The organism is Corynebacterium canis (assembly GCF_030408595.1).
GTDB classification, from domain to species: domain Bacteria; phylum Actinomycetota; class Actinomycetes; order Mycobacteriales; family Mycobacteriaceae; genus Corynebacterium; species Corynebacterium canis.
Genome location: NZ_CP047080.1, coordinates 1,324,514 through 1,382,184, shown reverse-complemented (window position 1 = coordinate 1,382,184; position 57,671 = coordinate 1,324,514). Strand labels below are relative to the sequence as shown.

41 protein-coding genes, 4 tRNA genes and 1 pseudogene (2 of these 46 running past the window's edge) are annotated in these 57,671 nt (G+C 60.1%); 17 read left to right on the top strand and 29 right to left on the bottom strand.

Features of this window, described 5'->3' with window-relative positions; all coding sequences use genetic code 11:
* On the bottom strand, positions 1–467 hold the 5' portion of the coding sequence (locus CCANI_RS06060; protein WP_146325561.1) for an alpha/beta fold hydrolase. 424 nt of this gene lie to the left of the window's left edge; the window shows 467 of its 891 coding nt (coding positions 1–467); its start codon is at positions 465–467; its stop codon lies beyond the left edge, outside the window.
* A 217-nt stretch (positions 468–684) separates the two neighbouring features.
* Here CCANI_RS06060 and CCANI_RS06055 point away from each other — a divergent pair, with 217 nt between their 5' ends.
* Both CCANI_RS06055 and CCANI_RS06050 read left to right on the top strand, forming a co-directional pair.
* On the top strand, positions 685–1,251 hold the full coding sequence (locus tag CCANI_RS06055; protein WP_186750396.1) for a CPBP family intramembrane glutamic endopeptidase: 567 nt from the start codon (positions 685–687) through the stop codon (positions 1,249–1,251).
* A gap of 216 nt (positions 1,252–1,467) precedes the next feature.
* On the top strand, positions 1,468–2,448 hold the full coding sequence (locus tag CCANI_RS06050) for a putative endonuclease domain-containing protein (RefSeq protein WP_290211546.1): 981 nt from the start codon (positions 1,468–1,470) through the stop codon (positions 2,446–2,448).
* Positions 2,449–3,904: 1,456 nt separating this feature from the next.
* Here CCANI_RS06050 and CCANI_RS06045 read toward each other — a convergent pair.
* From CCANI_RS06045 to gltX, 6 genes are all read right to left on the bottom strand, one after another.
* Positions 3,905–3,977, bottom strand: a tRNA-Glu gene (locus tag CCANI_RS06045).
* 157 nt (positions 3,978–4,134) lie between these two features.
* Positions 4,135–4,207 (bottom strand) — tRNA-Glu (locus tag CCANI_RS06040).
* 89 nt (positions 4,208–4,296) lie between these two features.
* The gene (locus CCANI_RS06035) at positions 4,297–5,709 is read right to left on the bottom strand and encodes a WD40 repeat domain-containing protein (protein ID WP_146323390.1); all 1,413 of its coding nucleotides are present in this window, start codon (positions 5,707–5,709) and stop codon (positions 4,297–4,299) included.
* 103 nt (positions 5,710–5,812) lie between these two features.
* Positions 5,813–5,885: transfer RNA gene (locus CCANI_RS06030), tRNA-Glu, on the bottom strand.
* Between the two features lie 29 nt (positions 5,886–5,914).
* Positions 5,915–5,986 (bottom strand) — tRNA-Gln (locus CCANI_RS06025).
* Between the two features lie 101 nt (positions 5,987–6,087).
* Positions 6,088–7,560: a glutamate--tRNA ligase gene (gene gltX, locus CCANI_RS06020; RefSeq protein WP_146323389.1), complete on the bottom strand. Its 1,473-nt coding sequence runs from the start codon at positions 7,558–7,560 to the stop codon at positions 6,088–6,090.
* An 81-nt stretch (positions 7,561–7,641) separates the two neighbouring features.
* Between gltX and CCANI_RS06015 the strand changes: the two genes are divergently transcribed.
* Positions 7,642–8,745: an isochorismate synthase gene (locus tag CCANI_RS06015; RefSeq protein ID WP_146323388.1), complete on the top strand. Its 1,104-nt coding sequence runs from the start codon at positions 7,642–7,644 to the stop codon at positions 8,743–8,745.
* On the opposite strand, the gene CCANI_RS06010 is transcribed toward CCANI_RS06015, so the two are convergent.
* The gene (locus CCANI_RS06010) at positions 8,734–9,297 is read right to left on the bottom strand and encodes a hypothetical protein (RefSeq protein ID WP_146323387.1); all 564 of its coding nucleotides are present in this window, start codon (positions 9,295–9,297) and stop codon (positions 8,734–8,736) included. The genes CCANI_RS06015 and CCANI_RS06010 overlap by 12 nt on opposite strands.
* 307 nt (positions 9,298–9,604) lie before the next feature.
* Between CCANI_RS06010 and CCANI_RS06005 the strand changes: the two genes are divergently transcribed.
* Positions 9,605–10,384: a MerR family transcriptional regulator gene (locus CCANI_RS06005; RefSeq protein WP_146323386.1), complete on the top strand. Its 780-nt coding sequence runs from the start codon at positions 9,605–9,607 to the stop codon at positions 10,382–10,384.
* Positions 10,385–10,446: 62 nt separating this feature from the next.
* On the opposite strand, the gene CCANI_RS06000 is transcribed toward CCANI_RS06005, so the two are convergent.
* The 5 genes from CCANI_RS06000 to CCANI_RS05980 form a co-directional block, all read right to left on the bottom strand.
* Complete coding sequence (locus CCANI_RS06000) at positions 10,447–11,373, bottom strand: CPBP family intramembrane glutamic endopeptidase (RefSeq protein WP_146323385.1); 927 nt, start codon at positions 11,371–11,373, stop codon at positions 10,447–10,449.
* A gap of 86 nt (positions 11,374–11,459) precedes the next feature.
* On the bottom strand, positions 11,460–12,440 hold the full coding sequence (locus CCANI_RS05995) for a CPBP family intramembrane glutamic endopeptidase (protein ID WP_146323384.1): 981 nt from the start codon (positions 12,438–12,440) through the stop codon (positions 11,460–11,462).
* 1,561 nt (positions 12,441–14,001) lie between these two features.
* Positions 14,002–14,799: a fumarylacetoacetate hydrolase family protein gene (locus CCANI_RS05990; protein WP_146323383.1), complete on the bottom strand. Its 798-nt coding sequence runs from the start codon at positions 14,797–14,799 to the stop codon at positions 14,002–14,004.
* Positions 14,800–14,837: 38 nt separating this feature from the next.
* On the bottom strand, positions 14,838–15,491 hold the full coding sequence (locus tag CCANI_RS05985; protein ID WP_146323382.1) for an exonuclease domain-containing protein: 654 nt from the start codon (positions 15,489–15,491) through the stop codon (positions 14,838–14,840).
* The gene (locus CCANI_RS05980) at positions 15,491–17,350 is read right to left on the bottom strand and encodes a DUF294 nucleotidyltransferase-like domain-containing protein (protein ID WP_146323381.1); all 1,860 of its coding nucleotides are present in this window, start codon (positions 17,348–17,350) and stop codon (positions 15,491–15,493) included. Before CCANI_RS05980 ends, CCANI_RS05985 begins: the two co-directional genes overlap by 1 nt.
* Before the next feature lie 179 nt (positions 17,351–17,529).
* Here CCANI_RS05980 and CCANI_RS05975 point away from each other — a divergent pair, with 179 nt between their 5' ends.
* The 5 genes from CCANI_RS05975 (at position 17,530) to CCANI_RS05955 (ending at position 22,824) form a co-directional block, all read left to right on the top strand.
* A complete protein-coding gene (locus tag CCANI_RS05975) occupies positions 17,530–18,585 on the top strand; it encodes an iron-siderophore ABC transporter substrate-binding protein (protein WP_246118154.1) in 1,056 nt (351 codons plus the stop codon).
* 9 nt (positions 18,586–18,594) lie between these two features.
* Positions 18,595–19,596, top strand: a complete 1,002-nt coding sequence (locus CCANI_RS05970) for a FecCD family ABC transporter permease (protein ID WP_146323380.1) — start codon at positions 18,595–18,597, stop codon at positions 19,594–19,596.
* Entirely contained in the window at positions 19,593–20,600 is a 1,008-nt protein-coding gene (locus CCANI_RS05965) for a FecCD family ABC transporter permease (RefSeq protein WP_146323379.1), read from the top strand. The genes CCANI_RS05970 and CCANI_RS05965 overlap by 4 nt, the downstream gene beginning before the upstream one ends.
* A 15-nt stretch (positions 20,601–20,615) precedes the next feature.
* The gene (locus tag CCANI_RS05960; RefSeq protein WP_146323378.1) at positions 20,616–21,419 is read left to right on the top strand and encodes an ABC transporter ATP-binding protein; all 804 of its coding nucleotides are present in this window, start codon (positions 20,616–20,618) and stop codon (positions 21,417–21,419) included.
* A gap of 382 nt (positions 21,420–21,801) precedes the next feature.
* Entirely contained in the window at positions 21,802–22,824 is a 1,023-nt protein-coding gene (locus tag CCANI_RS05955) for a hypothetical protein (RefSeq protein WP_146323377.1), read from the top strand.
* Between the two features lie 76 nt (positions 22,825–22,900).
* Here the strand turns inward: CCANI_RS05955 and CCANI_RS05950 are convergent, their stop codons facing one another.
* The 6 genes from CCANI_RS05950 to CCANI_RS05925 all read right to left on the bottom strand — a co-directional run bounded on the left by CCANI_RS05950 (position 22,901) and on the right by CCANI_RS05925 (position 29,769).
* Complete coding sequence (locus CCANI_RS05950; protein ID WP_146323376.1) at positions 22,901–23,920, bottom strand: 3-isopropylmalate dehydrogenase; 1,020 nt, start codon at positions 23,918–23,920, stop codon at positions 22,901–22,903.
* Positions 23,921–23,962: 42 nt separating this feature from the next.
* Entirely contained in the window at positions 23,963–24,691 is a 729-nt protein-coding gene (locus CCANI_RS05945) for a hypothetical protein (protein ID WP_146323375.1), read from the bottom strand.
* 10 nt (positions 24,692–24,701) lie between these two features.
* On the bottom strand, positions 24,702–25,178 hold the full coding sequence (locus tag CCANI_RS05940; RefSeq protein WP_146323374.1) for a flavin reductase family protein: 477 nt from the start codon (positions 25,176–25,178) through the stop codon (positions 24,702–24,704).
* A gap of 45 nt (positions 25,179–25,223) precedes the next feature.
* Positions 25,224–26,816, bottom strand: a complete 1,593-nt coding sequence (gene serA / locus CCANI_RS05935) for a phosphoglycerate dehydrogenase (protein WP_146323373.1) — start codon at positions 26,814–26,816, stop codon at positions 25,224–25,226.
* A 174-nt stretch (positions 26,817–26,990) separates the two neighbouring features.
* Positions 26,991–28,769: a GmrSD restriction endonuclease domain-containing protein gene (locus tag CCANI_RS05930; RefSeq protein ID WP_146323372.1), complete on the bottom strand. Its 1,779-nt coding sequence runs from the start codon at positions 28,767–28,769 to the stop codon at positions 26,991–26,993.
* A gap of 16 nt (positions 28,770–28,785) precedes the next feature.
* Positions 28,786–29,769 carry a cation diffusion facilitator family transporter gene (locus tag CCANI_RS05925; RefSeq protein ID WP_146323371.1) on the bottom strand — a complete coding sequence of 328 codons (984 nt, stop codon included), beginning with the start codon at positions 29,767–29,769 and terminating at the stop codon, positions 28,786–28,788.
* A 169-nt stretch (positions 29,770–29,938) separates the two neighbouring features.
* On the opposite strand from CCANI_RS05925, the gene CCANI_RS05920 reads away from it, so the two are divergent.
* The 4 genes from CCANI_RS05920 to CCANI_RS05905 all read left to right on the top strand — a co-directional run bounded on the left by CCANI_RS05920 (position 29,939) and on the right by CCANI_RS05905 (position 36,348).
* The gene (locus CCANI_RS05920; RefSeq protein WP_146323370.1) at positions 29,939–31,045 is read left to right on the top strand and encodes an LLM class flavin-dependent oxidoreductase; all 1,107 of its coding nucleotides are present in this window, start codon (positions 29,939–29,941) and stop codon (positions 31,043–31,045) included.
* A complete protein-coding gene (locus tag CCANI_RS05915; protein WP_146323369.1) occupies positions 31,038–31,691 on the top strand; it encodes an FMN reductase in 654 nt (217 codons plus the stop codon). Before CCANI_RS05920 ends, CCANI_RS05915 begins: the two co-directional genes overlap by 8 nt.
* Before the next feature lie 932 nt (positions 31,692–32,623).
* On the top strand, positions 32,624–34,282 hold the full coding sequence (treC, locus tag CCANI_RS05910) for an alpha,alpha-phosphotrehalase (protein WP_290211545.1): 1,659 nt from the start codon (positions 32,624–32,626) through the stop codon (positions 34,280–34,282).
* Positions 34,279–36,348: a PTS sugar transporter subunit IIABC gene (locus CCANI_RS05905; RefSeq protein ID WP_146323367.1), complete on the top strand. Its 2,070-nt coding sequence runs from the start codon at positions 34,279–34,281 to the stop codon at positions 36,346–36,348. Before treC ends, CCANI_RS05905 begins: the two co-directional genes overlap by 4 nt.
* An 83-nt stretch (positions 36,349–36,431) precedes the next feature.
* Here the strand turns inward: CCANI_RS05905 and CCANI_RS05900 are convergent.
* From CCANI_RS05900 to CCANI_RS05885, 4 genes and pseudogenes are all read right to left on the bottom strand, one after another.
* Positions 36,432–36,608: pseudogene (locus tag CCANI_RS05900) on the bottom strand (ketol-acid reductoisomerase); the annotation flags it as partial.
* Positions 36,609–38,368: 1,760 nt separating this feature from the next.
* Entirely contained in the window at positions 38,369–39,382 is a 1,014-nt protein-coding gene (ilvC, locus tag CCANI_RS05895) for a ketol-acid reductoisomerase (RefSeq protein WP_146323366.1), read from the bottom strand.
* A gap of 93 nt (positions 39,383–39,475) precedes the next feature.
* On the bottom strand, positions 39,476–39,994 hold the full coding sequence (ilvN, locus tag CCANI_RS05890) for an acetolactate synthase small subunit (RefSeq protein ID WP_146323365.1): 519 nt from the start codon (positions 39,992–39,994) through the stop codon (positions 39,476–39,478).
* A complete protein-coding gene (locus CCANI_RS05885; RefSeq protein ID WP_146323364.1) occupies positions 39,994–41,874 on the bottom strand; it encodes an acetolactate synthase large subunit in 1,881 nt (626 codons plus the stop codon). Before CCANI_RS05885 ends, ilvN begins: the two co-directional genes overlap by 1 nt.
* A 572-nt stretch (positions 41,875–42,446) precedes the next feature.
* On the opposite strand from CCANI_RS05885, the gene CCANI_RS05880 reads away from it, so the two are divergent.
* Genes CCANI_RS05880 through ilvD form a run of 3 tightly spaced genes read left to right on the top strand, consistent with a single transcriptional unit; the run spans position 42,447 to position 46,354 of the window.
* Complete coding sequence (locus CCANI_RS05880) at positions 42,447–43,961, top strand: mechanosensitive ion channel family protein (RefSeq protein WP_146323363.1); 1,515 nt, start codon at positions 42,447–42,449, stop codon at positions 43,959–43,961.
* 31 nt (positions 43,962–43,992) lie between these two features.
* On the top strand, positions 43,993–44,481 hold the full coding sequence (locus CCANI_RS05875) for a PH domain-containing protein (RefSeq protein ID WP_146323362.1): 489 nt from the start codon (positions 43,993–43,995) through the stop codon (positions 44,479–44,481).
* Between the two features lie 34 nt (positions 44,482–44,515).
* A complete protein-coding gene (gene ilvD, locus CCANI_RS05870) occupies positions 44,516–46,354 on the top strand; it encodes a dihydroxy-acid dehydratase (RefSeq protein WP_146323361.1) in 1,839 nt (612 codons plus the stop codon).
* Here the strand turns inward: ilvD and CCANI_RS05865 are convergent.
* On the bottom strand, positions 46,351–47,460 hold the full coding sequence (locus CCANI_RS05865; protein ID WP_146323360.1) for a DoxX family protein: 1,110 nt from the start codon (positions 47,458–47,460) through the stop codon (positions 46,351–46,353). The two genes, ilvD and CCANI_RS05865, sit on opposite strands and share 4 nt — an antisense overlap.
* A gap of 74 nt (positions 47,461–47,534) precedes the next feature.
* Positions 47,535–48,404: a LysR family transcriptional regulator ArgP gene (locus tag CCANI_RS05860; protein WP_146323359.1), complete on the bottom strand. Its 870-nt coding sequence runs from the start codon at positions 48,402–48,404 to the stop codon at positions 47,535–47,537.
* Between the two features lie 71 nt (positions 48,405–48,475).
* On the opposite strand from CCANI_RS05860, the gene CCANI_RS05855 reads away from it, so the two are divergent.
* On the top strand, positions 48,476–49,168 hold the full coding sequence (locus tag CCANI_RS05855) for a LysE/ArgO family amino acid transporter (RefSeq protein ID WP_146323358.1): 693 nt from the start codon (positions 48,476–48,478) through the stop codon (positions 49,166–49,168).
* A gap of 905 nt (positions 49,169–50,073) precedes the next feature.
* Here the strand turns inward: CCANI_RS05855 and gatB are convergent.
* The 4 genes from gatB to CCANI_RS05835 all read right to left on the bottom strand — a co-directional run.
* Positions 50,074–51,579 (bottom strand): Asp-tRNA(Asn)/Glu-tRNA(Gln) amidotransferase subunit GatB, encoded by a 1,506-nt coding sequence (gene gatB, locus CCANI_RS05850; RefSeq protein WP_146323357.1) that lies wholly within the window; start codon positions 51,577–51,579, stop codon positions 50,074–50,076.
* A gap of 121 nt (positions 51,580–51,700) precedes the next feature.
* Complete coding sequence (locus CCANI_RS05845; RefSeq protein WP_186750033.1) at positions 51,701–53,725, bottom strand: vWA domain-containing protein; 2,025 nt, start codon at positions 53,723–53,725, stop codon at positions 51,701–51,703.
* A 722-nt stretch (positions 53,726–54,447) separates the two neighbouring features.
* Positions 54,448–54,603, bottom strand: coding sequence for a hypothetical protein (locus tag CCANI_RS05840; RefSeq protein ID WP_186750031.1), 156 nt, complete (start codon positions 54,601–54,603; stop codon positions 54,448–54,450).
* A 74-nt stretch (positions 54,604–54,677) separates the two neighbouring features.
* Positions 54,678–57,671 carry the 3' portion of a hypothetical protein gene (locus tag CCANI_RS05835; RefSeq protein ID WP_146323356.1) on the bottom strand. The gene runs 1,605 nt beyond the window's last position, so only the last 2,994 of its 4,599 coding nucleotides appear in the window; its start codon lies beyond the right edge, outside the window; it ends in the stop codon at positions 54,678–54,680.

Here is a 57,671-nt window from a genome sequence, read left to right as displayed (position 1 = left end):
ACGGAGCTCAGCAAAATCAAGCCCTTGGTGCGTTCCGGATAGTCCAGCGCAAAACGAATAGCAATGGTGCCGCCTACCGACGCCCCCAGCACAAACACCTTTTCTATTCCCAGATGATCCAGCAATTCCACAAAGGCGGCGGCCTGCTCCGCAGGCGTGCCATCGCCCCGCACATCGCTGCCCAAATAGCCGAACCGCGACGGCGCGATGATCCGAAATTGCTCCCCGAAACCCTCGCAGGTATCCAACGCCTGATCGAAACCGCCAAACATGCCGTGCGCCGATAAAATCACATCCCCGCTCCCCCGATCCAAATAGCGCATATCGCCGTAACTTAGCCGCGCGGTGGCGGCATCGTATCGTTCCAATCGCTCGTAACTACGTTGCACCGCCGCGCGGCAACGCACCGCCTGCACTCCTAAAAACCCACATGCCGCAATCGCTAGAACCCAAAACACATACGCCATTTGCACACACACCCTAAAAACAACTATCTCACAAGACCCCAGCACTTTTGCTTACAATCCCAATATGTACCCCGCCTACCGGATTGCTTTCATACGACTCGTTCTCTTGGCATGTGGGGCTGGTCTCACTTACGGATTCTTGCAGCTACTGGGCATCGCGAGCTCTTTCCCACCAGACCCGCGGCTCGCCTGCATGTATTTCACGGTGGTGAATTTCATGTGCCTCTGGCTGATCAAAAAGCAGTTCCAAGCGGACGGTACGCATTGGAAGACATTCCTCGGCTTTGAAAAGGCACGGCTGCACATCGATTGCGCATGGGCCCTACTTTGGCTTGTTGTTCTATATATCCCCTTCTTCTTCGCCATCATGCTGGTTCCCCTGGCCATCTATGGGGTGGACGGGTTCCAATATTTAGAAACGGCGTTTATCCCCGCCCAACCCGCCGTTCTCCCCGCACCAATCGAATATGTGTTGGTGATCGCCGTGGCACTGCTATTCCCCCTTTTCAACGCCCCAGTCGAGGAAATAATCTATCGCGGCTTCGCCCTGCAGCTCGCACCACTGTCAAAGGTCTTGGCCCTCGCCTTGCAGGCGTTCGTGTTTGCACTACACCATGTGCTGCTGGCGCCCACACCATTGGCTGCCGCCATCTACCTCGTAGCGTTCTTTATTTGGGGCCTCGGCGCCGGAATCATCGTGCTCAAACAGCGGCGCCTCATGCCCATGGTGCTTTCGCATTTCATCATCAACTTCGCCTTCAGCATCCCCGCGCTGTTTGTATAGACGCGCCGCTAGAGGTTGATGCGCGAAGTTTCTTTGAGCAAGCAAGTACACTGCCCCCGCTGCGGACGGCATTATACCCTTTTGGCTTGCTGGGCGCCACCTTGTTGCCGTTGGAACGCTACGTGCCTGTGGATTGTTTGGGGTTATCCACAACTTCGAAGGCTGTGTCTGGGAAATCCCTAGGTTTTGTGCTGTTTTGGGGTTATCACTGGTGCTATGGGTTTGTTTCAGCGTCGCACCAAATTGCTTGATACCTCTTTCATCAACATCACCCGCCGGCTTGCCATGCCGCGTGGGTATTGTCGGGCTTCCCGGGAGGTGGAGTGGGGTTCGCGGTATCACCCGCAACGCCTCGGGTTTGCCGCCCCGATCATGCTGCGGGCACGGGCGCATTTCACCCAAACCCCGAATGTCATTATCGGCGGCTGGGCCGCCGCAGCCTACGCCGGGCTGAAGTACTGGGTGGATGACGCCCACATCACCCTACATGTGGCCAGTAATTTCCAACGCAGCCACAGCGTGTTCGACGCCACCCGCCGCAGACTGCGGCCAGGCACCAGGGTGTGGACACCGGACCAGGAACTACCCGGCATGCAGGTCGTCGCCCCCGAATACGCCCTGGTGGATTGCTTGATTGATCTGCAGCGCGACCGCCACTCCTGGTGGGTCTACCAAGTACCCAACCTTGCTAACTGGGAGGTCCGCGCCATCCAGTTGATTGACGCGCTGCGCGCATGCACCACCCTGAACTTTCAGCTGGTGCGTGACATCGCGCGGAATATTTTCAGCGCCCGCCAGTTGAAAAAACTGTTGAACCTGTCCCGCTCTGGTGCCCAGTCGCCCCCGGAGACCGTGCTGCGGTTGATTGCCGAGCAGCTTCGCCAACACCTGGAGGTGCAAATCCCGATCTATAACTCCGGTGCGCTGGCAGACGACGGCACACCCCTGCTGACCGTGCTTGATTCCGGCTGGCCCGATATCCGCGTTGGTTTGTTCTACGACGGTGCCCACCACCTCCAACGCAGCCAACGCGACTACGACGCCAAAGTGTTGATCCGGCTACGCGAACTCGGCTGGGAACCACTACGTATCACCCACGGGCTACTGCAAAAACCCCGCGAACTCATCACCACCCTGCGCCGCGCCATCCACCGCGCCGAAACCAACACCACACAAACACCAAACGCCAAATCCTGACGCCGAACCCTGAACGGCCGAAACCAAACACCAAATCCTGACGCCGAACCTTAACGGCCGAATCCTCACGGCGATCACTCGCTGCACCCCAACTACCTGGGCTTGCTCGCCGACCTGTCTCGTTGGTGCGCGCCCCACACCCCTGTAACCGGCACGGTGAAGCTCAATACTGTTCGGTGAGCCCGAAACCCGGCACACCCCGGCCCATTCTCACGCCGCGCCAGCCGCGCCACTTCCGTCTGCCCGCAGCACCCCGTAACTGCCCGTAGCTGAAGCACCCCCTTTCCCCGGCCACGAACAATCTGCCTGGCCGCTCTTCGGCAATGCACGATCTGCCTGGCTCCGCGGGATCTGCCTGATTTTTGGGCCGAGTTTTCCTGGGGAAATGCGCCCGCGATGAATCTGCCTCAGGCACATCTGGCGCGGGTGGAAAGGCAGGCAGATCCTCCACACCACGCCAGGTGATGTGGCTAGTTGAAGGCCGGAATTTTCCGTGCTCAGGGCCGATGATTTTTCACGCCCAGGCAGATTCAACACGGAGGTCGGCGCTCGGTGGCGTTTCCGCAGGAACGCGAAACGGCCGTGTTACATCTGCCTCAGGCAGATCTGCCACGGCAGGAAAATCAGGCAGATCCGCATCACCGCTCCAATAAAAGGTCGCTGGGGGCAACGTACTGTTGCGCGCGAGAAGTCACGGCCGCCTCGAACACGTTGGAACGACATCGATTGCGAACCACCGAAACTCGCACCACACAGCCACGTACAATCTGCCTGGCCGCTCTTCGGCAATGTACGATCTGCCTCGCTCCGCCGGATCTGCCTGATTTTTGGGCCGAGTTTTCCTGGGGAAACGCGACCGCGACGAATCTGCCTCAGGCAGATCTGACGCGGGAGGAAAACTAGGCAGATCCGCACCACCACACTAGGTGATGTGGCGAGGTGGAGGCCGGAATTTTCCGCGCAACCGCCTCGCTATATCTGCCTCAGGCAGATTCGACACGCAGGTCGGCGCTCGGTGGCGTTTCCGCAGGAACGCGAAACGGCCGTGTTACATCTGCCTCAGGCACATCTGACACGGCAGGAAACCAGGCAGATTTCGCGGGTGAGGTTGATGGATTCGACCAAGAAAGCACAGCGGCACAAATAGGCACACAGATAATCGCCGAGCACCCCGATCAAACAACTGACGATGGGCTCGGCTGATGCCGGAGCGACCAGCGACAATGCGTTCCGCGACCAAAAGCTTCGTAATATATGGCGGCACACCGCAACGCGGGCGACATATTCGGCGGCACGCCACAACGCGGGCGGTGCTCTAGTTCACCCAAACAAGCCCCGTGAATATACCCCTATAATCAGGTTCCGATCTGTCTTGCCTATCTAGCGCATTAGGAAACGCCCTAAGGCTTGGTGACCTTAGGGCGTCCTACGCAGCCAATAAGTTTGGTGAACTTAGTACCCCGTACGGGATTTGAACCCGTGTTACCGGCGTGAGAGGCCGGCGTCCTAGGCCGCTAGACGAACGGGGCTTGCGGCTGCTTGCATCAATTTACACGATTACCTCCGCACCAAGAAATCCCCAGTTCAAGGCTGGTTTTATCAGGCCTCACACAGCGTCTGCCACGGTGGCTTCGATGCAACTAGTAAACCCCCACACACCGTGGTGTGTGGGGGATCCACTTGACGTACCCCGTACGGGATTCGAACCCGTGCTACCGGCGTGAAAGGCCGGCGTCCTAGGCCGCTAGACGAACGGGGCTTGTTTGAGCTTAAATAACTCAAACGTGATTCCATTGCGGAACTCGAAAAGTGAGTATAGCAGGTGGAACTTTGCGCTCAAAGTCGCAGCTAGCCCTGGGGAATGCACACCACCAGTTTGCCTGGTTCCTGCGAGTTTTCGGCTTCGATGCTCACCGCCAGCAAGCCGTTTTGAATATAGGTATGCGTGACGCGCTGTCCGATAAAGCTCAGGGCGTCTTCCTGTTTCTGCACGTCGTAAAGCCGGTGCTGGTCCATTCCTGGGTGGTCATGGTTATACGAGCTCAACAGCAGCATGCGGGCATCTTCGGATACCGCATACAGGCCGTTATTGAACTTGTCGAATTGAAACGCAGCGTTGCGCTCACCGGCGCGGGCGAAATCGTCCGGCCCTTGCGGGTGCGAGGTGTACATCTGCTGGTACGCCACCTTGCCTTCGGCGTCGACCACAACCGTGCCGTGTTCCATGACCTCCCGAAAGGCTTCGTACGGGTACAGGGGTGAATCGACGTCTCGGCTATACGGCAGGAGCGTGTACGGACCGGCCTTTTCGCGGCGTTCGATTTCCGTACCATCGGCGCGGAAGGCGGAGAGCTCCACGGGCGTATTGTCCGGTCGGGCCTCTGGAACTGAGCTTAAGTGGTGGATATACCAGCCGTCGCTCATGGGAAACACGCGGCCGGGGTCGCGGCCTTGAAAGAGCAGTGAACCATCGTCGGCGCTGATAGATGACACTTCCGTGAGGATCAAAGTATTGGTTCCGGACCATCTCGGATCGGCAGCGATCTCTTCGGACGTCAGTTCCCTTTGGCACAAAGCTGCGGTACCGTCGGCGATCAGCTGGCAAGAGGTTTGCGCGGGCAGATCGTGATGCCAGGCGATCGCGCCGTCGCGCACCCCGAGCAATTGATTCACCGATGCGCCCGCGGCGCTATAGCGTTCCAGGCGCAGGATTGCGGTGTCGCCGTGGTGGCCGAGGTAGTATACCCGAGCGCGCGAGGCGTGCACTGGGAACGACTGCACCTGTTCACCGGTGCGCACATCGAAACCACGGATCACGGAATCTTGGCCGGAGGAGCAATACACGATGCCATCCTCGGAAACGACAGCACATTCGAATGCATCCACCTCATAGATCTTCGCTTTTGTGTTCGCATCGTAGCCGGCGAGGATAAACCGTTCCGACCCCGCCTGGCTATCACCAACGGCGAGGTTTACGGCAAATGTGGTGCGCGCGGCGTCGCTACCCAAAAAACGGCCGCTACGTGCCGGAATTTCCAACATGTCCGCGCCGCCGGCATAGCGGCTATCCAGAAACTTACCGGTGAAACTGGGCTTGGCCACGAAGTTGCCGTAATCGTGATCCAAGGCAGACCGGCCGCCGTGCCTCAGGCCGAAAAACAGTGCCGCAACGATCCCCAAAACGCTGCCAACCACGAGCACCCCGATCAGGATCCCCCGCCGCCACGCATGGTCTTTCGCCACGGTAACCTGCCCTTCCACCAGCGATACTTATGATCAAAATACTAGTGGGTGCCGCCGCTAAAAGGGCGTAAAAAACCGCCCCAGAGCATGCAATAACTGATGCTCCGAGGCGGTATATACGTACCCCGTACGGGATTTGAACCCGTGTTACCGGCGTGAGAGGCCGACGTCCTAGGCCGCTAGACGAACGGGGCTTGTAACACAAGCGGATAGTTTTCCGCTGCTGGCCTACCTGGACTCGAACCAAGAATGACGGTACCAGAAACCGTAGTGTTGCCAATTACACCATAGGCCATTGTTGTTGGCGGGTGATTTCCCCGCCGTGCAACGTGACATACTATAGCCGCGCCCACCGGTTGTGCACAAATCCGCAGTTCAGCGAGCCGCGATCACCGTTCATGCCACCGGGGTTTTGGCGCGGGCGGCGCGCAGCCGGGCCAAGGTGGATTCCTTGCCCAGCAATTCCATGGATTCAAACAACGGCGGCGATATTGCCTGCCCGGTGACGGCGACGCGCAGGGCGCCGAAGGCTTTGCGGGGCTTGAGCTGCAGGGCGTCGATAAGCGCGTTGTGCAGTGCCGCCTCAATGTTCGCCGTGGTCCATTCGTCTACGCTTTCGAGCGCCGCAATGCCTGCGTCGAGGGGCTCAATCGCATCTTCTTTCAGGTTCTTGCGTGCGGACTTTTCGTCCAGTTCAAGGTCGGCGTCGGCGGTGATAAGGAAGCGCACCAAGTCCCAGGCGTCCTCAAGCTTTTTAATGCGCGTTTGCACCAGCTCCGCCACCACGGCAAAATCCGCGGCCGGGTAGTCGGCGGGGAAACCTTTATACTCCTCCAGGTACGCCCGCAGCCGCGTGCTGAAATCGGCGGGGTCCAGCAAACGAATATGGTCGGCGTTGATGGCCTCCAGCTTTTTCTGGTCAAAGCGCGCGGGGTTGCTCAGCACGTCGGCGATATCAAAGTTCGAAACTAGTTCCGAAACGCTGAAAATATCCTGATCCGCCGACAGCGACCACCCCAGCAACGCCAAATAATTCAGCATGCCCTCCGGGAGGATGCCGGCGTCGCGGTGATGGAAAAGATTCGACTGCGGGTCGCGCTTGGAAAGCTTCTTGTTCCCCTCCCCCATAACAAACGGCAAGTGCCCAAAAACGGGGGTGTGCTTTGCGACGCCGATCCGCTTCAGCGCCTCGTAAAGCGCAAGCTGGCGGGGGGTAGACGGCAGCAAATCCTCCCCGCGAAGCACGTGGGTGATCCCCATGAGCGCATCATCGACCGGGTTGACCAGCGTATACAGCGGGGAGCCATCGGAACGCGCCACCACAAAATCCGGCTGCGTCTGGGCCTTAAAGGAAATATCGCCACGCACCAGGTCGTGCCAACCGAAATCCTGATCGGGCATGCGGAGACGCCACACGGGCTTGCGGCCGGCCGCCTCAAACTCCGCGATCTGCTCGGCGCTCAGGTTGCGATCATAGTTATCGTACCCGAGTTTCGGATCCCTACCTGCGGCTTTGTGCCGTTCTTCGACTTCCTCGGCGGTGGAATACGCCGGGTAAACCTCGCCTGCCGCCTTGAGCTTTTCCAGCACCTCGCGGTAGATGTCCATTCGCTGACTCTGGCGATAGGGTTCGTGCGGGCCGCCGGTGACCACACCTTCATCCCAATCCAGGCCCAGCCAGTTCAACGAATCAATGATCGCCTGGTAGGACTCCTCGGAATCACGCGCGGCGTCGGTGTCTTCAATGCGGAACACAAAGGTACCCCCGGTGTGGCGGGCGTACGCCCAGTTAAACAGCGCGGTGCGCACCAAACCTACGTGGGGGGTACCCGTCGGGGAAGGGCAGAAACGAACACGAACTTCAGACATGGTTTTTGAGTCTACCGCGTAGGTGTGCCGCCGAACTGCGCAAGGGTGGCCGCCGCTGGGCATCGCGTAGGATGGTCACTCATGTGTTCTCGCCCGTCGACTGCGCCTGATTTTCTGCTCTCGCGAGCGCATGGGTCTGTTCGCACCCAGGGAAGCCTTACCACGTACACGGATCCTTGGGAGGCGGCGGAGGCCCTCCGGCGCGGCGCGCACACCATGATCGTTGGCGCAATTCCGTTCGATTTGGAGCAGAAGGCGGCGTTGCATGTGCCCGCGCATATCGTGCGCACAAAGGGGCCTTTGGAGCCGCCCGCGCACTACCGTTTGGAACGCCGCATCGACGCCGAATTGCTTTGCGACGACCCCGTGCGCACCGAACACCAGGAACGCGTGCGCGCCGCGGTGGAAACCATCCGGCGCACCCGGTTGGATAAGGTGGTGCTGGCGCGCGCGGTGGATATTTCCTTTCTGGAGCCGGTGGATCCGCTGCTTATCGCCGCGCGGCTTATTGATTACTCCCCGGACCGCAATGGTTTTTTCACCGATCTATCCCCCGCGGGCGGCCGGTTTTTGGGGCGCTGGCTGGTGGGCAGTTCGCCGGAGGTGCTGATCCGGCGGGTGGGCGACCGAGTGAGCACCTACCCGCTGGCGGGTTCCGCGCCGCGCAGCGGTATTCGCGAGGATGATCGCCGCACCGCGAAGCACTTGCAGGACAGCGCCAAAGACCTTGCCGAACACAAGTTCGTGGTGGACCATATCGCCGCGGCCCTGCGCCCGCTGTGCACCGAACTTTCCGTACCCAAAACCCCGGAAATCACCTCCACCGCCGAAATGTGGCACCTGGCCACCCCGATCAGCGGCACGCTCAAGGACCCCCGCACCACTGCCCTGGATGTGGCGCTGCGCGTGCACCCCACGCCCGCGATCTGCGGCACCCCCACCCCACTGGCCAAGGATCTGATACTCCAAGTGGAAACCGACCGTGGGTTCTATTCCGGCGCGGTCGGCTGGTGCGACGCCGAGGGCAATGGGGAATTTATGGTGGCCATCCGATGCGCCGAAACCGACGGGATGCACGCCCGCGCCTGGGCCGGCGGCGGGCTCGTGAACCACTCAAACCCCGAATCCGAGCTCCGCGAAACCGACGCCAAATTGCGCACCATGATGCGCGCCCTAGGCCTCTAGGCGCACCCGATGTTTTTCCGCCAGCCGGCGGAAGCCCGCATAGTAGGTTGCCACCGCCTCGGCATCGCGCCCGGCGGCCAGCAGCGCATTGGTGGGAAGCACCAGATCCCGGTAAATCCCCAGGTACTCGGCGCGGGGGTCTGGCGCGGCGTCGATACGCGAAACGATGAGCGGCGCGGCGCGGTAATATTCGGCAACCTTGTCGCGCAGCTGATCATCGGCGGCGGCCAGGCGATCGCGGTGGGCGCGCAGGGTCTCCAGCTCCACGCCATCGTCGCGGAATTGCTCGCCGAGGGCGACCTCGCAGGCCGTGGTGAGGAAGCAACCCTTGCGCACCGGCTCCGGTTCCGGCTCGGGCTCCGGCTGCGGTTCCGGGTCCATCTTCCCGCTGCTAATAAAAAGGGCGCGAGTTTCCGCTTCTTTTCGGTCGCTATATACTTCCGGCTGGCCCCCATCCGCTAATAAAACATACATTCGGCCGTTTTCTTCTGCGGTGATGACCCAAGGGCCCCGATTATCGCCCGCCTGGGACTTCACTCCGACTAGCATCACGCCGCTCCTCCAATGCCAAATAGATCGCAGCAAATATGATTTGAGGGTACTTATTTCCTGCTACCTTAGCAAGCACTTTTTGCCCGCCGCGCCGCACTCCCCCGCGTTTACCCGCACCCATTCACGCAGTTTAAGCGGCGTTTTCGCGCGGTGGACGATCAGAGTTCAATACAATTCGCAGTTATTTCTTTCAGGTAAATCTTGCCTATTTCCACGACGGATATTTCCTTCTTCTTTATACCGCCGACTTCCGGGGTTAAAATGTGCCCTTGCCTTGACGTCACGGAAGGGTTTTACGGTTTAAGCCATGGAACGCAGCATCGGCGAAGTAGGAAAGCTCTTTAACCTCACATTGCGCACTCTGCGCTATTGGGACGATATTGGGCTCGCCTGCCCCAGTTACCGCGATTGGAACGATTACCGCCTGTACACCGACGAGGATATCGAACGTATTGGCCAAGTGATTGCCTACCGCGCCGTGGGCTTCCCGCTCAGCGAGATTCAGGCGCTTCTCGACGACCCGACTGCCGATTCCATCACGCACCTTCGCCGTCAGCGCGAAGTACTGCTGCACCGTAAAGCCGGGCTGGAATCCATGATTTCCGCCCTTGACACCCTTTTGGAGGACGCCATGTCACGCAAACTCAGCAATGAAGAACAAGCCCAGCTCGTGGGCACATTATGGAACCCGGAATACGAGCGGGAGGCCGAAGAACGCTGGGGTGGGACCCCGGAATGGGAGCAATCCGCCAAGATCAAATCCCAAATGTCCGCCGCCGACTGGGATCAGGTCCGCGTAGAAACCGCGGAGCTGGAACGCCGGCTGGTCGCGGGCATGCAGGGCGGTGCCGCCCCCGGATCCGCCGAGGCGAATACCCTTGCGGAAGAGCACTATGCCAGCATCGCACGGTGGTTCGACATGAGCCACGAAAAGCACGTGCTCATCGCCCGCGGCTACACCGAGGACCCCAGGTTCACCGCCTACTACAACAATCTCCACCCCGGGCTCGCCGAATGGCTCCGCGCGATCATCGACGCTAACGCCGAAGCCCACGGTGTGGACCCGCAACACCCGCAGTGGCGCTAGGTGCGTGCTGGCGCTAGGCGTGTGCTGGCGCTAGGCGTGTGTGGCCGGAGTTATGTGTGGCGCTAGGCCCAAAATGGCGGCGCCACGGCGCCCCTTTTGCGCACCTCACGCACCAACCACAGGACCACGGCGATGCTGAGCAGGGTCGCTATCGCGCTGGCTTCAACACCCACCGCGCCCCCGCTCAGCAGCGCATGGCCGACGGGTTCGGATACCATCCAGCTTTCATGCCCCATGACATTGCTGGTCCCACTGCCAAATACCGGTCCGCGCACAAAGCTCCAGGCCACATGCACGCCGATGACTAGCCACAATGAGCGAAACAGGATATACAGCAATCCGAACAAAAATCCGGCTTCGATGGTGATCGCGAGGAATTCCCACACGCCGACGCGCGGATTGGCCAAATGCGCCACCCCGAACATAATGGCGGACACCACGAGGGCCGCCCACGTGCCAAAAATCTGTTCGAGGTAGCGGAACATTACGCCGCGGTTTAGGATCTCATCGGCCACGGCGGGCGCAATGCTCACCATAAACAGCATCGCCCACGGCAATTCCTCCCGCACCCCCGTAAACCTGATTCCCCCGAACACATACACTAACCCAATGATCAGGCACATCAATACCGCGCCGATGACCAGCCCGAGGGCGGACATGCAGATCGGCCTGCGCAACTCGAACGGTCGTCGGCGTTCCAGCCACACGATAAGCCCATAACCCACGATCGTGGCGATGCGCACCCCGGCCACCATAAGCAGCATGACCGGCACATCCTCCGAAACGAAGTAGGTGGCCAGGCCGAGCGCGCCGGTGGCTAGGGCCATGCACAGATAGATCAGTATCAGGGCCGGCAACCAGATGACCGCGGGGTGGGTGATCTGCCATCTCCACGTGCGCATCCCGGCAAGCGTTTCGGGTGTGCGTTCTACCGAGTCCATGGGCCGGCCATCAGTGTTACGCAACGTGGGGAGGGTAGGCGCTTTCATACCATCATGGTAGGGAACAATATGGCCACAATCATAACGCCAAAACCCCTCATTACCTGCGGTTTTAAGTTGTGCGCAACCAGGCGCTATTGTGCGGGGGCTTTCTCCAATTGCCTCGCGGCGCGCTGCTGGCCCCAAAGTGGGGGAACCACCACCCCGCGGCGCACAATCTGAACTATCGCCCACACGGTGACCACGGAACAAAGCACTACCGTGACCACGCTAGCTTCGATCCCAAACACTCCGCCGCTGATCAGTTCGTTGCCTGCTGGGTTCGAGATAAAAATCCCTTCAAACTCGCCAACCCCGGAAACATTGACATCAAACACCCCGCCTTGCACACAGTTCCACGTGGCGTGCAGGCCGATAACCAGCCACAACGACCTAAAGAGCGCATAAAGCGCCCCAAATAACAGGCCGGCCTCAAGGGCTATCGCAACGGCACCCCACAGTGAGGCATCTTTGTTTGACAAATGCAGCAGACCGAACACCATTCCGGAAACCGCGATGGCAGCCCAGGTTCCGAAAATCTGTTCAAGGTAACGATAAAGAACGCCTCGCATCAGTACCTCTTCCGCAATCCCTGGGTACAATCCCATCACCCAGATAAAGAACCACCAATCCACATGGCTGCGCACCCCCGAAAACTCGATACCACCAAGCAACCACACGACGCCAACAGAAACGCACATCAACGTGGCCCCGAGCACCATTCCAGCCCCAAAAAATCGAACAGGTTTGCGCATAATCTCCACGGGTTTCCGCCCCTCAATCAGCGCCACACCAACATAGGCGAATGCAATTGCCACACAGAAGATCAACAAGACCACCCGCAAACCCACGTTCCACGGCTCCATCTGCCACTCCCCAGGGAAAACCACAGAAGAAATCGAAAAACTCAAACCGGCCGCGATCGCCACAACGAAAGCAGCGAGGATCCAGATAATCAGCGGGTGTGTAGCTAAACGACGCAACTTAAACATCGACGCCAACGCCTCCGGCGACCGATCGACCGAATCGATCGCACGCGAGTCAGCAGCCCTTAATGCAGGAATATAGTCGCCCATAACCCCACACTAATCAAATTCTATGACCAAAACCTATAACCGCTTGCGAAAGCCAAAAAGTGGGGTTTATTCATGGCGTTTTTGAAGCAGAACAGTCCGATTATTGTTGATAATCTTAAATACTAGTTCGTGGTAGTGATTGCAGGCCAGGTGGATATTCATTCCTGCCTAGTAGTGGTTACCGGAGTAATTTCCTTAGGTGGTCCTGGCAGTCCACGGTGGACACAGGGTGCCCTCAACAATAATGTCTTGGTCGTACAGCCTGGCTGCATGTTCGACAAGGCAGGATAGTTACCGGTCGGCAATCCCTCGTAGTAAAGCGTCCAACAATCAAACCTTTAGTGGTGGTTTTGTTTGACGATCAGATGTAATCCTTTACCAAAGGCTTCGCTATATGTGGTGACGCGCCACAGCGCGGGCGATGTTCTTATTCACTCAAATAAGCCCCGTGAATAAAACCCGTGCTATCAATGCAATATCACAACAGTGCCAGACGATAGCTTTCGCCCAGCATCCCACCACCACCGCTCCCCAATGGCAACAGAATGTGTTCCACACTTCTGAGTTGTCGGTTCCGCCCGGAAGCACATGTGAAACCATACATTTTGAGCATTTGAGAAGTCCCGTCGTAGCAGCCATTCTGCGGCCCTGAAACTCGCTACCCTTGTTGGACCATGGCCAAAGTTCATTTCGGGCGCCATTTTGATGCGGTCGGTTGCCCACGAGCTATTGTCAAGCTGCGAGTTGAACGGTGTCTACCGATATTTTTTACATCAAAATCCCGAAATCTGTGTAAAACATATCGCGGCTGCGGCCCCAGGCGGCCCCGGATGATGAAAATTACACAGAATCCGGGTTTCGTGTGTAAAAAATTTCATGCGGGGCGCACAACCTATCTCCATTGGCCGCCAAACACCCACAAATCGCCTCGCTATGCCACTTCCACAGGCACCCTGCCGCAATACACCTCAAGTCGACGCGATATGCACGCGATTTCCCGCAGCCAACACAGCAGCCGAAGGCAAATCAGAGCAAATGCGATAAATTAATAACTGCCGTGTGGTTCTCCCCATCCTAACAGTTAGCTGTGGCAACATTCTGGTGAACCGAGGGCTGTCGATACCCAATCCCAAAGCCTCACTCCTGAGCCCAATAATAGTTATGTACACATAAATTTTGCACTCTCGACGCAACCCGTCGTAGCAGCCATTCTGCGGCCCTGAAACTCGCTACCCTTGTTGGACCATGGCCAAAGTTCATTTCGGGCGCCATTTTGATGCGGTCGGTTGCGCGCGACCCATTTCCGCGCTCAGAGTTGAACGGTGTCTACCGATATTTTTTACATCAAAATCCCGAAATCTGTGTAAAACATATCGCGGCGGCGGCCCTAGGCGGCCCAGGATGATGAAAATTACACAGAATCCGGGTTTCGTGTGTAAAAAACTTCATGCGTAGCACACAACCTATCGCTGCGGGCCGGCTGACAGGCTGACCGACTGACAGGGCAATGTGCGCCGCGCCCCACCGCCACGCCGCGCACATACACCCTCAAAAGCGCTAGCTAGGCGCGTTCGACCGGGTTGCCAAGACGCCCGATGCCGGGGATCTCCACCTCGATAAAGTCGCCGGGGTGCATGGCCTCGGTGCCGGCGGGGGAACCTGTGGAAACCACATCACCGGGCAGCAAGGTCATGGAGGCGGTGATGAATTCGATGATCTCGCCGATATTCATGATCATCTGGTTCGAGTTGGAGTCCTGCTTGGTTTCGGTGACCCCATTGTGGGTAAGGTGCGCCTTGATCGGCAAGTTTGTGGTGTCGATGCACTCTAGGTCGGTCTCGATCCAGGGGCCCAACGGCGCGAACGTGTCAATACCTTTCGCGCGCGCCCATTGGCCGTCGGAGAATTGCAGGTCGCGGGAGGAGACGTCGTTGATAATGGTGAAGCCGAGGACCACGGATTTCCAGTCTTCGGCCTTCACATTCTTGCACGGCTTTCCGATCACCAGTGCTAATTCGCCTTCGAATTCCACATTGGTGGCAAACTCCGGAATCTTGATCGCGGCGCCGGGACCGATCACCGCCGTGGCGGGTTTCAAGAAGAGCGTCGGGGGTAGTGATTCGGCGCTCTTTTTAAACACTTCCGCAACATGGTCTGCGTAATTACGCCCGATTGCCACAATTTTGCTGGGGAGCGTCGGGGCTAGCAGACGCACGTCTTCTAACGCCCATTCGCGGCCCGTGTATTCGGGTTCCGTAAACGGAGTACCTGCAATTTCTCGACATTTGATAGCTGTGTCATCGCCCTCGATGACGCAGAAGCACATTCCCTCAGGGTGGGCAATTCGTCCAAAACGCATGTGGCATATCCTACACACAGGTGTGTCTTTATTTTGCATTACACCTGCAGAGATTTGAGGGTATTCCCCCGGAAGGAGGCAATGAGTGCGAGGTAAAGTTCAGCGCAGGCGAGGGCGTCGATAAGCGCGTTGTGGCTGCGATAGGTGGGCAAACCGTAGCGTTGCCGGATGCGCGGCAAGCGTAAATCTTCGCCGCGGGGGTAGGTGCCCATACGTTCCATGTGGCGCCGCTCCAAAGCGAACGTATCGACGACCGGCACCACCAGGTCCGCGCCAAAGTGCAGGCGGCAGGCGGCCGACAAAAACCCCGTTTCCATGGCGGCCCAATGGGCGAGCATCACGCGGCCCTGCAGCGCGTCGAGAAGGTCTGCGACGGCTTCTTTGGCGTCGACACCACTTTCGATATCGTCGTCGGTGAGGTGATGGATTACCGCGGAATCGCCGACCTCGCTGCCGCGCAATACTCGGTGATTGGCCTTGCCGAGTTGGATCTCGCCATTGTCGATTGGCACCCAGCCGATGGACAGCAATTCGTGCTTATCGGGGTGCAAACCGGTGGTTTCCACGTCGACGGCGAGCAACGGCAGCTCCGAAATATTGGTCGAAGGTTTCGGCGGCGAGGTGGCGTAAAAGGTGGCGAGTGCCCCGTGGGCCTTGCGGCCTGCCCGTGCGCGGGCGGAAAACCCGAACACTAGATGTTCCTCACGGGGTATTTGGTGGCCAGCGCGCTTTGCATGCTCTTAATGATCTGGAACGCGTCGCGCAAGTGTTCGCGATCGAGTTTGCCTAATACCTTGGGGTCGATGTGGTAGTTCGGGCGTTCGCCGCGGCGGACCTGGTTGGCCTGCTGTTGGAGGGCGATGGTGTTCAGGAAGTCGAACGCATCCCGCAAATCCTCCGCGCCACGTGCGGAAACGGCCCCGTGGCCGGCGGCTTGGGTCAGCCGTTCGCGGGTGCCCACGGCGTGCACCCCGGAGGCGAGAGCGAACAGGCGTGCCATTTGCACAATGGCTGCGGTGCCGCCCTTTTTCACATCGAGCGTATTTGCGTATTCGCCGCTGCGATCCACCACGAGCCCGCGGAAGAATCCGAGCGGAGGTTCGCGGCGGGCGGCCAGCGTGGCCAGGTGCGCGTGCAAGCGGCTGGCATTGCGGGCGGTCTGCACCGCGAGGCGAACCACCTGATCCGCGAGCTGGGTATCGCCGTAGATGCCGCGCATATCAAAGAACACTTGTGCGTGAAGCAGGGCGTCGGGTTCGGGGGCGGTGATCCAGGTGTGGAAGGCGTGGTTCCATTGGGAAACGGTCATGCGCCATTCCGGGTTGCTGGCCATCATATCACCGGGGCACAGCACCTGCCCGGCCGCGTCGAGGCCCTTGCATACGCGTTCGGAAAGTTCGGCGAAATAGGCACCGTGTTCGGCTTCGTTATAGGCGTCGGAAAGCACGAGGGCGTTGTCCTGGTCGGAGGCCAAGCCCATGCCGCGGCGGCCTTGGGAACCGAGCACGACGAAGCTATAGGGCACCGGCGCCGGGCCGAGCTCAGATTCCGCCAGGGTGATCAGGCGGCGGGCTAGGGCGTCCGCGGCGACGGTCAGCAGGTTGGTCACCTCTTCTGGGGAGGCGCCGCGCTCGATAAAGCGGACCGCCACATCATGAGCGGATTCGTAAACCTGTTTGAGTTCTTGCGGGGTGGTGCGGCGAGCCAGATCCGCCGTCAGATAGATGGGATCGTGGCGCAGCAGGCGCATGATATCGGCGGAGGCGACAATGCCCACCAGCTTGCCCGCGTCCACGACCGGAAGGTGGTGAATGCCCATCTCGGCCATGATCAGCATCGCCTCGAACGCCAAGGTATCGCTGGCCACGGCCCGGGGGTTCGCGGTCATAATGGCGGTCACGGGCAAGGTCACATCCATGGCACCAGCGACCACGCGTCCGCGGAGGTCACGGTCGGTAACAATGCCCTCTAGGGCGTCGTCGGCACCGGTGATCAGCAGCGAGGAAACGTTCTTGGCCTGCATAAACGCGGCGGCTTCCTGGATCGTTGCCGTGGGTGCGACAGTCGCTGGGGTGGTGATCATAAATTCGCGCAGCCGGGTGCGCAGCACATCGGACGAGGATTGCTGGCGCAGGCTACTTGCGGCGGCGCTAATACGTGCGGACTGGCCGGAGAAAAAGCGGGCCAGCTCCGGATGCTCCTGCGCCAATGGCACGAATACCTCGCGCGGCACTAGCAATGCCAGCGTGTCCTCAACGGCGACCATGGTGTAGCGGCAGGTCTCATCCCCCATGAGGGTGGAGTAACCAAAAGAACGGCCCGCATCACGTCGGTCCAGCAATACCCCCTCCGAATCGAGGACATCAACGGCCCCAGAGCGGATCACATAGGTGAAATCGTTGGTATCGCCGGCGGCGATAATCGTATCCCCGCGGCGGAAATACTTCATAGTCATTTGCGCAGGCAGGCGGTCAAGAACGTCTTCGGGAAGCTGCGCGTAGGGGGCGCTCGCCGCGAGGAATTCACGGACCTCATCTAGTTCGATGCTCATACAGGCAAACGATACAGGGTGACCAGCCCCACATAAAGGGCTTTGATGTTATTGGGGGCACGCGTCGCGCGACAAGTTAGCAAAGATTGGCTATTAAAACATTTGCCTGAAATACCGAATTTAGCTTAGGCTCGTAGCACTTACGTAGTTCACTACGCTACAACTTTTGGAGGATATTGATGCGCCGAATTATGCGTATGTCCATTGCCGCCACGGCCGCCGCGCTGATGCTGGCGCTGCCCGCCTGTTCGAGCGAACAAACCACCACCTCCGGCACCAGCTCTGAGGCGGCCAGCTCCGCCGAAAGCAATGCCGAATACCCCATTACAATCAAACATGCGTTGGGGGAAACGAAGATTGAAAAGAAGCCGGAGCGCATCGCCACCCTCGGATGGTCCAACCACGAGATACCCCTCGCGTTCGGCGTGATGCCGGTGGGCATTTCCAAGGTGACGTGGGGCGACGATAATAACGACGGCATCCTTCCCTGGGACGAGGAAAAGATCAAGGAGCTCGGCGGGGAAACGCCTGTACTCTTCGATGAAACCGACGCCATTCCCTTCGAACAAGTCGCCGATACGAAGCCGGACGTGATCCTTGCCGCCTACTCCGGGCTGAGTCAGGAAGACTACGATAAGCTCTCCAAGATCGCCCCCGTGGTGGCCTATCCAAACAAGGCGTGGACCACCACGACCAGCGAAATAATCAAGCTCAACGCCATCGGCATAGGCATGGAAGACAAGGCGGCGGAATTCCAAAAGCAGGTCGACGACGCGGTCGCCGCGGCCCTAGACAAATACCCGAACCTGAAGGATAAGAAGGTCATGTTCTCTTCCTTCGGCTCGCAGGACGATAAGTCCAAGATTGGCTTCTACACGCTCGACGACCCGCGCGCCGGGCTGCTGAAAACCATCGGCCTCGGCGTGCCCAAGATCGTGGAGGAGGAAACGCCGAAATCCGATAGCTTCTGGGTAGAGCGCTCCGCCGAACAACCGGAGGCGTTCGAAGATGTGGACGTTATTATCTCCTACGGTTCCAACGACGCCGCCACCAACGAAAAGACCCTGAAGGACATGCAGGCGGACCCGCTGCTCAGCAAGATTCCCGCGATCCGGGACGGCCATGTGGCGTTCCTTGGCGAAGGGCCGGTGGCCGCGGCGGCTGGCGGCTCCCCCGCCGGCCTGATCTGGGGCGTGGATAAGTACTTCGAAATTGTGAGCAAAGCGGCCGGATAAGTCGCACCGATGCACTCTCTTCTCCCCCGGCGGATGGTCGCCGTCGTGGCGCTGCTGATTGCCTTGGTGTTGGCGATCGTCGCCTCCATCGCGTTCGGCGTGCGCTCCATCCCGTTCGAAGATGCGATGCTGGCGGTGCTCGGACATATGAGCAATACCGACCAATCCGCGGCCGCCACCCGCATCCCGCGCACCGTGCTCGCCATGATTATCGGGGCGTCGCTGGCCATCGCCGGGACCACCATGCAGGCGATCACCAGAAACCCGCTTGCGGATCCCGGAATCTTCGGCGTGCTTTCCGGCGCCGCCCTGGCCGTGGTGATTGGCCTGGCGTTTTTCGGGTTGACGCACCCGATTCCCACGATGATCGTGGCCATCTGCGGTTCGGCGATCGCGGCCGTGGCGGTGTATGCGATCGGCTCGCTGGGGCGCGGCGGGGCCACCCCATTGAAGCTTGCGCTCGCCGGTGCCGCCACCACCGCCGCCATCAGTTCGCTGATTAGTGCGATTATTCTGCCGCGTGCGCGCGTGATGGACACGTATCGTTTCTGGCAGATCGGCGGCGTGAGCGGCGCGGAGTGGACACCCATCGCCCTCGCCGCTCCCCTCCTGATCGTCGGCGGCGCGATCTGCCTGCTGAGCGCCAGCAAATTGAACACGCTTGCGCTTGGCGACGATGTCGCCACCGGCCTCGGCACCAATGTCACGCTCGCGCGTTTGCTGTCTTCCCTCGGCGCCGTCATCCTCTGCGGCACCGCCACCTCCCTGGCTGGGCCGATCGGCTTTGTGGGCCTGATCGTCCCCCACGTATGCCGCCTCTTAGTTGGAACAGATCATCGATGGCTGCTGCCGATCAGCGCCCTGTCCGGCGCCATCCTCCTGCTCGCTGCGGACACGCTCGGCCGCGTAATCACCCGCCCCAGCGAGGTCGCCGTGGGCATCATTATGCCGCTCATTGGGGCGCCGGTATTTATCTGGATTGTGCGACGACACAAGGTGCGTGAATTATGAGCACCCAACTCATCGCTTATCGACGCCGCCGCCGCATCCGCCTCACCACCATTACGGCGGTCCTCGGCGCACTGGTTATCGGCCTATATTTCACCGCCCTGATGCTGGGCGAAACCTGGTATAGCTTCAGCGAAGTCACGGCGGTGATGGCCGGAAACACGGTACCCGGGGCGTCGTTTAGCGTCGGCGAAGTCCGGTTGCCCCGCGCCACATTAGCGGTGGTGGCGGGCGCGGCATTCGGCGTCTCCGGCATCACTTTTCAAACAATGTTGCGAAATCAATTGGCGTCGCCGGACATTATCGGAATCTCGTCTGGGGCGAGCGCCGCGGGAGTGGTGGCGGTGGTGTTTTTCCACTACACGCAGACCGCGACGTCGATAATCTCCCTGGTGGCGTCGCTGGCGGTGGCGGGCGCGGTGTATCTGCTTTCGCTGCACGGCGGTTTTACTGGGACGCGGCTGATCCTTATTGGCATCGGGGTGGCCGCCATGCTCAACGCGGTGGTCACGTACTCGCTCTCGCGCGCGGCGGCGTGGGACCTGCCGACAGCCACGCGATGGCTCACAGGTTCGCTCAACAGTGCGACCTGGGAACGGGCGGTGCCAACGAGCATAATCGTACTGGTGCTCGTACCCTTGCTGGGGCTGCTCAGCCACCAACTTAACCTGCTGCGCCTCGGCGACGACCTAGCCAATGGGCTCGGGGTACGCGTGCAATTCGTGCGCATCACGGCGATAATCGCGGCGGTGACGCTGATCGCGGTGGCCACGGCGGCGTGCGGACCGATCGCGTTCGTGGCGTTTATGGCCGGGCCGATCACCATGCGGATCGTCGGGCCGAGCGCCCCGCTGATCATACCGACGGCGCTCGTCGGCGCGCTGCTTACCCTGACCGCCGACCTCGCTGGCCAATACCTGTTCGGTACGCGCTACCCCGTGGGCGTGATCACGGGTGTGCTCGGCGCCCCGTATTTGATTTTCCTTTTGGTCCGGACCAGCCGTTAGAAAGACTCCATCACCGTGACACTCACACACCAACTTCGCGCCGCGGACATCACCCTTGGGTACGGCGAACGCACTATCGCAAAAGACCTGTCCGTGCGCATCACCCCGGGGGCGATCACCTCCATTGTGGGCCCCAATGGGTGCGGCAAATCCACCCTGCTACGTGCGCTTTCCCGCCTGCTTGCCCCGCAGAGCGGACAGGTGCTGCTGGACGAAAAACCCCTAGCTAGCTACCCCGCCAAACAACTCGCCCGAACACTTGGACTACTGCCGCAGAACCCGCTGGCGCCGGACGGGATCGCCGTGGCGGACCTCGTGGGGCGCGGGCGGACCCCGCACCAAGGGCTGTTTGGCAGGTGGTCGAAGCAGGATTATGAGATAGTCAATGAATCCCTGGCCGCCACCGGAATCCTGGACCTCGCCGAACGTAGTATCGATGAGCTTTCCGGCGGGCAACGGCAACGCGTATGGATCGCCATGGCGCTCGCGCAACGCACGGATATCCTGCTCTTGGACGAGCCCACCACCTTCCTCGACGTGGCCAACCAGCTGGAGGTGCTCGATCTGCTCACGGAAATCAACGCCGAGCGGGGCACCACCATCGTGATGGTGCTGCACGACCTCAACCTCGCCGCACGCTATTCGCAGCAGCTTATCGCCATGGTTTCCGGTTCCATCTACGCCACCGGCGCGCCCGCGGAGGTAATCACCACCGCCGCCGTGAAGGACGTGTTCGGGATCGAATCTCACATCATGCCGGACCCCGTTTCGGGCGCGCCCATGGTGATGCCAAAGGGCAGGCACCACGTCAACCCGTGACGGGGTTCGGCCAAGGTTACGGCGAGCTGAGACCTCCCCAAGGCGAACGCGTTTTCTGTGATTGCGATGACAGCGTTCGCGATAAAATTTAAGCAAACTCTGTCCGCTGGAAAAACAATCGAACCTATTTCCAGCGCTGCTTAAAGTGTAGTGTAGGCCCGAAAAATACTTCGAATGCCGAGCGTGACTGGGAACGTTTCTCGCGGCGATGCCGCCGCACTACGGCAAGATAACGCTTTGATAAAGGTATGGATTCATTGGCCCAATAAGCAGGGATTTTAAAGGAGGTTTCAAGAGAAAATTTCTTCAAATAGGCACCGTTGCGGGCTACACTTCACGTATCAGCCTCACCATTTTGTGGCATCCTTTTTGAGGAGGAAGCGTGAAGATTGTCGATCTCTCCCCCACCCAGGAAATCCTAGAATACACGAACTGGTCCGGAGTTTTCCATGCGTACGGGGTGGCTACGGATACGCCGCAGCACTTGCGCGCATTGCTCGGAAACGACGAGCGTGCCATCGCAGAAGCCCTCGAGCATCTTTTCGTTGCCACCACTCATCAGGGTGACTACTATCCCGCCGCCGAACCCGCCGCACTGTTTGTTATCGCCGCCCTCGACGAGCTGAATCCTCAGGAGATTTTTTACGAACAGCTCCGCAGCGATTTGCTGGATTGGTTGCGGTTCGCCGGCGAAAGTTTCTATGGCAAACCGCATGCCGCCCACGAGGTGATCACGCAGCTGCTCAACCTGAAATTCACCTCCCCCACCGACTACCTTGAGCTCACGCGGGTCCTTGTGGCATGGACAAAGAAGTGCCAAAGCAAGCAGCTCCGACGTAAGGTGCGCAACCGACTCCGCGCCGAATTAGACACCTGGCTTGGCAATATCATACGGTGGCCGCTTATCGACGCCCTGGGCACGCTCGGCCACAGCGTCTCCCGCTACCTGAACGATCCCGATCCTATCGTGCAAGCGTTCGCCGCGATCCATACCCACAGCAAAAAGGGCACCCGAACACTCAATCGATCGTTGGCGCGGATTACCACCTGGGACCCGCACTATCCGGTGGAGGTATTGCGCCCGCTGGTGTGCGAACTTATCGCCCGGGCGAAAACCATCGAGGATATTCTGCCCGCCGCGGTGGCGGTCATGCGGCACGGGAATTTCCGCAATATGGAATGGCACGAGCTGCTGACATTCGCCTGCAAAGAGAGGGCGAGCTACCCGAACGCCCACCGCGAGATCCTAAAGGCGCTCGTTGAAAACGACACCGTCTGGGTGCGCCCCCGCAGCAGCGGCCTTATCTACCGGCTCGAGGAGTTCGGCCTGCCCCAAACGCGCGCGGAATTGCGAGGCTTCCTGACTTCCAATCACCAACGAAAGGAGCTTACTAACCTGCGATAATCACCAAACCGTATAGCACCTCCAGCCACCAGCACCGCCGGTTTTTCACACGCGCACGCGGTGCTGGTGGTTCGTGCTATTTGGCGAGCTTGGCGGCGATCCGATCGCCCACCTCGACGGTGCGCACCGGCTCCGCACCTCGCGCGGCCACATCGGCCGCCACGGTCTCCTCGATCCGCACGGCGTTGGCCTCGTCCCCGAGGTGGCGCAGCAGCATGGCGGCGGACAGGATCGCGGCCGTCGGGTCCGCGATGCCCTGGCCCGCGATATCCGGGGCGGAACCGTGCACGGGTTCGAACATGGAGGGGTTCGCGCCGGTGGCGTCGATATTTCCGGAGGCCGCGAGCCCGATGCCGCCGGTGATCGCGCCCGCCAGATCCGTCAAAATATCCCCGAACAGGTTATCGGTAACAATGACGTCGTAGCGGCCGGGGTCGGTCACCATATAGATCGTGGCGGCGTCGATATGGTTGTATTCCACGGTCACTTCGGGGTATTCGCGCGCCACATCTGCGACCGTACGTTCCCATAGCCCGCCAGCATTCACCAATACGTTCGTCTTGTGCACCAGGGTGAGCTTGCGGCGGCGCTGCTGCGCCCGCTCGAATGCATCGCGCACCACGCGCTCCACCCCGTATCGGGTGTTCTGGCTCACCTCGGAGGCGACCTCGTGCGGGGTACCTTCCCGCAGGGTGCCGCCATTGCCGCAATACAAGCCTTCGGTGCCTTCGCGCACCACCACAAAGTCAATCTCGCCCGGGTTTGCTAGCGGCGAGGTGGCGGTGGGGTAGAGCTTGGCGGGGCGCAGATTCACGTGATGGTCCAGTGCGAAGCGCATTTTCAGCAGCAGGCCGCGTTCCAGCACGCCGGGGGGAACGTCGTCGGGCGCCCCGATCGCGCCCAGCAAGATGGCGTCGTGTTCGCGCAAGGATTCGAGGTCTGCGTCGGTGAGCAATTCGCCGTTGCGGAGGTATCGTCGCGCGCCCAGATCGTAATCGGTCGTTTCAATGTCGTCCCGCACGGCATTCAAAACTTTGAGCGCTTCGACGGTTACCTCGGGGCCGATGCCATCGCCACCAATCACAGCCAATTTCATAATGTGGGAATCCTCTCTCACTACACGGATTTAGCCAGTGTATCACCCCCGGTGAAGACGCAACAGATCGCGCACCTGTGCGCCCGCACCCGTTACCCCTTCCCGGATGGCCTGATCCAATTGGGCATCGCTCAACCCGGCCCGCGCCTCCGCCGAATACCGCGAAATGGCCCACCATTGCTCCCCGTTACGCACCCCGCAAATCGCCGGCCGCCCGCTGCTGTTTAGGTGGTTGCAATAGTGCAACACACTCGCCGGATCCCCGTCCGGAACCACCGCGGAAACCTGCACGGAAAAGGTTTCCCCCACCTGAATATCCACGGGCGTACCGTCCATGGCCAGGCACAATGCCCCGGTCTCCTCGTCCTGAGGCAATTCAGAAACCCCGCGCTGCGCAAACCAATCCGCCACCCTGCCATAGGTGACCTCCGGCGCATCGGCCTCCCATTCCAGGCCCCGATCCACGGCGTGCTCGCCCAAACCGCGCAGAAACGCCGGTATCCCTCGCCCGAGCGTATCGACGGCCGCGCGGGCCTGCCCCTCCGTCATCTCCCCCGCCGCCGGGAAATACCAGTGGCCAAACACACGATCGGATTGGACGTAGATCACGGGGGCGCAATGCTGCGCGTGGAAACCGCTCGCCTGCGCCAGCGCACGGATCTGCTCCGACTCGGTGAGCCGCCCCTCCCATTGGTACTCGAACTTGCCCTGGGCGAATGTCAGCGGCAAACCGGACTCTTCTAGCGCGCGTTGCAGAAACACATCAGTCATCGTTCCTACGCTACCGGTAGAGCTGATTCAATCGCCCACGATGATAAACCAAGGGTTCTTTATCCAGGTCACGGCCGCAATCCTCCACTTCGATGGTGATAATCCGATGGTCGCCGCCGTCGTGCGCGTGCCGCACGATGCCGGTAAACCAGGCAGCCGCGGCGTCGATAAGCGCAAGGTTAAACATGCCGCGGCGAATATCCACCTGGGCAAACCTGTCCACGCCGTGACGTCCGAACTGAATTGCTATTTCGAGCTGGTCGCGGGCCAATACCGAAACCCCCACGGGGCTGCCCGGGGACAGGTGCGGAATGCTTTGCGAGCGGTTATCAATGCACACCATAACCATCGCAGGTTCGAGCGATAATGAGGCGAACGAGCTCACCGTCAAACCCAAGTCCTCACCGCGGACACGGGTGGTGACCACCGTCACGCCGGAAGGGAAAGAACCCACGCTATCGCGTAATTGATCGCCGCTCACCGTCATAACTCACACACACCCCAATTCGCCCACGGGCAGCCCTGACAGATTCTAGTCCAGATCAAGCTGGAATGCGGTGGCCTTGATGGAATCCGCGATGTCCGCCATCAGCGCGTCTGGGACCTCGGAATCCACGCGCAGGATCAGCGTGGCGCCGGTGCCCTCGGAATCCTGAGACAGGGCGGCGGCCACGATATTGATGTCCGCCTGGCCCAGCCGCGTACCCACCTTGCCGAGGGCACCCGGGGCGTCCTCGTATTGCAGGAACAGGTTGCGGCCTTCCGCACGCATGTCCAAACCGCGGCCGTTGATACGAACAATCTTGTCCACGCGATCCAGGCCGGTCAACGCGCCCACCACGCTGGCGGTGGCGCCGTCGCCGGAGATCACCTTGACCTCCACCACGGAACGGTGGCTTACGGATTGCGGCGCCGTGGAGGTCTTGACGGTCACGCCGCGTTCCTCCGCGATGCGGGGCGCGTTCACAAAGGTCACGGTCTCATCCAATACGGCGGAGAACAGGCCACGCATGGCGGACAGGCCCAAGGCGCTGACGTCCTCGGTGGAAAGCTCGCCGCGGGCCTCCACCTCGATGGATACCGGGAACCCGTCGAGCAAATGCCCGGCAACCAGGCCGAGTTTGCGCACCAGTTCCAACCACAGGGCGACCTCTTCGCCGATATTGCCGCCGGAAACATTGACGGCATCGGCCACGAATTCGCCGGCCAGCGCCTTCAGCACGGAATCGGCGACATCGGTGCCCGCACGATCCTGGGCCTCCACGGTGGAAGCGCCGAGGTGCGGGGTGACCACCACTTCGGGGCGGCCAAACAACGGGGAATCGGTGCACGGCTCGGAGGCATACACGTCAAACCCGGCACCACGGATCCGGCCGGCGTCGATGGCATCGGCGAGGGCCTGCTCGTCGACCAAGCCGCCACGCGCGGCGTTGATAATAATCTGCCCCGGCTTGGACTTTGCCAGCAGCTCGGCATTGAACATGCCGGCGGTTTCCTTGGTCTTGGGCAGGTGGATGGACACGAAATCCGCGCGGCTCATCAACTCTTCCAAGCTCACAAGCTCCACGCCCAGCTGCGCGGCGAGCGCCGGGTTCGCGTACGGGTCATAGGCCAGGATGGTGGTTTCAAAAGCGGCCAACCGCTGTGCGAACAGCTGTCCGATGTGGCCGAAGCCGACGATGCCGATGGTCTTGCCATAAATCTCAACACCACTGAATGAGGAGCGCTTCCACTGCCCCTCCCGCAGCGTCTGATCGGCGGCGGGGATTTGGCGTGCGGTGGCCAGCAGCAAGGAAATAGCGTGCTCGCAAGCGGAATGAATGTTCGAGGTGGGGGCGTTGGCAACCATCACGCCGCGGGCGGTGGCGGTGGCGATATCAACGTTGTCCAAGCCGACGCCTGCGCGCCCGACGATCTTGAGTTTCGGTGCCGCTTCAAGAACTTCGGCATCAACGGTAGTTGCAGATCGGACAAGGAGAGCGTCCGCATCTGCGACGGCGGCAAGCAATTCGGGGCGGTTGGGGCCATCAACCCACCGCACCTCCACGGAATCTCCGAGCGCATCAACGGTGGATTGCGCGAGCTTATCTGCAATGAGGACTACCGGAAGAGCGTTCTGGCTCACGGATCTGTGCTCCTTCAAGGAAGTGATGTCCGCTTGCCTGTTCGGCACGACCGCGTCGAACACGCAAGCAGGTCCACGCCGGCTCATTGGCGTGCGACTGGGAATAGTCTAAGGCTTCCGCAACATCGCACCACCAATCGGGGGTGCACAGAAAAGCCGGCAGCAAACGTTCAGCTAGTGGGCTTTCGCGAACGCATCGGGGCCTTCCTCCCCGCCCGCAAGGTCCGACTCGTCCACATCGCGCACGGCTTCCGCGCCCATGGCTTCCTCGACCATGGCCAGCAGGCGCTGCCGCCGATCCGTCAGAAACTCGGTGGCACGCGCCTGATGCAGCAGCTCGGGGTCCAAGAGATGGGAAGCGATCAGCGCATCAAACTCCGCATCCTCCATAAGCGATTTGTTCTGCACGCGGCCCAGGTAACGCGCCGGGGAGGCATCGCTTAAGATCACCTCGGTGCGGCGGCTCATCGGCGTGTGGTTCAGCACGCTATTGGCCAGCAGCGGGTCCACGTCCCAGCCCTGCGGGAAGATGCGGCTAAAGCTTACGGCCAATTCTTCGAAACTCTGACGGTCGAACAAACGTCCGGTGCGCCAGTCGCGGGCACCGCGGGCCATGATCAACGCCCAGATCCCGCGATACAACCCGGAATCCGGCGCCGCGCTGAGCAAACGCGATTCCATAAACACAGCCTTTTGCACCGTCGCGGGCACCGGGGCGTTCGGGTCACGCACCCACGCCACCACCTGGTCCACATCGCGGGCGGCGCGCACCTCCACCGCAGGGGAACCGTACAGCTCGCCGAACACCCCGGACCAGAACCACTGGTTCAGGCGATCCAAGGATTGCTCGTGCTGGCCATCGGATTCCTGCAACAACGCCAGGATCACGGCCAGCGGAATGATCTGCGAGGTGTACGGCACCAGATCCTTGGAAAACACGCAGCGCTGGTACAAAAACTCGGCGGCGGCCTCAAAGCCAGCAAGGATGGCCGCGGCGGCCGGAACGTAGGCATCCAGATCCAAATCCAGGATATCCTCGCGCTGGCCGTGCGCCTGCCCGCGGTGGTGCGTGACCAGCAGCGCCACGGCCGTTAAAAATTCCGTCGGGCCGATCTCATCGAGCACCGAATGCTGGCGCAACGCCTGCTGGATTTCGGCCCAATGTTCGCTGAGCTTAAAGTTCGGATCCTGCGTCCCAAACACGGCGGTAAGCAATTCGAACACATCCATTTGCGCGCCGGCGGAATTCGCCTTGGCAAAGATAGAGCCCACACCGCCGCGCGCGGTCTCCCGGTCCAGGCGGATCACGGGCACCGAGTAACCGCTCAGCGGCTTCATCACACGGTTATAAAAGCGTTTCACCGTCTCCCGGTCGCCCCCGGGAACATCCACGAGATCGAACAACATATCGGTGCCCTCGCTAAAGAGCAGCACCGAGACCGGCACCACGCCCGCCGCGATGGCCGAAGCGTGGTCATAAATACCGTCCGGGATATTCGGGCCAAAGTGCGAACGGACCTTACCGGTCTCGTCTACGGAAAAGACGGCCTCGTCAGGCATAATGTCGGCGCTGACGGCACGCGCGACGTCGACAAAAAACTTACGGCGAATGCGCTTATTGCGGGGGTCCTTCGTGCGCACCTCGCCATCGCCGCACAACGATTGGTACAGCGTGGTCAGGCGTTGCTGCCCATCCAGCAACAACAACCCCGGGTCCACTCCCCTATCTGGGGCACCTCCCAACGGTCGGGGGCGGAAGCGCATCGGCTCGTTTCGGGTATCCAACGCCATGAAACAGCCCACCGGGTACCCGCGTAACACCGTCACAAGAAGCGAACGAATCTGATCCACGTCCCAGGAATAATCCCGCTGGAAATCGGGAAGTTGCAGGTCACCGCGATCGATTCGGCCAAAGAGATCAAGCAAATCATAGCTTGGGGTGCTAAACGACATACCCAGAGCCTACCCGCTAGTGATGGATAACCTCATGCCCCTGATGCGCCTCCGACTCCAACTGTATCGTCGAATGCCCTACACCAAACTTGCCCAGCGTTTCCGTTGCCGCATCCAGCAGGGCGCACTGCTCCTCCGCCGCAACGCCAGTAACGATATGGCACGTCACCAGCACGTCTTCCCCGGTGACGCTCCACACGTGCAGATCGTGCACGTCCACCACCCCGTCCAACGCCTCCAACTCTTGCACAAGTTTGTTCGGATCGACGCCCGCCGGGACGCCCTCCAGCAGCACATTAAGCGCCGCGCGGAACAGCTTCCAGGCCCGCGGCACAATAATCAACGCAATAAATACAGAGGCGATGGTGTCCGCCGCGGTAAAACCTGTGTATTTGATCACCAGGCCGGCGATAATGACGGCGACGGAGCCAAGCATATCCATAAGCACGTGCAGGTACGCGCCGCGCAGATTCATATTATCGTGGCTGCGGCGCACCAGCACCAGCGCCGAAACGCCGTTGACCACCAAGCCGATCACGGCGACTACCAGCATCAATCCGGTTTCCACGGGTTCCTGGTGGCCGAGGCGCAGCACCGCTTCCACGCCGATCCAAACCGCGATCACGCCGACCGTCCCCGCGTTCAACGCCGCCGCCAAAACCTCCGCGCGGCGGTAACCATAGGTTGCGCGTTTCGACGCCCCGCGCTGGCCGACCAACAGCGCCACCAGCGCCACCACCAACCCGGCGGAATCAGAAAACATGTGGGCCGCATCTGCGAGCAAAGCCAAGGAACCCGAAACGATACCGGCGATCAGCTCCGCAAAGAACACGACGCCCGTCAGGGCGATCACCGCGACCAGCGCTTTCAGCGAACTCGGTGCGTGCGAATGCCCGAGCGCGCCGTGGTGGTGGTCGTGGTCGTGGTCGTGGTGGTCGTGGCTGTGGTCGTCGTGGTTGTGGTGGTCGTGAGCGTGGTCGTGATGGTGCGTGGTCGACATGCTTGGCACACTATCCTAGATTTTCATTAGTGTAAAGTTATTGAAAATGGAACTTGTTTGCAAAGGCTATGCTAACACGGGCGGGAATATCCCTTAGGCTGCATTGTTATACTGGATAGCAAGGTAATTGACGCGTCAACTAAAACGCGGATGCCACGAAAGGAACACCATGCAATTCGGCGTTTTTACAATCGGTGACGTCACCCAAGATCCAACCACCGGGCGCACCCCCACCGAAGGGGAACGCATCCAGGCCATGACGCAGATCGCACTCAAGGCCGAAGAGGTTGGTCTGGACGTATTTGCCACGGGCGAGCACCACAATCCCCCCTTTGTCCCGTCCTCCCCCACCACGCACCTCGCCTTTATTGCGGCGCAGACCGAACGGCTGATCCTATCCACCGCAACCACGCTGATCACCACCAACGACCCCGTGAAAATCGCCGAGGATTACGCCTTCCTCCAGCACCTTTCCAATGGCAGGGTCGATCTAATGATGGGCCGCGGCAATACCGGCCCAGTGTATCCGTGGTTCGGCAAGGATATCCGCCAAGGCATCCCACTGGCGGTGGAAAACTATCACCTGCTGCGTCGGCTTTGGCGGGAACCCGTGGTGAATTGGGAAGGCAAATTCCGCACCCCGCTGCAAGGCTATACCTCCACGCCCGCCCCGCTCGATGGCGTGGCACCGTTTGTCTGGCACGGTTCCATTCGATCGCCGGAGATCGCGGAACAGGCGGCATTTTACGGTGACGGCTTCTTCCACAACAATATTTTCTGGAATAAGGAGCACACCGCCCGCATGGTAAATCTATACCGCAGCCGCTTCGAACACTATGGCCATGGCCACGCGGATCAGGCGATCGTAGGCCTGGGTGGGCAGGTGTTTATCGCCGATTCGGAAGCGGAGGCGAAAAAGACGTTCCGCCCGTACTTCGACAATGCCCCGGTGTATGGCCACGGGCCGTCGTTGGAGGAGTTTTCCCGGGTCACCCCGCTGACCGTGGGCACCGCCGAACAGGTGATCAATCGCACATTGGAGTTTGCCGATTGGGTCGGCGACTACCAGCGCCAACTCTTCCTTATCGACCACGCCGGCCTCCCCACAGAACTCGTACTCGACCAAATCGAGCGCCTCGGCCGCGACGTAGTCCCAGAGCTGCGCCGACGTTTCGAGCAACGCCGCCCCGATCACGTCCCCAGCGAGCCGCCCTCGCACGCCTTTCTCCTAGCACACCCCGAACACCCGCACCACAAGGTAAAGCCCAATGCATAATCTCGTTGTTATCAGCGCCGGCCTATCCAATCCCTCATCAACGCGCAACCTCAGCGATCAGCTTTCCAACGCGACCGCCACGGCAATCACCGCACGCGGCGAATCCGTCCACGTGGAGACCATTGAGCTGCGCGACCTCGCCGTCGATATGGCACAGGCCATGGTTTCCGCAGGAGGCGTGACGACGCCCGCGCTTTCCAAAGCTCAGCACGCAATCACCAACGCCGATGGGATCATTGCCGTCACCCCCGTTTTCACCGCAAGCTATTCGGGTCTATTCAAAATGTTCTTCGATCTGCTGGATACCCGCGCGCTGGACGGTACCCCTACCCTTATCGCCGCAACGGCCGGAACCGCTCGGCATTCCCTAGTCCTCGACCACGCGATTCGCCCCTTACTCGGATACCTTCGCGCGGCCATGGTCTCTACCGGCGTATTCGCCGCCACGGAAGATTTCGGCGGCGCCAAGGCCGCGGAACTCACGCACCGCATCCAACGCGGTGCCCAGGAACTGGCCACCCTGATGCTCGCAAAAAACGCGACCGTTGCAGGTCTAACTCAAGGCGCACCCGCGACCGAGCACAGCGATAATCCGATCGCCGACCTCACCCCATTCGAGGAACTTCTGCGAAACCATGAGGGTTAACCACACACGAAGCCGCCGATTCACCCGGCCAAGCAGCATCATTAAAACGATTGCCTAACAATGATGATCTAGCCGAGCGAAACCCGCATTCCCTGGCCGTGCGGTTGGAGCTCGGCTTTTCTACTGCGCATCGTTGCACAAATACGAAAAGTGCTACAGCCCGCCTTTCCATTGCCGCTAATCCGTTTACCTGCACGAAAAAGGTGACGCGTCTTAACAAATCAATTGATCGATAGAAAACAGTGCACCATAGGCGGAATTCTGACCCCAACGAAGCACGCAGCAGCCATGCACCGTTGTGAGAAGTGTCGCATGTAACACGAACACATTCAGCCATAGAGCACATATCACCATTGCTATCCAAAATGTTCAACAAAATTGCCTTGCGAAATGCCCGAGCTTTCGCGCAGATCCACCGTTCGCGCCGCCTTTTCAATCTGTACTGACACAAACTTGCTCCCCGCACGCAAACATCTGACCACTAAATTCTTCTACAAAAGCTTATGCACCAATAGATACTCATGCTACGATAAAGAACAACATCCACAAACGCTGTGACACAAGTCTCAAGTGTAATTTTTTAATACTTTCCGACAGTCAGTGAGGTGATCGAAACGAAAAGGTACGCCCGTCAGATGCGAAAATCTTCCGACCCGCACATCTTTTAACGTTTACGGTCCCAACAAATGACCATTCGCAGCGCCGAGCACAACAACCCATCGCGCTCGACCTGCAGCGATAACTACATATCCCCCATCAATCCCCATCTCGCAAACACTGAGATGCGGGATAAAAAGCGATACCCAAACGGTATCAAGATTCCATCTAATTTGGAATCGCTAAGAACACCACCTCGAGAGCTAGAGAGCAACCATTGAACGACGCTTCTCCGTCTTATTGGCAGGACAAGTATGCACGCATCAAATGAAAAAGTGAACTTTCACAAATACGTAATCTACCAGATATACCCAAAATCCTTTTGCGATACTAAAGGTGACGGGCTCGGCGATTTACAAGGCATTATCGAAAAGATTCCGTATATCGCTTCGCTCGGCGTAGACATGGTGTGGTTCAACCCGTTTTTCGTTTCGCCTCAACGCGACAATGGCTACGACATCGCAGATTACTACGCCATCCAGCCAGCCTTTGGCACCCTAGAAGAATTCGATGAGATGGTCGCGAAACTTGGGGAGCACGGTATCGGCGTCATGCTCGATATGGTGCTCAACCATACCTCGACCGCCCACGAATGGTTTCAAAAAGCCCTGGCCGGGGACGAAGAATACCGTGACTACTACATCATTCGCCCTGGCTTAGCCGACGGCTCTCCCCCAACCAACTGGGATTCGAAGTTCGGCGGTAGCGCGTGGGAGCCATTCGGCGACACGGGAGACTACTATCTCCACCTCTTCGATGTCACCCAAGCAGACCTCAACTGGCGCAACCCCGAAGTTCGCACCGAAATGGCCAATATCGTGAACTTTTGGAGGGACCGCGGCGTCCACGGTTTCCGCTTCGATGTGATCAACCTCATTGGCAAAGAAGCCGAGCTAAAATCCTCCGCCCCTGGGGAAGACCCGCGCTATATGTACACGGACGGCACAGACGTCGATCGTTACCTCCAAGAACTAGCTGCGGCAAGTTTTGGCAAAGACCCGCTCAGCGTCACCGTCGGTGAAATGTCGTCGACAACCATCGAGCGCTGCGTTGGTTATTCCAATCCGGACAACCATGAGCTCAACATGGTCTTTAACTTTCACCACCTCAAGGTTGATTACCTGAACGGTAAAAAGTGGACCAATATTCGCTTTCAACCCCGCGATCTCAAAGAAGTGCTAAACAAATGGGCGCTCGGAATGCAAGAGGGCAATGGTTGGAACGCGCTATTCCTTAACAACCATGATCAGCCGCGCGCGATTAATCGTTTCGGAGATCCGGAACGCTATCACGTCGAATCCGCCACCATGCTTGCCCATATGATCCACCTGCTGCGTGGAACTCCATACATCTATATGGGCGAAGAGATCGGCATGACCGACCCGCTATACACCAGCATCAATGATTATGTCGATATCGAATCCACCAACGCTTACATCACGTTGCTGGAGGAAGGTCTTAACGCGGACGAAGCGTTTGCCATCGTCCACTCGAAATCCCGCGATAATGCCCGGACACCCATGCAATGGGACGATTCCAAACACGCCGGATTTACCAATGGCGTGCCCTGGTTGGCCCCCACAAATCAGGATCGTATCAATGTCGTAGCGGAAGAAGCATCCGGCCGCATCCTCCCCTACTACCGCAAACTCATTCAACTGCGGAAACAATATGCGGTGATCGCGGACGGTAGCTATGAGCCCTTCCAATTGGAGCACGAAAAGGTTTATGCCTTCTTCCGAAAACTCGAAGATGAAGAATTGCTCGTCATCGTTAACTTGAGCGGCGAACATACAGTTTTCGAAATTCCAGAACGCTTTGTTTCCGGAAATATCCTGATTGAGAATCACTCGACGGACTTAACCGGAAACATGCTACAACTCAATCCCTATCATGCCATCGCTATTCTTACTAAGGAGCAGCCTCAGTCATGAATCCTCCCAGAACGGTTGGTGTAGTTGCACCAATTTCCGGCAATATCATTGATATTGCTGATGTGCCGGATCCAGTGTTTGCTAAAAAGGCAGTTGGAGATGGTTTTGGCATTAGCGAACCGCCCAGCGGGGACGTCCTATCACCGGTGACGGGCACCGTCACCATGGTGGCAAAAACACTCCATGCTGTAGGTTTCAAAACGGAATCTGGCCTCCAATTCTTGGTCCACCTCGGCATTGACACCGTCGCACTCGAAGGAAAACCCTTTACCATTTCCGTAGCAAAGGGCGACAAAGTCGAAGCTGGCCAAGTCATTGGCACCATGGATACCGACGCCATTATCGCGGCAGGTAAAAGCACAACCACCGTCGTAGCCGTAACAAACACCAAGAAAAAGCTCGAGGAGATCACGGTTACCTACGGGCAGGCGACGGCCGGTGACCAAGTTGCCACCGCTGTGGCAAAGGAGCCCACTGCACCGAAGCCGGCAGATGCAGCCTCGGAATCGAATCTTCCAGCTAAAACCGGGGAGACGGCGGTAGCCACAACCAGTTCCCGCCCACCCGAGCTCACGGGCTTCGACGCATTGGCGTGGGACATCATCGACAATATTGGCGGCAAAGAAAACGTCAAGAACTTTACGCATTGCATCACCCGCGTGCGGTTCTATCTCAAGGACGAATCCCTTGCCAAAGATGCGGTGGTGTCCAATCTCGACGGCGTGATCGATGTGGTCAAGGCCGGTGGCCAGTACCAGGTTGTTATCGGCCCTGCGGTGGAAGACGTTTACAACGCAATCGTCGGGCAAATGGGCGACGTCGCAACTGGTGCCGCCGATGTGGTCGACGAGCCGCGCCCGACCACGCTTGTGGGGTGGGCGAAATACGGTTTCAGCTCGCTGATCGGGGTGATCACCGGGTCGATGATCCCGATCATTGGCCTGCTCGCCGCCTCCGGCATTATCAAGGGTATCTTGTCGCTGCTCCTAACTTTTGAGGTGATCGACAGAGAATCGAATACCTTTATGGTCATCGACGCAATGAGCGACTCGGTGTTCTTCTTCCTCCCGATCTTCGTGGGCTTTACAGCCGCGAAACGCCTAGGATCGGACCCGATTATCGTCGCCATTATCGGCGGTGTGCTCACGTATCCTTCGATCGTCGCGTACGTCAAGGACGAGGCCGACAAGGTGCTTACCGGCGAATCGACCCATAGCGCGATCTTGGGCATGCCACTTAACGCCGATTTCTTTGGCCTGCCCTACCATTTGGCAAACTACAGCTATTCGATCTTCCCGATCATCGTTGCTGCTTGGCTCGCATCCGTGGTCGAACCGTGGCTGAAGAAGGTCATCCCCGCGACGATTCGCATGATTTTCATGCCGCTGATCGAGGTAGTGATCGTGTCCGTGGTGATCCTGCTGGTGCTGGGCCCGATCGTGATGTTTATCTCCACAGGCATCGCAAACGTTATCCAGGGCCTGTACAACCTGTCTCCGACCATTTCGGGCCTGCTGATCGGCGGTTTCTACCAGTCGCTGGTGATCTTCGGCTTGCACTGGGCCGTTATTCCACTGGTGGCGCAAGATATCGCCAGCAACGGCAATTCGTACCTCAATGCGATTATTTCCGCGACGATGGTTGCCCAAGGTGGCGCGGTGCTGGCCGTGTTTATCAAGTCCAAGGTCCTCAAGATCAAGGAATTGTCAGGTTCGGCGGCCCTCGCGGCATTCTGCGGCATTACCGAACCCGCGATGTACGGTATCAACCTCAAGTACGGCCGAGTGTTTATCATGGCCTCGATCGGCGGCGCTGCCGGCGGCCTGTTAACCGGGCTTTTCAACGTGAATATGTGGGGCTTCACCGGATCGCTGATCGGGTTTACCTCATTTGTGAATCCGGAAGGTCTCGACTTCAGCTTCTGGGGCTTCTGGATCGCCTCCGCCACCGCCATTGTGGTTTCGTTCACGCTCACATACCTGTTCGGCTTCACCGATGCTGATGTGGAGGGCGGCCGCGAGGTAAAGAAGGTTCGCCTAGGACGCCGCGAACCTGTGCACAAGTAGGCAAAGCGCACCGTCACTTACTAGCGCAACGCCAAAGCCCCTGTCGGATAAATCTCACGACGGGGGCTTTCGTGATAGCGAGCTTAGGCGGTGGCGTCCAGTGGGTTCTTTACCCACGACATCAAGTCGCGCAACTTGGCACCGGCGGATTCGATCGGGTGTGCGGCGATCTCCGCGCGCAGCCCTTCGAGCTCCTTATTGCCCTCCCAAATAAGGTCGACGATCAGCTTCATCTCGTGCAACGCCTCAAAGTAGGCAAGCATCTAACACGTAACCGACCTCAGGGCCGTTTTGCGCTCCTGCGGAAACACCGTCCCGACCACCCCGGCGTGTCGACTCTGCCTGACCAGGGTTTCATGGGCTGGCGCCCGCAGCAAAAAGACCCCAACGACCAAGCCCAATCGCTGGAATCTGAGTGCACCCCAGGCGCGAAACCCTAGACTTCCAGATCCCGAATTTCTCGCGCATAGTTTGAAGTATTTCGAACTATCACGCCCTGTCAAATCTGCCTCAGGCAGATCTAACACGGCGGTTTTGTGTTCCTGCGGAAACACCACCGCGCTGCGGTCGGCATGTCGAATCTGCCTGAGCGCGGCAAATCATCGGCTGGTTTCGGCCCCAAATCACCAGATCACCGATGGCGTTTGTGCAACCGTAGGTCCGCACGAGACCAAGCGCAGACCGACCCCGACACGGCCGTTCCACACATGAAAGGTCGAATTTTCCCGCACCATTGGCACCGCCACATCTGCCTCAGGCACATCTGACTGGCCGAGTTCGGCGTCCTGCGAAAACAGCGCCGCGCGGCGGTCGGCATGTCGAATCTGCCTGACCAAGGTTTCATGGGCTGGTGCCCGCAGCAAAAAGACCCCAACAACCAAGCCCAACCGCCGGAGTCTGGACGCACAGCGGGCGTGAAACCCTAAACTTCCAGATCCCGAATTTCTCGCGCATAGTTTGAACTTTTTCGAACTATAACACCCTGTCGGATCTGCCTCAGGCACATCTAACAGTGCCGTTTCGCGCTCCTGCAGAAACACCGTTCCGACCACCCCGGCGTGTCGAATCTGCCTGAGCGCGGAAAATCATCGGCTGGTTTCGGCGCCCAAATCACCAGATCACCGATGGTGTTTGTGCAACCGTAGATCCGCACGAGGCCAAGCACAGGCCGATCCCGACACGGCCGTTCCACACACGAAAGGTCAAATGTTCCCGCACCATTGGCACCGCCACATCTGCCTCAGGCAGATCTAACACGGCCATTTCGCGCTCCTGCGGAAACATCGTCCCGAGCACCCCGGCATGTCGAATCTGCCTGAGCGCGGAAAGCCATTGGCTGATTTCGGCCCCCAAGTCACCCCAGCGGCAGTAGGTTATGTGCCATCGCCCCGCCCGCCGATGGGTTGTGTACAACCCCTGACCTGGGCTCGTCTTTCTATTCTTCATTGAGCACTCCAACGAAGAAATCTAGGACGAATCTGACCCGAAAACCCCGCAGCTCGTCTTTCCATTCTTCGTTAAGCACCCCAATGAAGAAATTCAGGACGATCGCAGGTCAACGCTCGTTCGCAACCTATCCGGAGCTGCATACAATCTATCGGCGGAAGCTGCCGGGGAGCATTCCCGGGCAATAAGGTCCGAATTTTCCCGAACCAACCTCTTGAGCTGGCCCTGCCCCTAGGCCTCCGCAACCCGAAACCACGCAAAGAACAGATACGTTTACAATCATCTCCCAGTGCTGGATCTGCCTCAGGCAGATCTGACACGGCCGTTTTGCCCACCTGCGGAAACGCCCCTCCGAGCGTCCCGACATGTCGAATCTGCCTGACCAGGGGTTTTATGGGCCGCCATCGGCAGCAAAATCACAACAAGGAAGCCCAACGCGTCCGCAGCAAACCACCACAACGATGAAGCCCAACACACCCGCAACGCACAGCCCTACTAAAACTGTGCAACCCTGGCGCAACGCCAAAGCCCCTGTCGTGGGAGTTACCCGACAGGGGCTTTCGTGATAGCTAGCTTAGGCGGTGGCGTCCAGCGGGTTCTTTACCCAGGACATCAGGTCGCGCAGCTTGGCACCGGTGGATTCGATCGGATGTGCGGCGATCTCTGCGCGCAGCCCTTCGAGCTCCTTGTTGCCGCCCTCGACGTTGGCCAGCAGTCGCTTGACAAAGCTGCCGTCTTGGATATCGGCGAGGACCTTTTCCATGCGTTGCTTGGTGCCCGCGTCGATGACCTGCGGGCCAGCGATATAGCCGCCGAATTCGGCGGTGTCGGACACCGAGTAGTTCATGTTGCCGATGCCGCCTTCCCAGATGAGGTCGACGATCAGCTTCATCTCGTGCAGCACCTCAAAGTAGGCCAGCTCGGGCGCGTAACCGGCCTCGGTGAGCACCTCAAAACCGGTCATGATCAGGTATTCGAGGCCACCACACAGTACGGCCTGCTCACCGAACAGGTCGGTCTCGGTCTCTTCCTTGAAGGTGGTGGGGATAACACCGGCGCGCGCACCACCGATAGCGGCGGCATAGGAAAGCGCCAGTTCCTTGCCGTTGCCCTTCGGGTCCTGGGCAACGGCGATGAGGCACGGCACACCCTTACCATCGACGAATTGTCGACGCACGATGTGGCCCGGGCCCTTCGGAGCTACCATGCCGACCGTAATATTGGCGTCCGGCTTGATCAGCTCGAAGTGGATGTTCAGGCCATGGCCGAAGAACAGTGCGTCGCCGTCCTTGAGGTTCGGGGCGATGTCCTCGGTGAAGATCTTTGCCTGGGAGGTATCGGGAGCGAGCAGCATGATGAGATCGGCCCATGCGGCGGCCTCGGCGTTGCTCTTGACTTCGAAGCCAGCCTCGCTTGCCTTCTCGGCAGACTTGGAGCCTTCGCGCAGGCCGATAACAACCTCAACGCCGGATTCGCGGAGGCACTGTGCGTGCGCGTGGCCCTGGGAACCATACCCAATGATGGCGACCTTGCGGCCCTGGATAATGGAAAGATCTGCGTCTGCGTCGTACAGCAGTTCAATAGCCATAAAGTATCGTTTACCTTTCGGGGCGTGGTGGCATTAACACCACCAACGGTATCACAATGTGGGAACTGTAGCCCACTTGTTGGGATAAGGAGATTATAGGCGATTCGGCGCCATGGTCTTCGGACCGCGATTCAATGCGATCAGGCCGGATTCAAGCAGCTCACGAATACCGAACGGCTCCAAAACATGCAATAGCGCCTGCAATTTGCCCGGGCTGCCCGTGGCCTCGATGACCACGGAATCCGGGGCCACGTCGATCACTCGGGCGCGGAAGATATTCGCGGCGTCGACAACCTGGGGGCGATTCGTCGCGTCAGCGGACACCTTGACCAGCATCAATGCGCGCGACACGGAATGCTCCTCCGGAAGGCGCACAACCTTGAGCACAGGCACCAGCTTATTCAGCTGCTTGGTGATCTGTTCGATATTCAGTTCGTCCGCATCCACGACGATGGTAATGCGGTTGATGCCGGGGGTCTCGGTGGACGCAGAAGTGATCGAAATCATGCTAAACGCGCGGCGCGTAAACATGCCTGACACGCGGGAAATGATGCCCTCAATATCCTGCACCAACACGCTCAGCATGTGTCGGGTGACCTCGGTCTCGGACATTAGATCATCTCCTTAGGAGCGTATTGAGCGTCAACGGCCATATCGATGGCCGCAGGGTTTTCTCCCGCGGAGTCCTCGTCGAACAACGGGCGCAACCCGCGGGCGTATTGGATATCGGAATTGGAGCTGCCGGCGGACACCATCGGCCAGACCTGGGCGTCCTCACCGACGATAAAGTCGATCACCACGGGGCGATCGTTGATCTCGCGGGCCTTGCGGATGGTGGGGATCACTTCCTCCTCCGTAGTCACGCGGAAGGCCGCGCAGCCGAGCGACTCCGCAAGCGCCACGAAATCCGGCAGGTAATTATCGCCATCGCGCAGCTTGGTATTGGAATAGCGGCCCTCGTAGAACAAGGTTTGCCACTGGCGCACCATGCCGAGGTTGCCGTTATTGATCACGGCGATCTTCACCGGGAAGCCCTCGACCGCGCAGGTGACAAGCTCCTGGTTGGTCATTTGGAAGCAGCCATCGCCATCGATGGCCCACACTTCCTTGTCCGGGCAGGCGGCCTTCGCGCCCATCGCCGCCGGCACGGCGTAGCCCATGGTGCCCAGGCCGCCGGAATTGAGCCAGGTGCGGGGCTTTTGAAAATCGATAAACTGCGCGGACCACATTTGGTGCTGGCCAACACCCGCGCAATAAATCGCATCCGGGCCCACCTCATTGGACAACGTATTGATCACGAATTGCGGGGAAAGCTGGCCGTCCTGCTGCGGATCCCAACCGCGCGGGAACCGCTCCTTCAAGCTATCGATATACGCACGCCACGCGGCCACGGACGGGCGATCGTACTTCTTTTCGCGGTACACATTGTGCAGCGCGACTAGGACCTCGCGGGCGTCGCCCACGATCGGAACGTCCGCCTTGCGGATCTTGCCAATCTCGGCGGGGTCGATATCAGCGTGAATGACTTTGGCCACAGGGGCGAAGGACTTGACGTCGCCGGTGACGCGGTCGTCGAAACGCGCGCCAATGGTGATCAGCAGGTCGCTGCGCTGCATCGCCGCCACCGCAGACACCGAGCCATGCATGCCCGGCATGCCCGCGTGCAACGGGTGGGAATCCGGGAACGAGCCAAGCGCCATCAGGGTGGTCACCACCGGAATGTTCAAAAACTCGGCAAGCGCCAGCAATTCCGCAGACGCATTCGCCTTGATCACGCCGCCGCCGATATAAAACACGGGGCGCTTCGCCTTGGAAATCAGGCGCACCGCCTCTTCGATCTGGCGGTTATGCGGGGTGGACACGGGGCGATACCCCGGCAAATACATTTTCGGAGGCCAGACAAAGTCCATGGGCGCGTTCTGAATATCCTTCGGGATATCCACCAGCACCGCACCCGGGCGGCCGGTCGCCGCGAGGTGGAAGGCTTCCGCAAGGGCGGCGGGGATCTCGTTGGGATCCGTCACCATGAAATTGTGCTTGGTAATCGGCATGGTGATGCCACGGATATCGGCTTCTTGGAAGGCGTCGGTACCGAGCAGGGTGTGCCCGACCTGTCCGGTAATAGCCACCAAGGGGACCGAATCCAAGTTCGCATCGGCGATGGGGGTTACAAGGTTGGTTGCCCCAGGGCCGGAGGTTGCAATACACACGCCCACTTTCCCGGATGCTTGCGCATAGCCGGTTGCGGCATGCCCGGCGCCCTGTTCGTGGCGCACAAGGACGTGCCGCAGCTTGGTGGAAGCGTAGATCGGATCATACAGCGGCAAGACTGCGCCGCCGGGCAAGCCGAAGACTACGTCCGTACCCAAGGCTTCCAATGAACGGACGATGGCTTGCGCGCCCGTCATTCGTTCCGGTTTGGGCGTCTTGCGACGCTCCCGCGCTGAGGCAACCGAAGCGGGAGTAGGTTGGGATCGAGGTGCCACGTTCACGACGTCAGGCTCCTTATGGTTCACACGGTTCTACATTGACACTTGTCAGGGCACACCTGGGTGAGCGCCTAATATTCCCCAACCTTAGGGTATTGAGATTGGAAAATAATGAAACCCCCGGAACGAGCACCGAGTGTGTGGTGTTCGCCGAGGGCGCTTGACGTTGGACGACAATTACAGCCGCTACGGCAAGCGCCGGTGGCTAATAATTACGAGTCGAAGGTACGTCATGAGTCTGCATAATACACACTGTCCCCAACGCGTCCTAGTCGCTACCCCCTTTTCAGGAAACTAATCCCACCGTGTGGGACGCCGGCGGGTTCGCGCAGCGCAGTGCGACTTTGTTGGACACCACCCAAATTTTTCCCGGGAAACCACTTGGCACATGCTGGCTATGATCTGCGCCACTTACCCCCGCTATCCCTAGCTGCGCCTCACAAATCACCCATGAAAAACTCACGCCACCTAGTAAAATATGCAGGTAACCCGCATTTTCGTCACAGGGCGGGCCCGCGGGAAGAGCACCCCGGACGCTACCCCCATGGTTCGACAAGAAGCGCTAGCCTGGTGCCATGCCCTTTGCTTATATCCTGTATTCAGCCTGGCGCTGGCTCCTGGACCCCGGCCTTTCCCTAGCAATCCTCTTAACAATCGCTATCCTGATTCCCCGCATCGGTCGCTTTGCCATCAGATTCTTCACACGGCGCGTTGACCTTGATGAACAGGATTCTAAAACCCGCCTGGCCCTAGTGGGCACGGCGGTATACGTGGCCCAGCTTGTGGCATATTTCTTCCTGATCGTCGCCGCCCTCAACGAGCTCGGCATCCCGCTGGCGGGCGCGGCGATCCCCGCGACGGTGATTTCCGCCGCCCTCGGTCTCGGCGCGCAGAGCATTATCGCGGACTTCCTCGCCGGCTTTTTCATCCTTTCGGAAAAGCAATTCGGCGTCGGCGACTGGGTGGCCTTTAAAGGCCAAGGCGTTGACGTGGAAGGCGATGTTATTCAAATCACCATGCGTGCGACGAAGGTGCGCACGCTGCAAGGCGAGACGGTGACCATCCCGAACGGCGCCGCCCGCGTATGCATCAACCACTCGAACATTTGGGCGCGGGCCGTGGTGATCATCCCGGTGCCGCTGCTCAGCTCCTCCTCCATCCACGAGGCCATCTCGCGCTCTGAGCAGGCCACGCGGCGGGCGTTGGCGCGACCCGACATCGTGCACGACGTCACCGGCGATCTGGACGTCCACCCGGCGGTGAATATCACCCAGCCCACCACCGTGGGCATGCCGTGGATGGTGGATATGCGCTTTATCGTGCAGGTCAACCCGGCCCGCCAATGGGCGGTGGAACGCGCCATCCGCACCGCCATCCTGGAGGAATTCTGGGAGGAATACGGTTCCGCAACCACCACCTCCGGCGCGGTGCGCAACCACCTCGAACGGGAAGCGCCCGTGGTGGTGGAGCGCGCGTTTAAGCGCGATCCGCTGATCGATGTGCCGTTGTCCGACACCACGATCACCATGGAAGCGCAAAAGGACGTCACGGAACCCAGCCGCACCGATATTTCCCTAGAGCACCCGGCGGACGCCCCGATCGACGAGCAGGAAATGCAGGAACCGGAAAAGGTGTTCCGCACCATCACCTACCCGTCGCGCTTCGCCCGCATCGTGTCCTTCCGGGGCCGCGTGCGGCCCTCCACCACCGGGCTGTTCGTCCTGCTACTGGCCCTGTTTATAGCCAAGGGCTTTACCGTGGAAACCTCCGAGGAATTCAAGACCTCCGGCAGCTGGTTGGCCCCCACCGCAAACACCACGACCACCTCGACGCCGGCGGCCACGCCCACCATGGTGCCCACCGAGGAGACCACGGTGATGGATTCTTCCAGTGTGGTGGAATCCGCCACCACCGCGCCTACCACAACGCAGACTCAGCAACAGACGCAAGCGTCTACTTCGGTGGCAACGCAGCACCCCGAGACGTCGATAAGCGCCCCGGTGCAGGAACAACCCACGAGCCTGGAGCCGAGCACCCCCCAGGAGGAACAACCGGCCCCGCAAACCTCCGCAGTACAACCTGAACAATAGGTGCATTTCACGCCCCCTTACAATAGGCCACATGAGTTCGAACCCGCAGACCTTCCGTCCTGAGCGAACCCACTTGTTGGCCGCAGGGGTGCTGTTTCTGATTTGCCTGCTTGTGCTTGGCGCGAAGCCACTGTACTTGTTCTGGCTGCCGCTGCTGCCGTTGGTGTTTGTGGTGTGGGTGCTGCGGTCCAGCACCACCGTGGACGAACGCGGCATCCACGTCAGGTACGCGTTTGCTAAGGGTCGCTCTGTCTCGTGGGAGGAATTCGCCGGCATCGGATTTGAAAAAGCCCGCTCCTATGCCCGCACCACGGACGGCGAAAAGGTCGCCTTACCTGCGGTAACGTTCAACTCATTACCCAGACTCGCCGAGGCGTCAAGCGGTCGCATCCCAGACGCGCTGACCGCCGGCCGAAACGCCGCTGATGACAAAGTGGTGGTGATTCACCGCGATGGTCGGCAGGTCCTCAAACCCCGCGAGGAAGCCCCTGCCGAGCCCACGGACCAGCCTACTGACTAACCCAGATTTTGTTTTTGTGAAAGCGCCAATTCCAATGATCCCTCTTCGCTCAAAGGTCACCACGGTCGGCCGAAACGCCGCGGGTGCCCGCGCCCTCTGGCGTGCGACCGGAATGACCGATAATGATTTCGGCAAACCAATCGTGGCAATCGCTAATTCCTTTACGCAGTTCGTGCCCGGCCACGTGCACTTGCGCGACGTTGGCAAGATCGTCGCGGAAGCCGTGGAAGCGGCAGGCGGCGTGGCCAAGGAATTCAATACCATCGCCGTCGATGATGGCATCGCAATGGGCCACGGCGGCATGCTCTACTCCCTGCCCAGCCGAGAAATCATCGCGGACTCCGTCGAATATATGGTCAATGCGCACACGGCGGACGCCATCGTATGCATCTCCAATTGCGATAAAATCACCCCCGGCATGCTCAACGCCGCGCTCCGCCTGAACATCCCCGTGGCGTTCGTCTCCGGCGGCCCCATGGAAGCCGGCAAGGCGGTTGTTGTGGACGGCGTGGCGCACGCGCCGACGGACCTGGTCACCGCCATTTCCGCCTCCGCATCCGAAGCTGTGAGCGATAGCGGCTTGGATTCCGTGGAGCGCTCCGCGTGCCCTACCTGCGGTTCCTGCTCCGGCATGTTTACCGCGAATTCCATGAATTGCCTGACCGAGGCGCTGGGCCTTTCCCTGCCCGGCAACGGATCCACGCTGGCCACGCACCAGGCCCGCCGCGCGCTTTTTCAACGCGCCGGTACGCTCATCGTGGATTTGTGCCGCCGCTACTATGGCGAGGGCGATGAATCGGTCCTGCCGCGCAATATTGCCACCCGCGCCGCTTTTGATAACGCCATGGCGCTGGATATGGCCATGGGCGGCTCCACGAATACGGTGCTGCACATCCTGGCCGCCGCGCAGGAAGGCGAGGTGGACTTCCAGCTTGACGATATCGACGCCCTGTCCCGCCGCGTCGGCTGCCTGTCCAAGGTGTCCCCCAACTCGGACTACCATATGGAAGATGTGCACCGGGCGGGCGGCATCCCCGCCATCCTCGGGGAACTCAATCGCGGCGGGCTCCTGCACACGAACGTGCATTCGGTTCATTCGCCGTCGTTGGAACAGTGGCTCGCCGATTGGGATATCCGCAGCGGGCACGCCACCGAAGAGGCCCTCGAACTATTCCACGCCGCCCCCGGCGGATTGCGCACCACGGAGGCATTTTCCACCAATAATCGGTGGGACAGCCTAGACACCGACGCCGCGGGCGGCTGCATTCGCGACGTCGCGCACGCCTACACCGTCGACGGCGGCCTCGCCGTGCTGCGCGGCAATCTCGCACCGGACGGCGCCATCATCAAGGCCGCCGGCATCGACGAGGCCTATTGGCATTTCGTGGGCCCCGCCCGCGTGGTGGAAAGCCAAGAGGAGGCCGTCTCCGTGATTCTGAAACGCGAGATCCAGCCGGGCGAGGTGCTGGTGGTGCGCTACGAAGGCCCCTCGGGCGGCCCCGGCATGCAGGAAATGCTGCACCCCACCGCCTTTTTAAAGGGCGCCGGTTTGGGCACCAAATGCGCCCTGGTCACGGACGGCCGCTTCTCCGGCGGCTCCTCCGGACTTTCCATCGGCCATATTTCCCCCGAAGCCGCCCACGGCGGCATGATCGGCCTGGTCGAAGACGGCGATATCATCACCATCGACGTGCACACCCGCGAGCTTTCCGTGGCGCTCACCGATGCGGAGATTGCCACCCGACGGGCCCGCATGGAGGCCAGCGAACACCCCTGGCAGCCGAGGGAGCGCAACCGGAAAGTATCCAAGGCGTTGCGCGCCTACGCCGCCATGGCCACCTCCGCGGACAAGGGCGCGGTGCGGAAAATCTAGTTAAACGGGTTGACCCCGGCGCCGAACCACCACAGGGCCGCGGCGCCGGCCACGCCGATCACCGCGAAAAGCCACGAGCTGACCAGCGGGCGGCGCGACCACGAGCGGCCGTAATCCACGGCCAGGCGGCCCGGGCCGGTGAATTGCAGGCCCAGGGACAACGCCACCAGCAGCAGGCCCAGCAGGACGCTATCGCTCAGGCGCAGCACATCGAAGGCCTCGCCATCGGTATCCAACAGGTGCAGCGCCTCGAACGTGGTGCCTATTGTGGCCAGGGCGGCGGCCACCGGGGTGACCAAACCAAGCACCAAAAACACCCCGGCGGTTAGCAGCAACGCGGGGATCGCCACCGCCAAAATGCCCGGCTGCAGGTAGTTCGCGTATTCCGCCTCCAGCCCGGCAAGGCCGGTGTCCCCGCCCAGCTGGAAAAAGGTTTTCACCGCGGAGAACACCAGGAAGGCGCCGAACACCACGCGGATAATAAACACGCCGAGGTCGATGGTGCCACGGCGGGCGTCTTCGAGCTGCGCGTCCGGCGCGGCGTCGTGAGGCGGCACCTCAGTGGGGGCGGGCACCACGGGCGGGCTGACTTCAGCGGGTGCGCTGGCCGCGGGCTTCGGCTCCCCCGGCTCCGGCAGCGTGAAACCCTGATTTTGCTGCGCGGTCGGGGCGTCAAACATCACCGTGGGCTCGCCGCTGGGGGCGGCCGACCCCTCACCCTTCGCCTCATCGCCCTCATGTTCGTGAGTAGGGTTCCGGGTTGGGATGCGCAACGGCTCCGCGGACTGCGGCTCAAAAACGGTCGTGGGCGCGTCCGAAGGATGCGGCGGCACGGTCGGCTTCCGCACAACGTTCGGCGGGGCGACAGGAATTTCAACGTCATCGTCGAATTCCCCCTGCAGACTGAAGGTCACGGTAGGCAACTCCTCCGAAAACGGTGTCGGTGCTGATTCCACGCTCGGCGGGGGCGTTTGTTGCGCCGTCGCGGGTATCTCCTGGGGCGCTACTCGACCAGCCCGAGCATAAACGTCTCCTTCTTTACGGGAGGTAGGAACTTCCAAATCCTCATGTGCGGAATTTTCAGGTTCACGAGTGTTGTCGCTCATACCTGTCAGGTTAGGCGAGTTCGCCCTGTTCGTGGGTGAAATTTATGTTCGGCGTGGCGCAAACCTGCAGGAAGTCAGCGCAGCGCCTCGCTTGCGGTGGCCACCACGGCGTCGGAAAGCCGCTGGAGGAGGGGCGATTCCAGGCGCCAATGCTGCCAATATAATTCCACATCAGAAACACGGTCATCTAAGAGGACCAGCTCACCTGATTCCAATAGTGACCGCGCTTGAATATCAGGAACCAGCGCCCAACCGAGGCCCGCGCGCGCCGCCTCCAGAAAGCCCTCGGAGGACGGAATCTGCGACACTCGGCGTTGGGAAGGGAGTTCGGTCACGCGGCCGCGCAGGCCCTCATCCTGAAGCTTATCGTTGCGGCCGTAGCGCAGCACCGGCATCGCTGCCCAATCCAGCACCCCGCCCTCCGTGTATTCATCGCGCAACCGGGGGGCGGCGACGGCACGATAACGCATCACGCCGAGGGGTTCCACATCGCAGCCCGACACCGGTTTATGCTCGCGGGTGACCGCGCCCAAGCAATCCCCGCGCCGCAGCAGCTGCAACGATTGCGATTCATCCTCCACCCATAAGCGTAACGACGCCCCGCCCCAGCCAGCGACCGTAGCAAACACCGGGCGAAACCACGTGGCTAAGGAGTCCGCATTGATTGCAATGCTTAGCGGAACGCGCGCAATGCGGCCCCGCATCTGGGCATCCGTTTCCGCCTGGAGCAGGGCCATGCGCCGCGCCGCCTGCGCCAAGACCTCGCCGGCCTCGGTGGCGGAGGCCGGGACGGTACGCCGCACGAGCACCCGCCCGACCTGGGCCTCGAGGGCCTTAATGCGTTGGCTCACGGCCGAAGGCGTGACTGCGAGAGTGTCTGCGGCGGCTTCAAAGCTGCCTTCATCGAGGACGGCCAGCAGCGTAGCCAGGTGTTTCAAGTTCATATTAGCAATTCTAACCCAGCGGTAACCTAATTAATTTTGCTTAATGTGGGGAGTGCGCAAGAATTCTACCTATGAGCATAACGATCAACGGTTTCCTCATGGGATTATCCCTTATCATCGCTATCGGACCCCAAAACGCCCTACTGCTGCGCCAAGGCATGGCGCGCGTTGGCGTGACCGCCGTTGTGAGCATCTGCCTAGTATCAGACATCCTGCTGATCTTCGGCGGCACCGCAGGCGTCGGCGTCATCGTGGAACGCGCACCCATAGTCCTAAGCGCCCTGAAATGGTTCGGCTTCTTCTACCTGCTGTACTTCGCCTACACCTGTTTCCGCGACGCCTGGAAACCCCACGGCCGACCCGCCGAACCCGCGCCCAAATCCGAATCCGCCACCGCAGCGCCCGAAACCCACGCCCCCGCTTCCGGCGGCGTGGCCATCGCGGAACGCACCAAAGCCCCAGCCAAAACGCGGCCAAGCTGGGTGCAACCCGCGCTTGCCGCACTGGCAATGACCTGGCTAAACCCCGCCGCCTACCTCGACGCGCTGGTCATGCTGGGCAATCTAGCCAACCAGCACGGCGAAACCGGCCGCTGGTACTTCGCCACCGGGGCCCTGCTGGCCAGCGTCGTGTGGTTCCCCACCATCGGCTACGGCGCGGCCAAGCTCGCCGGCCCATTGTCCAACCCGCGCATCGCCAAGATGGTCAATATCGGCATCGGCCTCGTGATGGTCGGCATCGCCCTCCGGCTGATCCTGCACTAGCGGAGGGGCCCGTCGCCCTTTGATGCTGATCGCGTTCCTGCCCGGATGGGGTGCCCGGATGGGTTGTGTACAGCCGTTGACCTGTTGACCTGCGATCGTCCGGAATTTCTTCATTGGGGTGCTCAACGAAGAATGGAAAGACGAGCTGCAGCGTTTTGGGCGTTTTTGGCCCAGATTCGTCCGGAATTTCTTCGTTGGACCCCCGAATGAAGAATAGAAAGACCAGCCCAGGTCAGCGATTGCGCACAACCCATCGCGGTGCGGGAGAGGCGCGGGCGACGAGGCCGGTTGCGCGCAACCCACCGGCGGGCGGGGTGGTGGCGTGAGATCTACCGGCGGTGCGGCGGTTTGGGGAGGTTGTTTTAGCGGCCCGATCCCGCCGCTCAGGCAGATTCGACACGCTGCCCGGCGAGCAGCGGTGTTTCCGCAGGTGGGCAAAATGGCCGTGTGAGATGTGCCTGAGGCAGATCCGGCGAAGGGGGTTGGTTCGAGAAAGTTCGAACGCGACCGCACGATAAATGCCTTGTGAGACCAAGCCGCGGGTGATCCGCCGATAGGTCGCGGGCGGTTCCGGATGGGTTGTGTGCAGCCGTTGACCTGCGATCGTCCGGAATTTCTTCTTTGGGGTGGTCAACGAAGAATGGAAAGACGCGCTGCGGCGTTTTTGGTCCAGATTCGTCCGGAATTTCTTCGTAAGACCCCCGAATGAAGAATAGAAAGACCAGCCCCAGGTCGGCGGTTGCGCACAACCAATCGACCTGGGCGGTTGCGAGCAATCCATCGGCGCTGGGGTGGTTTCGTGGGACGGCTCGGCGGTGAAGTGATTTGGAGGGGTCTACTTATGGGATTTATTTGAGTGAACAAGGCCGCCCAAAAATACCGCCGGCATCGTCAACACCGATCCGCTAGCTGCACTTTTCGGCGATGAGTTTGTTCACCAGGGCGGGGTCGGCCTTGCCGCGGGTGGCTTTCATTACCGCGCCGACGATGGCACCGACCACCTTCTTGTTACCCGCCTTGTATTTTTCCACGATGTCGGGGTTCGCGGCGAGTGCCTCGTCGACGGCGCGTTCGATCGCGCCGTCGTCACGCACGACCTCGAGGCCGCGGGAGGCGACAACTTCGTCGATATCGCCCTCGCCGGCCAACACGCCGTCGACAGCCTGCCGGGCGAGCTTATTGGTGAGCTTACCTTCGTGGATCAGCGCAACCACGCGGGCAACCTGGGCGGGGGAAATCTGCAAGACGGACAGCTCGACGCCGGCCTGGTTCGCCTTCTGGGCGAGGTAGGAAACCCACCACGAGCGGGCCTCGCCGGGCGTCGTACCTGCCTCGACGGTTTGGATAATCAGTTCGAGAGCGCCGGCGTTGACTAGGTCGCGCATTTCGGCGTCGGAAAGCTCCCACTCCTTTTGAATGCGGGCCTTGCGGATCCACGGCAATTCCGGAAGCGTAGCGCGGATCTCCTCCACCCACTCGCGGGGGGCGATCACAGGCGGCAGGTCGGGGTCGTTGAAATAACGGTAATCCTCGGCGGTTTCCTTGACGCGGCCGGGAGTGGTGGTGCCGTCGGTCTCCTGGTAGTGGCGGGTCTCCTGGATAATCTCGCCGCCATCCTCGAGGACCTGGGCCTGGCGCTGCATCTCAAAACGCACGGCCTGCTCGACGGAACGCAACGAATTGATGTTCTTGGTTTCCGTGCGGGTGCCATATTCGGAGGCCCCCTTGCGCCTTAGGGAAACGTTCGAATCCACCCGCATGGAACCTTGATCCATGCGCGCGTCGGACACCCCGAGGGCCTTGACTAGGTCGCGCAAGGCGCTCACATAGGCACGCGCAACCTCTGGGGCGCGTTCGCCAGCACCTTCGATTGGCTTTGTGACGATCTCAATGAGCGGCACGCCCGCGCGGTTGCAATCCACGAGCGAACTGTGCGCGCCATGGATACGGCCATCGGCGCCGCCCAGGTGGGTGAGCTTGCCGGTGTCCTCCTCCATGTGTGCGCGCTCGATCTCCACGCGCCACTCGGTGCCATCATCGAGCACCACGTCCAGGTAGCCGTCGTAGGCGATCGGCTCATCGTACTGGGAAATCTGGTAGTTCTTCGGCTGATCCGGGTAGAAGTAATTCTTCCGCGCGAAGCGGGAAGACTCCGCGATCGAACAATTGAGGGCCAGGCCGATCTTAATGGCCCATTCCACGCCCTTGGCGTTAACTACCGGCAGCGCGCCCGGGAGGCCGAGGCTGACTGGGTCCACATTAGAGTTCGGTTCCGCCCCGAAATGCGCGGAACTCGCTGAAAACATTTTCGTTTCCGTGGCCAGCTCAACGTGCACTTCCATGCCCATTACCGGATCGAATTTCTCTAGGACTTCGTCATAATCCATCAGATCAACAAACGCTGCAGTCATACCGACAAACTATACCGGCTGCCTGCGGCATCGCTACCGTCAGCCCACCGAAAAGCCACCTTGAGCCAAAGACGCCAAAACGCCGGCCAAAGCCGACGTCAGGCGCCCTTGAAAGGAGGTTTTAAGCGGCGTCGCTATCCCACTTCTTACGCGCAGCTACATACGAAACAATACCCACAAGGGTGAACAGCAGCAAGAGCAGCCACCACACATTTGCGCTATTGCTATTGGTACGCTTCGCGGCGGTGTCCGTGCCATTCTCCGCAACGCCCGTAGCCTTGCTGAAATCAGGGGCCTGCTCGGACTTGCCCGTATTAGCCAGCGCCAGGCGGAACTTCGCCGGGGTGGTCTGGCCTTCCGGCGCGGTGTGACGCAGCGCCACCAATTGCTCGCCAGCGAGGAAGCCGTTCGCTGCCGGGCCTTCCTCCTTCAGGTTTGCCCAGCGGATCGGCTGCGTAGCAATCCCCGCCTTGGTCGCTTCGTTGGCATTGAGCGCAACATTGCCCTTATCACCAACATGAAGTTCGATCGGGTTGTACAGCGGGCCGAACACCTTCCAGCCCAGGTTGTGGCCGTCCGCGCCGACCGGGTCCGCCTCCATCTGCATTTGCAGGCGCTGGCCGTCCTCCACCGGAACCTTAAACCAGTGGGTTTCGCCCGGCTTCAGCTCCACATCGTAGGTGCCTTCCTTCACGCTCGGGGCGGCCGCCATATCCGTATCCGTGGGCAGCTTGCCGCTGGCGTCGCCGACCGTTACCTCTTGCACATCGGGCTTATCCGACGCCTCGGCCAACTTGCCGTCCTTCACCTGCGGGACGCCCCACAAGGAAACGTTCACCGGCAGATCCTGATCGCCCACCAATTCGCCGGAGCGCTTCAAGGACAGGGTGTACTTACCGGGCTCGCACACGGAGTTCTTCTTGATCACCGGCGACAGCAACGAAGCGGATTGGGTAAAGGAGAAATCATTTTCCACCTTGGCTTCGGTCGCGGTGGCCACACAGGTCTTGCCATCCGCATTCGTCAGCGTCGGGGTCAGGGTGATGCTATTGCCGCCGGCCACGGTGTTTTCCTCAGGCGCGGGAACCAGGAAACCGGCGTTGAGCTGCTGGCCTTCCTCCAAGTCCACGGTCCACTTCAGTTCCTGATCCGCAACCTGGCCGTTCTCCTGCACCACCGACGGGATCGTGCTCTTGTACACCTCGGGCGCGGGCTTATCGCCGCTATCAAGACCACCGAGCGCCATCGCCGCGCCATTTTCCGCCGACTCCGGGGTGGCGGGCTCGCCGCTGGCGGAGGTGCTTTCCGTGGTGGAGGACTCGCTCTCGGAGGTGGAGGATTCAGAGCTCTTGGACTCAGAAGTCTTGGACTCGGAGGTCTTGGAGGAATCCTTGTCCATGGCGTCCCCATCCTTGGCGCCATCCGTGGTCTTGGCCGTCAGCGTTTCCAGCAGGCTATCCGCATCGCTGGCGTCCGCATACACGCCGCCACCAACGCTGGCCACTTCCTGCAGCTGGGTGCGGGCCTCATCGTTGACGTTGAAGCCGACCACATTAATCACAATGTCATCGCCGGAACGCTCGCGGATTTCCCGCGCCACATCCGCGACCTGCGGCGGCGCACAAGTATCAATGCCGTCCGAAACCAGGACGATCTCGCGCTTACCGGAGCCATCCAGCTCCTTTTCCGCGGCGAGCAGCGCCGGGCCGATCGGGGTGTAGCCGCTGGCCACTAGGCCATCAATCTGGGAGGCGATCTCGTCGCGGGCACCGCCCAGCTTCACCAGCGTGTGCACGTCTTGGCAGCCGGCTTCCTTTTCGGCATCGGTATTGCCCGTGCCGATACCGTACGTGAGCAGGGCAAGCTTCTGCTCCTCGGGCAATTGCTCCACCAGCTTCTTGGTGGCTTCCTTTGCCGCGTCCATGCGCACTTGGCCGGAGGCATCCGGGGCCCACATCGAACCGGAAGCATCGAGGATGAGCGCGGTATCGGGATACTTCTCCTCAGATTGAGTATCAACCGCCCACACAACCGGCGTACCGGCCCCCAGCAGCACACACGCTCCTAACACCGCAATGGGTCCGGAGCGTTTAGCAGTACTGCGTGACTTCAACAGATGTTGCCAAAACGTAGTTCGCGTATTCATACCATCCATTAGAAACAAATAGATCCAAGATCCGCTACCAAAATCCCAGATTCTTAGTATTAGTTCAGGAATTTCGTTCATTGGAGTGGCAATTTTAGGGGTAGTTCTGGCCGAAATGATAGAAAACAAGCTCACCCTTAGCCGAAACGGAATTACGCTGCACCAAACCTGATAGCGCGCAACTGTTTTATCGGTCAGCCATTTGCCCGAAATACGTTTGTGGACAACTTTTCGAAGCGTCCACACACGGCCCAAACACACCCACACCCCGCGAGCGCCCCGACCCCAACCCCAGCGCACAGCGCCGGACGCCGCCACGGATTCGGACCAAACAAAGAATTCCGCCCCCGCGCGCAACACAAAAAGATAAGGGAACACTGCGGCGGTGCACCCTCATACAATACTCACCGAAACTCAGCCCCAAACAACCGCCAAACGGGCAAACTTGAGACAAACTCCCCGCCCGAATAATGGAGGCATGTGACGTATAATAATAATGCATCGACCCCCGAAACTATTCCCATTCCTGAGAAAAATCTTTAGCTTTTCTTATCCGTTGTTTTCCCCGCTCACCCCATACATAAAGTTTCGTGCGTATCGAAACCCCCGCGCCGCCGCGTAATTGCAACATTTGCTCCCCTCCCCCTCGAACACCCATATGTGCGAACCGCAACCACTGCGCGCCGTGGCGAAACCGCGACGTCGTCACGCAACACGGTGTTTTAGGCGTCGCTTTCCGGCATCGGTTCGGCGGCGGCCGCTTCGGACACACTTGCGGCTAGCAGCGCGGACAGGCTGATGGTGCCGCTCAGGCTTAACGCCCTGCTCGGCGAGATCAGCCGCCGCGCCTTGAGGATTTCCTTATCAGAAGTGAACATGATTGCTATCGTAAGGAACGTTGTTAGGGGAAAACTCAAACAACGTCAAATAATCGATAACAATTCATGAGTAATTATCGACGCCGCGACCGGTACCGCGTGGTTTTCAGCTCCTCGTATCCGGGGGTATCGCCGCCCGCGTAGCGCTCCCACACCTCCTCGAAAAGTTGCTTGAACGGTACGAGGGGCAGGCCGCCATCCAAAACCGGGCGCACAACGGAATCCTGCCACAACATATAATGCGGCGCCTTCCATACCTCCACCGGCTTATTGCCCGTGGATCCGGAGAGCCAACCGCCGGGCAAAAAGTAGCTGCGGCCGGCGCCGGAACGCGTCGCCTCGAGGAGCAGGCCGCGCTGCACAAGCTCGGCGGCGGCTTGGTCGATGTCCTTTTTGCGCCAGCCATTCCACGAACGAATATTCGCATCGGTCGGCTGCATCAACGCCAGCAATTGGGAGTAATAGCGGGCGGCATCCGTGCTGATCCCGAGCTCGGACGACATCTCCGCGAGAACCTCCGGCGCGGCGACTGCGGGATCGTGCGGATCACCGCCCACGTCGTACACGTGTGCGAGGTCTGCGATCAGGGCGTCGAGATGCCCCTCGCTCAGGAGCTTGAGCACGGAGAAGCTACTGTTCATGGGCAGCTTGGCATATTCCGTACCGAAATCAACCGCGGCGAGGCGCGTCCACAGCTTTTCCTTCGGGGCCCGAAATTGTTGCTGCACCCATGCACGCAGGGCCCGCAAATGCTCCGCAAGGATCGGGCGGCTGGGGTCATTCAGGGGCCGACTCGCGGCGATATTGAGCAGTGGGGCGATGAGCTTAGCCGCCGCGAAATCATTATTGCGGGACTCCAATTCCGCGAGGTCAAGATCGAATATGTGTGGCAGGTTCACCTCGCCCGCGGAGCACACCTGAGTGGCTTCCGCATCGCTCAGGCGCACCGTGCTCGTGCCGATATTCGCCGCCCAATACTTCGCCACCGCTTGCACATCCGGACCTGCGGTCACATACGCAGACGGGTTTTCCAGCGGCACCGCCGACGCCAACAGCGCCTTGGTGTGCTTCCTAAAGGCGCGCACCTGCAGGCGAGCAGACTTTTCGCCGACCACGCTGATCCCGAGTGCGGCGCGTTGCTCCTTGCTCAGGAATCTTGATTGCCACGCGTAACGGCCGAACATACCGCCGAACAGGTAGGACGCGGCGTCGGCAGTCAAATACGTGCCCGCGGTGAGCGTTTCCAAGGCCTCGGCGGACAACTTACGGCCCGCCAATTGCGCCTCCACCGCATCGAGCCCGGCCAGGAATGCCGCGGCATCGAGGGGGAACGACTCGACCGTAGATTCGATCGGGTAGCCGGAAATCTCCGTGCGGCCGTCGTTTGGAACCCACAATTCCACGACCTTGACGGACGCGTTATTGCGCCACTCATTCCCGCTGCTAAGGAAGAAATAATCTTCGATCGGCGTAAATGCTGCGAACGGGAACGCATTATCGGCGTCGCGCGGCAGGATCAGGTCAACCTTGTGCCAACCGTGGCCAAAGATCCCGGCCTGCACGCCCGCCCGCAAAAACGCAATGAAATCACGCACCGGCTGCTCGCCATATACCTCCGCAAGCTGCGGCGACCCCGCTGCGGCCAAGAGATAGCGCTCATTGCCTGCCAAATCGAGCCAGCGCACTGAGAACCAACGATCAGACTGCAGCTTCACACCCTGAATCCCCTGCTGGAACGCCCGGATGTGATGGAAAACGTAAGCAATGGATTCGACGTCTTGGCGATCGCCGCGTTCGATAAAGTTATCCAATACTTGAAACCCAGCTTCGGTGATGGGAGCCTGTGCTTGCTCGCCGTCAGCCTGCCGCTGCTCCAGCGGCACATGCAGCGCATCCCGCAACTCTGCGAACGAACCCGCCTGCGAGGCCACCTTTGCCGCGATATCGGCGACCGGCCCGATAAAGCTGGGATCGGTCGTGCCCAATTGCGCGCCAAGCACCCGCGTAATCTCCGGCGCCGCCGCATCACTATCCTCGAGGACGTGCTGGAGTTCGCGGACCGCGGACGCCAAAACCTGCACCGCCTTTTTGAACGGATGATCGACCGCTTTGCTGGCGGCGTCCGTGGCTGGTTCCATTACCTGAGCCGCCTGCATCACGGCCCGCGCCTGCTTCAATGTGTACTTGCGCATCCGTGCGCTGGCTTGCTCATTGCGCGGGCGCAGCTGATGCCACCCCTCCTCCGGCAACGACTCTACGCTGGCGCAACGGGTGGTGGACTGATACGCAGACTCGATCGGAAGCTCGGTTTCTTGATCGAAAATATTGCCGCCTTCGGCGAACCAGAAACCGCCACCGGGACGGCGCAAGACGGCGGAAAACAAACCCGCAATTTTGTACGTACCGTGGCTGCTCAATAACCACCGTTCCTTATCCACCACTACCTGCAGGCAGATGTGCGCGCCTCGTTCGACCCCCAGCGGGCTATCCAGCGTGGTCGGTTGCGCGGGAATAATCACGCTAAAGCCCAGCGCGACCGTTGCGTTTTCCGGGATTTTGAATAAATCTTTGATCCCCAGGGTGGCCAGGTAATCCTCCGTGTCGCGGTCAATGGAATGAGTTCTGCTGCCATCCCAAAGCTCGTCGGGACTTTGCCGGGCGTACCTGCTGGTATAGGCCGGGACGCCGGTGGGAGCTACCGCCATCACGGTGCCACCATCGGAACCGAAGGAAACCTCGCCCGGGGCAAGGAGCCCGTGGGCCGTTAAGCGGCCGCCCGCAACCGGCAGCGAATACCCTTGCCTGCCGCCATAGATATATCCAACCTTGGCGGTGGCTCCGCCGCGAAGCCACAGCACATGGTCGTACCAGGTGTTCTGCGGCTCGTACACAATGACAGCATCGTCCTCCACCAGCCGCACGGCGGAAATTCTTGAGTACTTAGCGGGCAGTTCAGCGGTGAAAATGACCTCATCGCCGTCGATGATCTCGAGGTGCTCGCCGCTGACTACCGCGACGGCTGGGTAGGTTTCAAATACCAAATAGTCCTGCTTGCCGGACAATTTGCA

Coding starts and splice junctions, on each gene's coding strand:
- CCANI_RS06050 (WP_290211546.1), top strand. CDS start 1,468: ATGGGTTTGTTTCAGCGTCGCACCAAATTGCTTGATACCTCTTTCATC.
- ilvN (WP_146323365.1), bottom strand. CDS start 39,994: ATGTCCGAGACCGAGGTCACCCGACACATGCTGAGCGTGTTGGTGCAG.
- CCANI_RS05840 (WP_186750031.1), bottom strand. CDS start 54,603: ATGTTCACTTCTGATAAGGAAATCCTCAAGGCGCGGCGGCTGATCTCG.
- CCANI_RS05925 (WP_146323371.1), bottom strand. CDS start 29,769: ATGTCGACCACGCACCATCACGACCACGCTCACGACCACCACAACCAC.
- CCANI_RS05995 (WP_146323384.1), bottom strand. CDS start 12,440: ATGGGCGACTATATTCCTGCATTAAGGGCTGCTGACTCGCGTGCGATC.
- CCANI_RS05950 (WP_146323376.1), bottom strand. CDS start 23,920: ATGAAATTGGCTGTGATTGGTGGCGATGGCATCGGCCCCGAGGTAACC.
- CCANI_RS05930 (WP_146323372.1), bottom strand. CDS start 28,769: ATGTCGTTTAGCACCCCAAGCTATGATTTGCTTGATCTCTTTGGCCGA.
- CCANI_RS05855 (WP_146323358.1), top strand. CDS start 48,476: ATGAGCATAACGATCAACGGTTTCCTCATGGGATTATCCCTTATCATC.
- CCANI_RS05875 (WP_146323362.1), top strand. CDS start 43,993: ATGAGTTCGAACCCGCAGACCTTCCGTCCTGAGCGAACCCACTTGTTG.
- CCANI_RS06000 (WP_146323385.1), bottom strand. CDS start 11,373: ATGAAAGCGCCTACCCTCCCCACGTTGCGTAACACTGATGGCCGGCCC.
- CCANI_RS05975 (WP_246118154.1), top strand. CDS start 17,530: ATGCGCCGAATTATGCGTATGTCCATTGCCGCCACGGCCGCCGCGCTG.
- CCANI_RS05965 (WP_146323379.1), top strand. CDS start 19,593: ATGAGCACCCAACTCATCGCTTATCGACGCCGCCGCCGCATCCGCCTC.
- gatB (WP_146323357.1), bottom strand. CDS start 51,579: ATGACTGCAGCGTTTGTTGATCTGATGGATTATGACGAAGTCCTAGAG.
- CCANI_RS05860 (WP_146323359.1), bottom strand. CDS start 48,404: ATGAACTTGAAACACCTGGCTACGCTGCTGGCCGTCCTCGATGAAGGC.
- CCANI_RS06005 (WP_146323386.1), top strand. CDS start 9,605: ATGGAACGCAGCATCGGCGAAGTAGGAAAGCTCTTTAACCTCACATTG.
- gltX (WP_146323389.1), bottom strand. CDS start 7,560: ATGTCTGAAGTTCGTGTTCGTTTCTGCCCTTCCCCGACGGGTACCCCC.
- ilvD (WP_146323361.1), top strand. CDS start 44,516: ATGATCCCTCTTCGCTCAAAGGTCACCACGGTCGGCCGAAACGCCGCG.
- ilvC (WP_146323366.1), bottom strand. CDS start 39,382: ATGGCTATTGAACTGCTGTACGACGCAGACGCAGATCTTTCCATTATC.
- CCANI_RS06015 (WP_146323388.1), top strand. CDS start 7,642: ATGTGTTCTCGCCCGTCGACTGCGCCTGATTTTCTGCTCTCGCGAGCG.
- CCANI_RS05940 (WP_146323374.1), bottom strand. CDS start 25,178: ATGACGGTGAGCGGCGATCAATTACGCGATAGCGTGGGTTCTTTCCCT.
- CCANI_RS05990 (WP_146323383.1), bottom strand. CDS start 14,799: ATGCGTTTTGGACGAATTGCCCACCCTGAGGGAATGTGCTTCTGCGTC.
- CCANI_RS06055 (WP_186750396.1), top strand. CDS start 685: ATGTGCCTCTGGCTGATCAAAAAGCAGTTCCAAGCGGACGGTACGCAT.
- CCANI_RS05980 (WP_146323381.1), bottom strand. CDS start 17,350: ATGAGCATCGAACTAGATGAGGTCCGTGAATTCCTCGCGGCGAGCGCC.
- CCANI_RS05845 (WP_186750033.1), bottom strand. CDS start 53,725: ATGAATACGCGAACTACGTTTTGGCAACATCTGTTGAAGTCACGCAGT.
- CCANI_RS05865 (WP_146323360.1), bottom strand. CDS start 47,460: ATGAGCGACAACACTCGTGAACCTGAAAATTCCGCACATGAGGATTTG.
- CCANI_RS05915 (WP_146323369.1), top strand. CDS start 31,038: ATGCATAATCTCGTTGTTATCAGCGCCGGCCTATCCAATCCCTCATCA.
- CCANI_RS05905 (WP_146323367.1), top strand. CDS start 34,279: ATGAATCCTCCCAGAACGGTTGGTGTAGTTGCACCAATTTCCGGCAAT.
- CCANI_RS05880 (WP_146323363.1), top strand. CDS start 42,447: ATGCCCTTTGCTTATATCCTGTATTCAGCCTGGCGCTGGCTCCTGGAC.
- CCANI_RS05945 (WP_146323375.1), bottom strand. CDS start 24,691: ATGACTGATGTGTTTCTGCAACGCGCGCTAGAAGAGTCCGGTTTGCCG.
- CCANI_RS05920 (WP_146323370.1), top strand. CDS start 29,939: ATGCAATTCGGCGTTTTTACAATCGGTGACGTCACCCAAGATCCAACC.
- CCANI_RS05970 (WP_146323380.1), top strand. CDS start 18,595: ATGCACTCTCTTCTCCCCCGGCGGATGGTCGCCGTCGTGGCGCTGCTG.